Source organism: Enterobacter sp. FUJ80071 (assembly GCF_038739915.1).
Classification (GTDB): Bacteria; Pseudomonadota; Gammaproteobacteria; order Enterobacterales; family Enterobacteriaceae; genus Enterobacter; species Enterobacter kobei.
Map to the genome: position 1 here is coordinate 4,698,592 of NZ_JBBXKH010000001.1, position 56,069 is coordinate 4,754,660.

49 protein-coding genes and 3 rRNA genes (1 of these 52 running past the window's edge) are annotated in these 56,069 nt (G+C 53.9%); 31 read left to right on the forward strand and 21 right to left on the reverse strand.

Annotated features, from left to right (window positions below; translation table 11 throughout):
* Both mobA and mobB read left to right on the forward strand, forming a co-directional pair.
* On the forward strand, window positions 1–344 hold the 3' portion of the coding sequence (mobA, locus tag AAER43_RS22725; RefSeq protein WP_023331643.1) for a molybdenum cofactor guanylyltransferase MobA. It extends 241 nt beyond the left edge of the window; 344 of the gene's 585 nt are visible here — the last part of the coding sequence; the start codon falls outside the window, past its left edge; its stop codon occupies window positions 342–344.
* Window positions 341–844 (forward strand): molybdopterin-guanine dinucleotide biosynthesis protein MobB, encoded by a 504-nt coding sequence (gene mobB / locus AAER43_RS22730; protein ID WP_050863110.1) that lies wholly within the window; start codon window positions 341–343, stop codon window positions 842–844. The genes mobA and mobB overlap by 4 nt, the downstream gene beginning before the upstream one ends.
* A 76-nt stretch (window positions 845–920) precedes the next feature.
* Here mobB and rrf read toward each other — a convergent pair.
* From rrf to AAER43_RS22745, 3 genes are all read right to left on the reverse strand, one after another.
* Window positions 921–1,036, reverse strand: a 5S ribosomal RNA gene (gene rrf, locus AAER43_RS22735).
* A 64-nt stretch (window positions 1,037–1,100) separates the two neighbouring features.
* Window positions 1,101–4,004 (reverse strand): 23S ribosomal RNA (locus AAER43_RS22740).
* A gap of 208 nt (window positions 4,005–4,212) precedes the next feature.
* Window positions 4,213–5,752: ribosomal RNA gene (locus tag AAER43_RS22745) — 16S ribosomal RNA — on the reverse strand.
* Together the 16S, 23S and 5S rRNA genes form the textbook arrangement of a ribosomal RNA operon.
* Before the next feature lie 452 nt (window positions 5,753–6,204).
* On the opposite strand from AAER43_RS22745, the gene AAER43_RS22750 reads away from it, so the two are divergent.
* On the forward strand, window positions 6,205–6,912 hold the full coding sequence (locus tag AAER43_RS22750) for a FadR/GntR family transcriptional regulator (protein ID WP_050863391.1): 708 nt from the start codon (window positions 6,205–6,207) through the stop codon (window positions 6,910–6,912).
* Window positions 6,909–8,342: a multidrug transporter subunit MdtD gene (mdtD, locus tag AAER43_RS22755; protein WP_342702024.1), complete on the forward strand. Its 1,434-nt coding sequence runs from the start codon at window positions 6,909–6,911 to the stop codon at window positions 8,340–8,342. Before AAER43_RS22750 ends, mdtD begins: the two co-directional genes overlap by 4 nt.
* On the opposite strand, the gene rbsR is transcribed toward mdtD, so the two are convergent.
* The 7 genes from rbsR to kup form a co-directional block, all read right to left on the reverse strand.
* Window positions 8,308–9,300, reverse strand: coding sequence for a ribose operon transcriptional repressor RbsR (gene rbsR, locus AAER43_RS22760; protein WP_072093845.1), 993 nt, complete (start codon window positions 9,298–9,300; stop codon window positions 8,308–8,310). The genes mdtD and rbsR overlap by 35 nt on opposite strands.
* 3 nt (window positions 9,301–9,303) lie before the next feature.
* Entirely contained in the window at window positions 9,304–10,233 is a 930-nt protein-coding gene (rbsK, locus tag AAER43_RS22765) for a ribokinase (RefSeq protein WP_050863397.1), read from the reverse strand.
* Between the two features lie 106 nt (window positions 10,234–10,339).
* Entirely contained in the window at window positions 10,340–11,230 is an 891-nt protein-coding gene (rbsB, locus tag AAER43_RS22770; RefSeq protein WP_014881871.1) for a ribose ABC transporter substrate-binding protein RbsB, read from the reverse strand.
* Between the two features lie 27 nt (window positions 11,231–11,257).
* Window positions 11,258–12,223, reverse strand: a complete 966-nt coding sequence (rbsC, locus tag AAER43_RS22775; RefSeq protein WP_014881872.1) for a ribose ABC transporter permease — start codon at window positions 12,221–12,223, stop codon at window positions 11,258–11,260.
* Between the two features lie 4 nt (window positions 12,224–12,227).
* On the reverse strand, window positions 12,228–13,733 hold the full coding sequence (gene rbsA, locus AAER43_RS22780; RefSeq protein WP_023336493.1) for a ribose ABC transporter ATP-binding protein RbsA: 1,506 nt from the start codon (window positions 13,731–13,733) through the stop codon (window positions 12,228–12,230).
* Window positions 13,734–13,740: 7 nt separating this feature from the next.
* The gene (rbsD, locus tag AAER43_RS22785) at window positions 13,741–14,160 is read right to left on the reverse strand and encodes a D-ribose pyranase (RefSeq protein WP_342702025.1); all 420 of its coding nucleotides are present in this window, start codon (window positions 14,158–14,160) and stop codon (window positions 13,741–13,743) included.
* A gap of 214 nt (window positions 14,161–14,374) precedes the next feature.
* Complete coding sequence (kup, locus tag AAER43_RS22790; protein WP_014881875.1) at window positions 14,375–16,243, reverse strand: low affinity potassium transporter Kup; 1,869 nt, start codon at window positions 16,241–16,243, stop codon at window positions 14,375–14,377.
* Window positions 16,244–16,465: 222 nt separating this feature from the next.
* Between kup and ravA the strand changes: the two genes are divergently transcribed.
* Entirely contained in the window at window positions 16,466–17,962 is a 1,497-nt protein-coding gene (ravA, locus tag AAER43_RS22795) for an ATPase RavA (RefSeq protein WP_023331650.1), read from the forward strand.
* A complete protein-coding gene (gene viaA, locus AAER43_RS22800; protein WP_050863393.1) occupies window positions 17,956–19,407 on the forward strand; it encodes an ATPase RavA stimulator ViaA in 1,452 nt (483 codons plus the stop codon). The genes ravA and viaA overlap by 7 nt, the downstream gene beginning before the upstream one ends.
* Here the strand turns inward: viaA and asnA are convergent, their stop codons facing one another.
* A complete protein-coding gene (gene asnA, locus AAER43_RS22805) occupies window positions 19,408–20,400 on the reverse strand; it encodes an aspartate--ammonia ligase (protein ID WP_014881878.1) in 993 nt (330 codons plus the stop codon). It abuts the gene before it with no gap.
* Window positions 20,401–20,551: 151 nt separating this feature from the next.
* Here asnA and asnC point away from each other — a divergent pair, with 151 nt between their 5' ends.
* From asnC to phoU, 24 genes are all read left to right on the forward strand, one after another.
* Window positions 20,552–21,010, forward strand: coding sequence for a transcriptional regulator AsnC (gene asnC, locus AAER43_RS22810; protein WP_014881879.1), 459 nt, complete (start codon window positions 20,552–20,554; stop codon window positions 21,008–21,010).
* A gap of 90 nt (window positions 21,011–21,100) precedes the next feature.
* Entirely contained in the window at window positions 21,101–21,550 is a 450-nt protein-coding gene (gene mioC, locus AAER43_RS22815; RefSeq protein ID WP_023331654.1) for an FMN-binding protein MioC, read from the forward strand.
* A 374-nt stretch (window positions 21,551–21,924) separates the two neighbouring features.
* Window positions 21,925–23,814 carry a tRNA uridine-5-carboxymethylaminomethyl(34) synthesis enzyme MnmG gene (gene mnmG, locus AAER43_RS22820; protein WP_008500196.1) on the forward strand — a complete coding sequence of 630 codons (1,890 nt, stop codon included), beginning with the start codon at window positions 21,925–21,927 and terminating at the stop codon, window positions 23,812–23,814.
* A 107-nt stretch (window positions 23,815–23,921) separates the two neighbouring features.
* Complete coding sequence (gene rsmG / locus AAER43_RS22825) at window positions 23,922–24,548, forward strand: 16S rRNA (guanine(527)-N(7))-methyltransferase RsmG (RefSeq protein WP_014881881.1); 627 nt, start codon at window positions 23,922–23,924, stop codon at window positions 24,546–24,548.
* Window positions 24,549–25,164: 616 nt separating this feature from the next.
* A complete protein-coding gene (atpI, locus tag AAER43_RS22830) occupies window positions 25,165–25,545 on the forward strand; it encodes a F0F1 ATP synthase subunit I (RefSeq protein ID WP_008500194.1) in 381 nt (126 codons plus the stop codon).
* A gap of 8 nt (window positions 25,546–25,553) precedes the next feature.
* Window positions 25,554–26,369: a F0F1 ATP synthase subunit A gene (gene atpB, locus AAER43_RS22835; RefSeq protein ID WP_014881883.1), complete on the forward strand. Its 816-nt coding sequence runs from the start codon at window positions 25,554–25,556 to the stop codon at window positions 26,367–26,369.
* Between the two features lie 49 nt (window positions 26,370–26,418).
* Window positions 26,419–26,658, forward strand: a complete 240-nt coding sequence (gene atpE / locus AAER43_RS22840) for a F0F1 ATP synthase subunit C (protein WP_000429386.1) — start codon at window positions 26,419–26,421, stop codon at window positions 26,656–26,658.
* A gap of 48 nt (window positions 26,659–26,706) precedes the next feature.
* Complete coding sequence (gene atpF, locus AAER43_RS22845; RefSeq protein WP_003862370.1) at window positions 26,707–27,177, forward strand: F0F1 ATP synthase subunit B; 471 nt, start codon at window positions 26,707–26,709, stop codon at window positions 27,175–27,177.
* 14 nt (window positions 27,178–27,191) lie between these two features.
* Complete coding sequence (gene atpH / locus AAER43_RS22850; protein ID WP_008500192.1) at window positions 27,192–27,725, forward strand: F0F1 ATP synthase subunit delta; 534 nt, start codon at window positions 27,192–27,194, stop codon at window positions 27,723–27,725.
* Window positions 27,726–27,737: 12 nt separating this feature from the next.
* Window positions 27,738–29,279 (forward strand): F0F1 ATP synthase subunit alpha, encoded by a 1,542-nt coding sequence (gene atpA / locus AAER43_RS22855; protein WP_028017764.1) that lies wholly within the window; start codon window positions 27,738–27,740, stop codon window positions 29,277–29,279.
* A gap of 51 nt (window positions 29,280–29,330) precedes the next feature.
* Window positions 29,331–30,194, forward strand: a complete 864-nt coding sequence (gene atpG, locus AAER43_RS22860; RefSeq protein ID WP_014881884.1) for a F0F1 ATP synthase subunit gamma — start codon at window positions 29,331–29,333, stop codon at window positions 30,192–30,194.
* A 31-nt stretch (window positions 30,195–30,225) separates the two neighbouring features.
* Entirely contained in the window at window positions 30,226–31,608 is a 1,383-nt protein-coding gene (gene atpD, locus AAER43_RS22865) for a F0F1 ATP synthase subunit beta (protein ID WP_003862362.1), read from the forward strand.
* A gap of 20 nt (window positions 31,609–31,628) precedes the next feature.
* On the forward strand, window positions 31,629–32,048 hold the full coding sequence (locus AAER43_RS22870; protein ID WP_006177560.1) for a F0F1 ATP synthase subunit epsilon: 420 nt from the start codon (window positions 31,629–31,631) through the stop codon (window positions 32,046–32,048).
* A gap of 138 nt (window positions 32,049–32,186) precedes the next feature.
* Window positions 32,187–33,557: a bifunctional UDP-N-acetylglucosamine diphosphorylase/glucosamine-1-phosphate N-acetyltransferase GlmU gene (gene glmU, locus AAER43_RS22875; protein WP_045134506.1), complete on the forward strand. Its 1,371-nt coding sequence runs from the start codon at window positions 32,187–32,189 to the stop codon at window positions 33,555–33,557.
* A 224-nt stretch (window positions 33,558–33,781) separates the two neighbouring features.
* On the forward strand, window positions 33,782–35,611 hold the full coding sequence (glmS, locus tag AAER43_RS22880; RefSeq protein WP_014881886.1) for a glutamine--fructose-6-phosphate transaminase (isomerizing): 1,830 nt from the start codon (window positions 33,782–33,784) through the stop codon (window positions 35,609–35,611).
* A gap of 330 nt (window positions 35,612–35,941) precedes the next feature.
* Complete coding sequence (locus AAER43_RS22885; RefSeq protein WP_014881887.1) at window positions 35,942–36,463, forward strand: fimbrial protein; 522 nt, start codon at window positions 35,942–35,944, stop codon at window positions 36,461–36,463.
* Between the two features lie 101 nt (window positions 36,464–36,564).
* Window positions 36,565–37,245 (forward strand): fimbria/pilus periplasmic chaperone, encoded by a 681-nt coding sequence (locus tag AAER43_RS22890; protein ID WP_050863394.1) that lies wholly within the window; start codon window positions 36,565–36,567, stop codon window positions 37,243–37,245.
* Between the two features lie 50 nt (window positions 37,246–37,295).
* On the forward strand, window positions 37,296–39,764 hold the full coding sequence (locus AAER43_RS22895) for a fimbria/pilus outer membrane usher protein (RefSeq protein ID WP_342702034.1): 2,469 nt from the start codon (window positions 37,296–37,298) through the stop codon (window positions 39,762–39,764).
* A 9-nt stretch (window positions 39,765–39,773) separates the two neighbouring features.
* The gene (locus AAER43_RS22900; RefSeq protein WP_050863396.1) at window positions 39,774–40,829 is read left to right on the forward strand and encodes a fimbrial protein; all 1,056 of its coding nucleotides are present in this window, start codon (window positions 39,774–39,776) and stop codon (window positions 40,827–40,829) included.
* A 246-nt stretch (window positions 40,830–41,075) separates the two neighbouring features.
* Window positions 41,076–42,116, forward strand: coding sequence for a phosphate ABC transporter substrate-binding protein PstS (pstS, locus tag AAER43_RS22905; protein ID WP_014881891.1), 1,041 nt, complete (start codon window positions 41,076–41,078; stop codon window positions 42,114–42,116).
* Between the two features lie 81 nt (window positions 42,117–42,197).
* On the forward strand, window positions 42,198–43,157 hold the full coding sequence (pstC, locus tag AAER43_RS22910; RefSeq protein WP_014881892.1) for a phosphate ABC transporter permease PstC: 960 nt from the start codon (window positions 42,198–42,200) through the stop codon (window positions 43,155–43,157).
* On the forward strand, window positions 43,157–44,047 hold the full coding sequence (gene pstA, locus AAER43_RS22915) for a phosphate ABC transporter permease PstA (protein WP_014881893.1): 891 nt from the start codon (window positions 43,157–43,159) through the stop codon (window positions 44,045–44,047). The genes pstC and pstA overlap by 1 nt, the downstream gene beginning before the upstream one ends.
* A 47-nt stretch (window positions 44,048–44,094) precedes the next feature.
* Window positions 44,095–44,868: a phosphate ABC transporter ATP-binding protein PstB gene (pstB, locus tag AAER43_RS22920; RefSeq protein ID WP_010426574.1), complete on the forward strand. Its 774-nt coding sequence runs from the start codon at window positions 44,095–44,097 to the stop codon at window positions 44,866–44,868.
* A gap of 13 nt (window positions 44,869–44,881) precedes the next feature.
* A complete protein-coding gene (gene phoU / locus AAER43_RS22925; protein WP_008500182.1) occupies window positions 44,882–45,607 on the forward strand; it encodes a phosphate signaling complex protein PhoU in 726 nt (241 codons plus the stop codon).
* Between the two features lie 82 nt (window positions 45,608–45,689).
* Here phoU and yieH read toward each other — a convergent pair whose 3' ends face one another.
* Window positions 45,690–46,355 carry a 6-phosphogluconate phosphatase gene (yieH, locus tag AAER43_RS22930; RefSeq protein WP_050862187.1) on the reverse strand — a complete coding sequence of 222 codons (666 nt, stop codon included), beginning with the start codon at window positions 46,353–46,355 and terminating at the stop codon, window positions 45,690–45,692.
* 165 nt (window positions 46,356–46,520) lie between these two features.
* Here yieH and adeP point away from each other — a divergent pair, with 165 nt between their 5' ends.
* A complete protein-coding gene (gene adeP, locus AAER43_RS22935; RefSeq protein WP_137675653.1) occupies window positions 46,521–47,858 on the forward strand; it encodes an adenine permease AdeP in 1,338 nt (445 codons plus the stop codon).
* Window positions 47,859–47,949: 91 nt separating this feature from the next.
* Here adeP and AAER43_RS22940 read toward each other — a convergent pair whose 3' ends face one another.
* From AAER43_RS22940 to rpmH, 9 genes are all read right to left on the reverse strand, one after another.
* Entirely contained in the window at window positions 47,950–48,516 is a 567-nt protein-coding gene (locus AAER43_RS22940) for an NADPH-dependent FMN reductase (RefSeq protein WP_014881896.1), read from the reverse strand.
* A 36-nt stretch (window positions 48,517–48,552) separates the two neighbouring features.
* Window positions 48,553–49,299 (reverse strand): phosphopantetheinyl transferase, encoded by a 747-nt coding sequence (locus AAER43_RS22945; protein ID WP_050862188.1) that lies wholly within the window; start codon window positions 49,297–49,299, stop codon window positions 48,553–48,555.
* 122 nt (window positions 49,300–49,421) lie between these two features.
* On the reverse strand, window positions 49,422–50,393 hold the full coding sequence (gene yidZ / locus AAER43_RS22950) for an HTH-type transcriptional regulator YidZ (protein WP_032635227.1): 972 nt from the start codon (window positions 50,391–50,393) through the stop codon (window positions 49,422–49,424).
* Window positions 50,362–51,537 (reverse strand): MFS transporter, encoded by a 1,176-nt coding sequence (locus tag AAER43_RS22955; protein WP_050862189.1) that lies wholly within the window; start codon window positions 51,535–51,537, stop codon window positions 50,362–50,364. The genes yidZ and AAER43_RS22955 overlap by 32 nt, the downstream gene beginning before the upstream one ends.
* Before the next feature lie 111 nt (window positions 51,538–51,648).
* Complete coding sequence (gene mnmE, locus AAER43_RS22960) at window positions 51,649–53,013, reverse strand: tRNA uridine-5-carboxymethylaminomethyl(34) synthesis GTPase MnmE (RefSeq protein WP_014881900.1); 1,365 nt, start codon at window positions 53,011–53,013, stop codon at window positions 51,649–51,651.
* A gap of 72 nt (window positions 53,014–53,085) precedes the next feature.
* Window positions 53,086–54,729, reverse strand: coding sequence for a membrane protein insertase YidC (yidC, locus tag AAER43_RS22965; RefSeq protein WP_014881901.1), 1,644 nt, complete (start codon window positions 54,727–54,729; stop codon window positions 53,086–53,088).
* Window positions 54,730–54,731: 2 nt separating this feature from the next.
* Complete coding sequence (gene yidD / locus AAER43_RS22970) at window positions 54,732–54,989, reverse strand: membrane protein insertion efficiency factor YidD (protein ID WP_001307474.1); 258 nt, start codon at window positions 54,987–54,989, stop codon at window positions 54,732–54,734.
* Complete coding sequence (rnpA, locus tag AAER43_RS22975; protein ID WP_014072458.1) at window positions 54,953–55,312, reverse strand: ribonuclease P protein component; 360 nt, start codon at window positions 55,310–55,312, stop codon at window positions 54,953–54,955. Before rnpA ends, yidD begins: the two co-directional genes overlap by 37 nt.
* A 16-nt stretch (window positions 55,313–55,328) precedes the next feature.
* The gene (gene rpmH / locus AAER43_RS22980) at window positions 55,329–55,469 is read right to left on the reverse strand and encodes a 50S ribosomal protein L34 (protein WP_000831330.1); all 141 of its coding nucleotides are present in this window, start codon (window positions 55,467–55,469) and stop codon (window positions 55,329–55,331) included.
* Between the last annotated feature and the right edge of the window lie 600 nt (window positions 55,470–56,069).

A 56,069-nucleotide genomic window follows, 5' to 3' on the forward strand; every position in this document is an offset into this window, starting at 1 on the left:
CCGGTATGCTCTCAGTGATGCAGCAGTCGAACAGTGAGTGGTTTCTGTTCTGTCCCTGCGATACCCCGTTTATTCCATCCTGTCTCGTTGAGCGTCTGGTTCAGCTTCGTGGCACAGCATCCGTGGTTTGGGTACATGACGGCGAGCGCGACCATCCTGCTATTGCCTTAATGCACCGCTCGCTAGTGTCTTCTCTGGAGGCGTATCTGGCGGCGGGAGAACGCAGAGTGATGGTGTTTATGCGCCAGTCTGGCGGCCATCCTGTTGATTTTAGCGATTTCAAATCGGCTTTTGTGAACGTGAATACGAGTGAAGATTTGCAGAGGATGCAGGAGAAGAGATGATCCCCGTTTTAGCTATTTCCGCATGGAGCGGCACAGGGAAAACCACGCTGCTGAAGAAACTAATACCCGCACTGTGTGCGAAAGGTATTCGCCCCGGATTGATTAAGCATACGCACCATAACATGGATGTCGATAAACCGGGAAAAGACAGCTATGAGCTGCGTAAAGCGGGTGCCGCGCAGACAATCGTGGCAAGCAATCAGCGCTGGGCATTAATGACAGAAACGCCAGATGAGGCACCGCTGGATCTGGCTTATCTGGTCAGCCGGATGGATCATTCCAGCCTGGATCTGGTGCTGGTCGAGGGGTTTAAGCATGAGGCTGTACCTAAGATCCTGCTGTTCCGAAGCGATGCCGGGCATGATGTTAGCGAGTTAACGCTTGATGAGCATGTGATTGCGGTGGCCAGTGATGTTGTATTGCCGCTTGAGGTTCCGCTGTTGGATTTAAATGATGTGGATGGGATAGCGGAGTTTATTACGACGTGGAGTGCGGTTTGATGCCCTCTTCCTGTGGGAGAGAGAAGCCCAAAGCAAAAAACCCCGCACCTTACGGTACGGGGTTCTTCTATTTGATGCCTGGCAGTTCCCTACTCTCACATGGGGAGACCCCACACTACCATCGGCGCTACGGCGTTTCACTTCTGAGTTCGGCATGGGGTCAGGTGGGACCACCGCGCTAAAGCCGCCAGGCAAATTCTGTTATCTGTATCAGGCTGAAAATCGTCTCTCTTCGCCAAAACAGCTTCGGCGTTGTAAGGTTAAGCCTCACGGTTCATTAGTATCGGTTAGCTCAACGCATCGCTGCGCTTACACACCCGACCTATCAACGTCGTCGTCTTCAACGTTCCTTCAGGAGACTTAAAGTCTCAGGGAGAACTCATCTCGGGGCAAGTTTCGTGCTTAGATGCTTTCAGCACTTATCTCTTCCGCATTTAGCTACCGGGCAGTGCCATTGGCATGACAACCCGAACACCAGTGATGCGTCCACTCCGGTCCTCTCGTACTAGGAGCAGCCCCCCTCAATTCTCCAGCGCCCACGGCAGATAGGGACCGAACTGTCTCACGACGTTCTAAACCCAGCTCGCGTACCACTTTAAATGGCGAACAGCCATACCCTTGGGACCTACTTCAGCCCCAGGATGTGATGAGCCGACATCGAGGTGCCAAACACCGCCGTCGATATGAACTCTTGGGCGGTATCAGCCTGTTATCCCCGGAGTACCTTTTATCCGTTGAGCGATGGCCCTTCCATTCAGAACCACCGGATCACTATGACCTGCTTTCGCACCTGCTCGAGCCGTCACTCTCGCAGTCAAGCTAGCTTATGCCATTGCACTAACCTCCTGATGTCCGACCAGGATTAGCTAACCTTCGTGCTCCTCCGTTACTCTTTGGGAGGAGACCGCCCCAGTCAAACTACCCACCAGACACTGTCCGCAACCCGGATTACGGGTCTACGTTAGAACACCAGCCATTAAAGGGTGGTATTTCAAGGTCGGCTCCACGCAGACTGGCGTCCACGCTTCAAAGCCTCCCACCTATCCTACACATCAAGGACCAGTGTTCAGTGTCAAGCTATAGTAAAGGTTCACGGGGTCTTTCCGTCTTGCCGCGGGTACACTGCATCTTCACAGCGAGTTCAATTTCACTGAGTCTCGGGTGGAGACAGCCTGGCCATCATTACGCCATTCGTGCAGGTCGGAACTTACCCGACAAGGAATTTCGCTACCTTAGGACCGTTATAGTTACGGCCGCCGTTTACCGGGGCTTCGATCAAGAGCTTCGCGTTACCGCTAACCCCATCAATTAACCTTCCGGCACCGGGCAGGCGTCACACCGTATACGTCCACTTTCGTGTTTGCACAGTGCTGTGTTTTTAATAAACAGTTGCAGCCAGCTGGTATCTTCGACTGATTTCAGCTCCACCCGCAGGGGCTTCACCTACATATCAGCGTGCCTTCTCCCGAAGTTACGGCACCATTTTGCCTAGTTCCTTCACCCGAGTTCTCTCAAGCGCCTTGGTATTCTCTACCTGACCACCTGTGTCGGTTTGGGGTACGATTTCGTGTTACCTGATGCTTAGAGGCTTTTCCTGGAAGCAGGGCATTTGTTACTTCAGCACCGTAGTGCCTCGTCATCACACCTCAGCGTTAAAAGGTACCGGATTTACCTGGAACCTCCGCCTACATGCTTAAACCGGGACAACCGTCGCCCGGCTAACATAGCCTTCTCCGTCCCCCCTTCGCAGTAACACCAAGTACAGGAATATTAACCTGTTTCCCATCGACTACGCCTTTCGGCCTCGCCTTAGGGGTCGACTCACCCTGCCCCGATTAACGTTGGACAGGAACCCTTGGTCTTCCGGCGAGCGGGCTTTTCACCCGCTTTATCGTTACTTATGTCAGCATTCGCACTTCTGATACCTCCAGCAACCCTCACAGGCCACCTTCAACGGCTTACAGAACGCTCCCCTACCCAACAACACATAGTGTCGCTGCCGCAGCTTCGGTGCATGGTTTAGCCCCGTTACATCTTCCGCGCAGGCCGACTCGACCAGTGAGCTATTACGCTTTCTTTAAATGATGGCTGCTTCTAAGCCAACATCCTGGCTGTCTGTGCCTTCCCACATCGTTTCCCACTTAACCATGACTTTGGGACCTTAGCTGGCGGTCTGGGTTGTTTCCCTCTTCACGACGGACGTTAGCACCCGCCGTGTGTCTCCCGTGATAACATTCTTCGGTATTCGTAGTTTGCATCGGGTTGGTAAGCCGGGATGGCCCCCTAGCCGAAACAGTGCTCTACCCCCGAAGATGAGTTCACGAGGCGCTACCTAAATAGCTTTCGGGGAGAACCAGCTATCTCCCGGTTTGATTGGCCTTTCACCCCCAGCCACAGGTCATCCGCTAATTTTTCAACATTAGTCGGTTCGGTCCTCCAGTTAGTGTTACCCAACCTTCAACCTGCCCATGGCTAGATCACCGGGTTTCGGGTCTATACCCTGCAACTTAACGCCCAGTTAAGACTCGGTTTCCCTTCGGCTCCCCTATTCGGTTAACCTTGCTACAGAATATAAGTCGCTGACCCATTATACAAAAGGTACGCAGTCACCCCATAAAGAGGCTCCCACTGCTTGTACGTACACGGTTTCAGGTTCTTTTTCACTCCCCTCGCCGGGGTTCTTTTCGCCTTTCCCTCACGGTACTGGTTCACTATCGGTCAGTCAGGAGTATTTAGCCTTGGAGGATGGTCCCCCCATATTCAGACAGGATACCACGTGTCCCGCCCTACTCTTCGAGTTCACAACCTGTGCATTTTCGTGTACGGGACTATCACCCTGTACCGTCGGACTTTCCAGACCGTTCCACTAACACACAAGCTGATTCAGACTCCGGGCTGCTCCCCGTTCGCTCGCCGCTACTGGGGGAATCTCGGTTGATTTCTTTTCCTCGGGGTACTTAGATGTTTCAGTTCCCCCGGTTCGCCTCGTTAACCTATGTATTCAGTTAACGATAGTGTGTCGGAACACACTGGGTTTCCCCATTCGGACATCGCCGGGTCAAAGGTTCATATCACCTCGCCGGCGCTTTTCGCAGATTAGCACGTCCTTCATCGCCTCTGACTGCCAGGGCATCCACCGTGTACGCTTAGTCGCTTAACCTCACAACCCGAAGATGTTTCTTTCGATTCATCATCGGTTTGCGAAAATTTGAGAGACTCGAACACACATAACATGTGTGTCGTTTCAATTTTCAGCTTGATCCAGATTTTTAAAGAGCAAAACTTCTTAATGCACTCAAAAGTACATTCAGAAGTTCATCATTCATCAGACAATCTGTGTGAGCACTACAAAGGCAGGTTCTTTAAGGTAAGGAGGTGATCCAACCGCAGGTTCCCCTACGGTTACCTTGTTACGACTTCACCCCAGTCATGAATCACAAAGTGGTAAGCGCCCTCCCGAAGGTTAAGCTACCTACTTCTTTTGCAACCCACTCCCATGGTGTGACGGGCGGTGTGTACAAGGCCCGGGAACGTATTCACCGTAGCATTCTGATCTACGATTACTAGCGATTCCGACTTCATGGAGTCGAGTTGCAGACTCCAATCCGGACTACGACGCACTTTATGAGGTCCGCTTGCTCTCGCGAGGTCGCTTCTCTTTGTATGCGCCATTGTAGCACGTGTGTAGCCCTACTCGTAAGGGCCATGATGACTTGACGTCATCCCCACCTTCCTCCAGTTTATCACTGGCAGTCTCCTTTGAGTTCCCGGCCTAACCGCTGGCAACAAAGGATAAGGGTTGCGCTCGTTGCGGGACTTAACCCAACATTTCACAACACGAGCTGACGACAGCCATGCAGCACCTGTCTCAGAGTTCCCGAAGGCACCAAAGCATCTCTGCTAAGTTCTCTGGATGTCAAGAGTAGGTAAGGTTCTTCGCGTTGCATCGAATTAAACCACATGCTCCACCGCTTGTGCGGGCCCCCGTCAATTCATTTGAGTTTTAACCTTGCGGCCGTACTCCCCAGGCGGTCGACTTAACGCGTTAGCTCCGGAAGCCACGCCTCAAGGGCACAACCTCCAAGTCGACATCGTTTACGGCGTGGACTACCAGGGTATCTAATCCTGTTTGCTCCCCACGCTTTCGCACCTGAGCGTCAGTCTTTGTCCAGGGGGCCGCCTTCGCCACCGGTATTCCTCCAGATCTCTACGCATTTCACCGCTACACCTGGAATTCTACCCCCCTCTACAAGACTCTAGCCTGCCAGTTTCGAATGCAGTTCCCAGGTTGAGCCCGGGGATTTCACATCCGACTTGACAGACCGCCTGCGTGCGCTTTACGCCCAGTAATTCCGATTAACGCTTGCACCCTCCGTATTACCGCGGCTGCTGGCACGGAGTTAGCCGGTGCTTCTTCTGCGGGTAACGTCAATTGCTGCGGTTATTAACCACAACACCTTCCTCCCCGCTGAAAGTACTTTACAACCCGAAGGCCTTCTTCATACACGCGGCATGGCTGCATCAGGCTTGCGCCCATTGTGCAATATTCCCCACTGCTGCCTCCCGTAGGAGTCTGGACCGTGTCTCAGTTCCAGTGTGGCTGGTCATCCTCTCAGACCAGCTAGGGATCGTCGCCTAGGTGAGCCGTTACCCCACCTACTAGCTAATCCCATCTGGGCACATCTGATGGCAAGAGGCCCGAAGGTCCCCCTCTTTGGTCTTGCGACGTTATGCGGTATTAGCTACCGTTTCCAGTAGTTATCCCCCTCCATCAGGCAGTTTCCCAGACATTACTCACCCGTCCGCCACTCGTCACCCGAGAGCAAGCTCTCTGTGCTACCGTTCGACTTGCATGTGTTAGGCCTGCCGCCAGCGTTCAATCTGAGCCATGATCAAACTCTTCAATTTAAGTTTGATGCTCGTGAATTAAACTTCGTAATGAATTACGTATGTTCACTCAGAGACTTGGTATTCATTTTTCGTCTTGCGACGTTAAGAATCCATGTCACTTTGAGTGCCCACACAGATTGTCTGATAAATTGTTAAAGAGCAGTGCCGCTTCGTTTTCGCTGCGGCGCGGGGTGTGCATATTACGCTTTCCCGCTTCAGAGTCAAGCGTTTATTTTGCTTTTCTCTGCTGACCCGGCGGCGTGTGTGCCGTTGTTCCGTGTCAGTGGAGGCGCATTATAGGGAGTTATTTCACAGTGACAAGAGGAAATTTAAAAAAAGTTTCCGTCCGTGTTTTTTTTCACCAATAGCGGTGAAATCAAGCTACAAATTGTTCTATTTGATGTATCTACAACCACAATCACATTCGAGGTGGCATAATTATCAGCATGAAACATTAAGGAATAAACGCGATGCCATTAAGCGCACAACAGCTGGCCGCCCAAAAAAACCTCTCCTATGTGCTGGCAGAAAAGCTGGCGCAGCGGATTTTAGCGGGAAAATATGCCCCGGGCAGCATCCTGCCGGGTGAAATGGAGTTGGGCGAGCAGTTTGGGGTGAGCCGTACCGCCGTTCGTGAAGCGGTGAAAACCCTGACGGCAAAAGGGATGGTTCTCCCGCGCCCGCGCATTGGTACGCGCGTGATGCCGCAGAGTAACTGGAATTTTCTCGATCAGGAGCTGCTCTCCTGGTGGATGACAGAAGATAACTTTCATCAGGTGGTCGATCACTTCCTCGTGATGCGTAGCAGCCTTGAACCCCAGGCCTGCCTGCTTGCCGCCACGCTCGGAACAGCAGAGCAGAAAGCGCAACTTAACGCGTTGATGGAAGAAATGGTATACCTGAAAAAACACTTCAACCGGGAACGCTGGGTTGAGGTCGATATGGCCTGGCATGAACATATCTATATGATGAGCGCCAATCCCTTCCTGACCTCCTTTGCCTCGTTATTCCATTCGGTGTACCACACCTACTTTTCCTCTATTACACAAGACGAAGTGGTAAAGCTGGATTTGCATCAGGCGATAGTGGATGCCATTCAGGAGAGCGACGGGCAGCTAGCCCTGAGTGCGTGCCAGGCATTGCTGGCCGCGCCAACCCACCAGCAGGTAGATAAATGACAAAGAAAAAAGCGCGCAGCATGGCCGGATTGCCGTGGATTGCAGCCATGGCGTTCTTTATGCAGGCACTGGATGCCACCATCCTCAACACAGCGCTTCCCGCTATTGCACAAAGCCTCAACCGCTCCCCGCTGGCAATGCAGTCCGCCATCATCAGCTATACCCTGACGGTGGCGATGCTGATCCCGGTAAGCGGCTGGCTGGCTGACCGCTTCGGTACCCGCAGAGTTTTCATGCTGGCCGTAACGCTCTTTACCCTGGGTTCGCTGGCCTGCGCGCTCTCCACTTCCTTAACAGAGCTGGTTATCTTCCGCGTGTTACAGGGCATTGGCGGCGCGATGATGATGCCCGTGGCGCGCCTGGCATTGCTGCGTGCCTACCCACGCAGCGAGCTGCTTCCCGTGCTCAACTTAGTCACCATGCCGGGCCTCGTCGGCCCGATACTGGGCCCGGTACTCGGCGGCGTGTTTGTGACCTGGGCAAGCTGGCACTGGATCTTCCTGATTAATATCCCGATTGGTGTGGCAGGGCTGTTCTACGCTCGCAAATATATGCCCAACTTCACCACGCCAAGACGCAGCTTCGATATGGGCGGATTTTTCCTGTTTGGTCTAAGCCTGGTGCTGTTCTCCAGCGGGATGGAGCTGTTTGGTGAGAAAATCGTTGAAACGTGGCTGGCATTGGCCGTCATCCTCAGCGGTATTCTGCTTTTCCTTCTTTATATACGTCATGCGCGTCGCCACCCGACACCGCTTATCTCTTTATCGCTGTTTAACACCCGGACCTTCTCCGTCGGGATTGCAGGAAACATAGCTTCACGCCTGGGGACAGGATGCGTACCGTTCCTGATGCCATTGATGTTGCAGGTAGGTTTTGGCTATCCGGCCCTGATTGCCGGCTGCATGATGGCGCCCACGGCAATGGGTTCAATTCTGGCAAAATCAACCGTGACGCAGGTACTGCGCTGGTTTGGCTATCGTAAGACGCTGGTTGGCGTGACGGTCTTTATCGGCCTGATGATTGCGCAATTCTCTCTGCAATCCGCCTCTCTTCCCGTCTGGATGCTGATCCTGCCGTTGTTTGTGCTGGGCATGGCAATGTCGACGCAGTTTACGTCGATGAACACCATTACCCTTGCCGATTTGACTGACGAGAATGCCAGTAGCGGCAACAGCGTGCTGGCGGTAACGCAGCAGCTGTCGATCAGTTTAGGGGTGGCGGTAAGTGCAGCAGTGCTGCGCTTTTATGAGGGTTTTGACAGCGCGAATACCGTTGAGCAGTTCCACTATACCTTTATTACGATGGGCGCACTCACGGTGGTATCGGCGCTGGTCTTTATGCTGTTAAAACCGAAAGACGGCCGAAACCTGATCAAAGAGCGCCACAAAGCAAAGGCTAAACCGAACCCCGTTCCATCAGAACAGGAGTAAGCTGCAGACGTTGCTGTTGCAGCGTGGGCTGCGCCATTCGGTGGATCAACACATCAATGGCCAGCTCACCCAGTTCATCTTTCGGCTGATGAATGGTGGTCAGCGGCGGCGTCATGTAGCGCGCCAGTTCGATATCATCGTAGCCAATGATCGCCATATCGTCCGGAACGCGTAACCCCGCCTGATACAACGCCTGATAAGCACCAAATGCCATCGCATCGTTACCGATAAATACCGCCTGCGGACGCGGCTCTTGCATCAGCAATGTCTGCATCGCCTCAAAGCCGCCGTTAAATTCGAAATCACCGGTGATCCGGTAGCCGTCAGGGATGGAAAGACCCGCGCGTTCCATCGCCGAGAGATAACCTTCCAGACGCAAGCGCGCCGGGGTTTTATCCAGCGGGCCGGTAATGCAGGCGATGCGGGTATAACCTTTATCGATCAGATGCTGAGTTGCCATGTCGCCGCCCAGCAGGGAATTATCCTGAATCAGATCGCTGGTCCCATCGAACGGCGCCCAGTCCATCATCACCGTAGGAATTGAAGGGTAGCGCTGGATAATCTCTTTCGACGGTTGATGGGTTTCGGTACAGAGCAGCAATAACCCGTCGACGCGTTTTTGCATCAGCGTTTCCAGGTTACGGTTCATGCGCTGTTCGTCACCCTCGGTATTGCACAGCACCAGACTGTAGCCACGCTCGAAGCAGCTGCGCTCTACGCCGCGAACAAGTTCAGAATAAAAAGGGTTGGTACTGGCGGTGATCAGCATACCGATGGTGCGCGTCTGGTTAAGCTTAAGGCTGCGCGCCAGCGCCGACGGCGCATAGTTGAGATCTTTTACTGCGGCTTCGACTTTCTCCCGAATCGCCTCGCTAACGAAACGATCGTTATTAATAACGTGAGAGACAGTCGAAGTAGAAACGCCCGCCATGCGGGCGACATCTTTCATCGTAGCCAAGCGTTACCCCTGCTGACTTAAGAATTCATCGATCTCTTTGCGCCACGGTACGGAAGGCTGTGCCCCTTTACGCGTCACCGCAATTGCGGCGGCAGCATGCGCAAAGCGGATCGCATCATCCATCACTTTGCCTTCCAGCAGCGCCGTCACCAGCGCACCGTTAAAGGTATCGCCTGCGGCAATCGTATCAATGGCTTTAACCCTGAAGCCCGGCACGCGACGCCCTTCGCCGTTTACGCTTGCCCACACCCCACGGCTACCAAGAGTAATGATAACGGTCCCGATGCCCTTTTCATGCAACACTTTCGCCGCACGCGCGGCATCATCATCATTTTCAACACGAATGCCCGTCAGCTTTTCCGCTTCGGTTTCGTTTGGCGTAATGATGTCCACCAGCGCCAACAACTCGTCTGATAATACACGGGCTGGAGCAGGGTTAAGTACGACAGTGGTATGATTTTCATGCGCAATTTTGGCGGCGGCCAGCACGCTTTCAACCGGTGACTCCAGCTGCATCAGCAGGGCTTCGGCTCCACCGATGAGTGCTCGTTGCGCTTCTACGCGCGCCGTCGTCAGCGCAGCGTTAGCACCCGCATGAATACCGATGACATTCTCACCTTCAGCGTTGACGAAAATCAGCGCCACGCCGGTAGACTCCCCCGTAACAACGCTGAGCGGCGCGATATCAATATTATCGCTGGCCAGCTGTTTACGTACGCGCTCACCGGTATCGTCATCACCCGTGCAGGCGATAAAGGCAATATTCGCCCCACTGCGTCCGGCGGCGACGGCCTGGTTTGCGCCCTTACCGCCAAATGCTACCTGGTACTGATTACCCGTGACGGTTTCGCCCGGTGCAGGGAATGATTCAAGGTTAAGAATGTGATCGGCATTGATACTGCCAAGGACGACGAGGTTACCTGCGGTTTTCATGGTTGGATTGTCCATCTGAGAGCGCCACCGGTGTTACCCGGTGGCGTATGCCACACTTTTCTTTGTTGGTGTCCCTCAGGCAGCCAGCGACTGCCTGATTCGCCTTTTACTGCTTGATGACCAGCTTCAGGTCAACAGGGTATTTGGCCTGAACTTTTTCGCCCTTCAGCACTTTGTCGGCAGTTTGTACGCCAGTCGCGCCAATCTGCTCAGGCAGCTGAGCGATGGTCGCAGCCAGTTTGCCATCATTTACCGCTTTTTCACCATCCGGCGTACCGTCAAATCCGACAACCATCACATCAGATTTACCTGCAGTCTGCAGGGCACGCAGCGCACCCAGCGCCATTTCATCGTTCTGTGCAAACACAGCCTGCACGTCAGGATGTGCGGTCAGTAGGTTCTGCATAACGTTCAGACCTTTAGTACGGTCGAAGTCTGCTGGCTGGCTCGCCAGGACGTTGAATTTGTGTGCAGCAACAGCCTGCTGGAAGCCTTCGCCACGCTCACGCGCTGCGGACGTCCCGGCAATCCCCTGCAGTTCGATGACTTTGGCGCCTTCACCGGCTTTCTTCGCAATGTAATCACCGGCGATTTTACCGCCCAGCACGTTATCAGACGCGATGTGGCTGACTACATCGCCTTTGTTCGCCTGACGGTCCAGCGTGATCACCGGAATTTTCGCCTGGTTTGCCATTTTAACGGCGTTACCTACGGCGTCAGAATCAGTTGGGTTGATCAGCAGGATTTTGGTGCCACGAACGGTTAAGTCCTGAACGTTCGCCAGCTCTTTCGCCGGGTTGTTCTGAGAATCCAGCACGACCAGGTTGTAACCCAGCTTGTCAGCTTCTTTCTGCGCACCATCCTTCAGGGAGACGAAGAACGGGTTGTTCAGGGTAGAGACAACCAGCGCGATGGTGTCTTTCGCCATGGCGTTAGCACTTACGGTTGCGCTCAGCGCGACTGCGGAAACCAGGGTAGCCAGTTTTTTCATGTTCATATCTAAGATGTCCTGTAGTGTCGTCAGTTACTGTTTTTTGTTGTCTACCAGTACCGCCAGCAAAATCACCACTGCCTTAACGATCATCTGGTAATAGGAGGAAACACCTAACAAATTCAAACCATTATTCAGGAAACCGAGGATCAGTGCGCCGATCAATGTCCCAACAATGCGACCTTTACCGCCCGCCAGACTCGTACCGCCCAGAACCACCGCCGCGATGGCATCCAGTTCATAGCCCGTACCCGCCGTTGGCTGCGCAGAAGAAAGACGCGCCACTTCGATGATGCCCGCCAGAGAGGCCAGCAGGCCGCACAGGGAGTAAACGATAATTTTGACTTTATTGACGCTAATACCGGACAGACGCGTTGCCGCTTCGTTACCGCCCAGCGCATAAATGTAACGACCCAGACGAGTGTGATGCAGCATGTACCACGCCGCCAGGAAGACGATAGCCATGATCCAGACCGGCGTCGGGACGCCCAGCGGACGGCCAATACCGAACCAGCCAAAAAGATCGGCATTATCCGTAAATCCGGTATTGACCGGGCTACCGTTGGTGTAGACCATGGTCACACCACGCAGCAGCAGCATCATGACCAGCGTGGCGATAAACGCCTGAACACGCCCTTTTGCCACGATTACGCCGGTTACAGCGCCAATCGCCGCGCCTGCTGCCAGTGCAGCGGCAACCGCCACCAGCGCGTTGACTTCAATCCCGACAAGCGAAGCGGCGATCGCACCGGTGAGCGCCAGCAGGGAACCGACGGACAGATCGATACCCGAGGTCAAAATCACCAGCGTCATCCCGACCGCCATAATGGCGTTCACAGACGTCTGCTGCAGAATGTTGAAGAGGTTATTAACGGTGAAGAAATTCGGGCTCATGGTCGACACAATCGCGATCAGCACCAGCAGGGCAATCAGCGATTTTTGTTCCATCAACCATGCCTTTGTGAAATAGCGGCGACCAGAAACAGCCTGGGTAGTCATCTTCTTACTCCTGATTCACGCGATTAAGCTTGCCCACAGCGGCAGCCATCAGAACTTCCTGGGTGGCCTGCTCGCGAGTGAATTCACCGCCGAGATGCCCTTCATGCATGACGATAATGCGATCGCTCATGCCTAATACTTCTGGCATCTCGGAAGAGACCAGAATGATGCTCAGCCCGTCGGCCTTGAACTGGTTAATCAGCTGATAGATCTCTTTCTTTGCGCCCACGTCTACGCCGCGGGTTGGCTCGTCGAGGATCAAGACTTTCGGGCGCGTCATCAGCCCGCGGGCAATCGCCACTTTCTGCTGATTACCACCGGACAACAGGCCAATCGCCTGCTCCATTGACGGCGTTTTGACGTTAAAAAGACGGATAAAATCACTGACCGCCTGCTGCTCGTCTTTATGCTTAAGGCTGCCGCCGCTGCGGCTGAAATAGCGCAGCGCGGTAAGCGACATGTTCTCTTTTACCGACATGCCCAGCACTAAACCGTCGCGCTTGCGGTCTTCAGAGATATAGACGATACCGTTCGCCAGTCCATCCTGCGGAGAGCGCGTCACCACTTCATGACCGTCGAGGGTGACATAACCGCTGGTGCGCGGCAGTGCGCCGTAGAGCACTTTCATCAGTTCGGTACGTCCCGCGCCCATCAGACCCGCGACACCGAGGATCTCACCCTGGCGCAGGGTAAAGGTCACATCGTGAACGCCCGGACCGCAGAGGTTATCCACCTTCAGGCGGATCTCACCCGGTGCTTTATCCAGACGCGGATACTGATCTTCCAGCTTACGTCCCACCATCATTTCGATGAGCGTATCTTCGGTCAGCGTCGCCACTTCGCGCTCGGCAATAAACTGCCCGTCGCGGAAGACGGTGACGTCATCGCAAATCTCGAAGATCTCTTTCATGCGGTGAGAAATATAGACAATCCCACGTCCCTGCGATTTCAGCTCGCGGATCACGCGGAACAGGGATTCGGTTTCGGTATCAGTCAGAGCGTCGGTCGGCTCATCCATGATGATGACTTTGGATTCAAAGCTCAGCACCTTCGCGATTTCCACCATCTGCTGATCGCCGATGGAGAGCTCGCCTACCAGACGGTCGCTCTTAAAGCGCAGGTTCAGCTTCGCGAGCAGCTTGTCCGCTTCGGCGTACATGGTTTTCCAGTCGATTTTGCCAAACCGGTTCACAAACTCACGGCCGAGGAAGATGTTCTCCGCAATGGTGAGCTGCGGGATCAGGTTTAGCTCCTGGTGGATGATACCGATACCCGCTTCCTGAGAAGATTTCGGGCCGTTAAAGGTGGTCTCTTTACCCAGCCAGAGCAGCGAACCGGCATCACGCTGGTAGATCCCGGTCAGCACTTTCATCATGGTGGATTTGCCCGCACCGTTTTCGCCCACCAGCGCCATCACGCGACCGGAGTAGACATTCAGCGCCGCACCGGAGAGGGCTTTTACGCCCGGGAACGATTTATCGATCCCCTTGAGTTGCAGTAATGCGTCCATGATGGCCTCAGAAGGTGACGCCAGCACAGAGAATGATATTCGCATACGGGGAACACTCCCCGCTGCGAATCACCGCCTGACTGTCTGCGGTTTGTTGTTTGAACTGCTCGTGCGTTGTGTAACGAATTTCTATGGTGTTTCCCTGGTGTTGTTGCAGTTGCTCAATAAACTTAAGCAACGTTTCGTGGAGTTGCGGATTATGTTGTTTGATTTCCGCCGCGAGAATGGCCGCCTCAACCTGCATCTCCGACGTCACCACATCCAGTACCTGCATAAACGAAGGAACTCCCTGCGTTAACGCCATATCAATACGGGTTGTGCTGCGCGGAGCCGGTAAGCCTGCATCGCAAACCACCAGCGTATCGGTATGACCAAGACGGGAAATGACCGATGAGATTTCTGAGTTGAGAACTGTGCCTTTCTTCATTTTCTGCTCCACTAGCGAAACGTTTCGCTAAAAAGAGTGTAGCCGCAAGAGTGTTCAGAAAACCATCATGGCGTAACAGATTTGTGATCAACGTCGAAACGTTTCGCTAAGTGAAACATGAGGGGGGAAATTGCCCGGCGGCGCTTCGCTTGCACGGGCCTACGGGTTGGGTAGGCCGGGTAAGCGCAGCGTCACCCGGCATTTTCAGAAGGACTTAAATCTCGACCTGCGTTCCGAGCTCAATCACGCGGTTAGGCGGGATCTCAAACTGGTCAGGCGCACGCAGGGCGTTACGCTGCAGGATAAGATAAAGCTTACCGCGCAGGCGCAGATACCAGGGACGCTTGCCGATAATCAGCGACTCGTGCGACATAAAGAACGACGTCTCCATCATCCGGCAGCTTAGCCCTTCAAGACCGCAGCGGTGGAACACCTCTTCCACATTTGGCGTTTCGCGCCAGCCGTAACTCGCCACCACGCGCCAGAATGTCGGGGACAGCTGCTCGATTTGCACGCGACGCACGTTGTGAACGTACGGCGCATCTTCGGTACGCAACGTCAGCAGGATCACGCGCTCGTGCAGAACCTTGTTGTGCTTGAGGTTATGCATCAGCGCGAACGGGATGACGTTCAGGGCACGAGACATATACACCGCCGTTCCCGGCACGCGCACCGGCGGGGATTTCTCCAGGGAAGCGATCATCGCCTCCAGAGAGTTACCGTGCTCATGCATACGACGCAGCAGACGGAAGCGCTCGCTCTTCCACGTGGTCATCACGATGAACATCACCAGACCCAGCGTCAGCGGCAGCCAGCCGCCGGAGACAATCTTGTCGAGGTTCGCAGAGAACAACGGCACGTCGATGCACAGGAAGCCCACCAGAATCATTGCCACAAGGAATTTATTCCAGTGCCAGTTTCGGTACGCCACGGTGGTGGAAAGAAGCGATGTCAGCACCATCGTACCGGTTACCGCAATACCGTACGCCGCCGCCAGGTTACTGGAGTGCTCAAAGCTAACGATAACAATCACAACCGCGAAATAGAGCAGCCAGTTAACGAACGGAATGTAGATCTGACCCGACTCCATCTCAGAAGTATGGATGATGCGCATTGGCGAGAGATACCCCAGACGCACGGCCTGGCGCGTCAGAGAGAACACCCCCGAAATCACCGCCTGAGAAGCAATGACGGTCGCCAGCGTCGCCAGAATCAGCATCGGTACCAGCGCCCAGTCAGGCGCCAGCAGGAAGAACGGGTTCTTAATCGCTTCCGGGTTCTTGAGCAGCAGCGCGCCCTGACCGAAGTAGTTCAGCACCAGCGACGGCAGCACCACAATAAACCATGCCACACGGATAGGCAGTTTCCCGAAGTGACCCATATCGGCATACAACGCCTCAACGCCAGTGATGGAGAGCACGACCGCGCCAAGCGCCACGAAGGAGACAACTTTATATTCAAGGAAGAAATGCACGGCCCAGTAAGGATTCAGGGCATGCAGCACTTCAGGGTTAGCAATAATGCTGCGCAAACCGAGGGCCGCGAGGATCAGGAACCAGGCCAGCATAATCGGCGCAAACAGTTTACCCACCAGCCCGGTACCGTGCTTCTGGATCGCAAACAGCAGCGTTAATACGATTATCGCCAGCGGAACCACCCACGTATCAAGCTGTGGCGCAATAATCTCCAGGCCCTCAATCGCCGAGAGGACCGAAATGGCGGGTGTGATAACCACCTCTCCGTAGAAGAAACTGCCGCCGATCAGGCCGATAATCACCAGCACGGACGTCATTCTGGCGGAGGTGTTGCGCCCGGCAAGGGACATCAGGGTCAGGATCCCGCCTTCGCCCGCGTTATCTGCACGCATAACGAAGGAGAGATATTTAACAGAAACAACCAGGATCAGCAGCCAGAAGATGAGTGACAAGAAGCCAAACACGGCATCACGCTCAACACCAAAGCCAAACTGGCCGGACAGACATTCACGAAGCGTATAAAGCGGGCTGGTACCGATATCACCGTAGACAACCCCGATCGCAGCAAGCGTTATTGCGGGTAATGATTGCTTATTATCAGTGCTCATAGACTAGTCTTTTCGTTTAAATAACAAATGTGTTCCCGGTCCCTTGGCCCACAAAAAGCGCACAGTATGCACGATTCGTTGCAAAATCGAACCCCTAAATGCAACCGCATTAATGTAGCGCAAAGAAAATTGCGCCGCACTTCAGCCTATTACCAGCTCTGACTGAAACGTCTATACTCGCTTCAATTGGCCGCCACGACGGCGAAAGGATGCAAAACTATTATGGCTCACTCACATTTATTAGCAGAAAGAATTTCCCGCCTCAGCAGTGCGCTAGAGAAAGGCCTTTTCGAGCGTAGCCACGCCATTCGCCTTTGCTTACTGGCAGCGTTGAGCGGTGAAAGCGTGTTTCTGCTGGGTCCGCCGGGCATTGCGAAAAGCCTGATCGCACGCCGCCTGAAGTTCGCTTTTCAGAATGCTCGCGCCTTTGAATATCTCATGACGCGCTTCTCCACCCCCGAAGAGGTTTTCGGTCCGCTCTCTATTCAGGCCCTCAAAGACGAGGGGCGTTATGAGCGTCTGACGGCGGGTTATCTTCCGGAAGCAGAAATTGTCTTTCTCGATGAGATCTGGAAAGCAGGCCCGGCAATTCTGAACACCCTGCTCACGGCGATTAACGAACGCCGGTTTCGCAACGGGGCCAGCGAAGAGAAAATCCCCATGCGTCTGCTGGTGGCCGCGTCAAACGAACTGCCCGAAGCCGACAGCAGCCTGGAAGCGCTGTATGACCGTATGCTGATCCGCCTGTGGCTCGATAAAGTCCAGGACAAGTCAAACTTCCGCTCTATGCTGGTCAGCCAGCAGGATGAGAACGAAAACCCGGTGGCGGCTTCTTTGCAGGTGACGGACGAGGAGTATTACCAGTGGCAGGAAGAGATCGGCAAAATCAAACTGCCCGATGCCGTTTTTGAACTGATCTTCATGCTGCGCCAGCAGCTTGATTTACTTCCTTCCGCACCGTATGTCTCGGACCGTCGCTGGAAAAAGGCGATTCGTCTGCTCCAGGCAAGCGCCCTGTTCAGCGGTCGTGATGCCGTCGCGCCCATCGATCTGATCCTGCTGAAAGACTGCCTCTGGCACGACGCAGAAGGCATGAACCTGATGCAGCAGCAGCTGGACGTATTGATGACCGGACACGCATGGGGGCAGCAGGCGATGCTCAACCAGCTGGGGGCGATTACTCAACGCCGCATCCAGCTCCAACAGCAGCAAAGTGATAAAACGGCGCTGAAAGTCAATCGTCTGGGCGGTATGTTCGCCCGCAAACCGCATTACGAGCTCCCCGCCGATCTGACCGGTACGACGCTAACGCTGCTGCTCCAGCAGCCGCTCAAACTGCATGATATGCAGGTGGTACACATTACGGTTGAGCGCGAGGCGCTATCTCAGTGGCTCGACAAAGGCGGTGAGATCCGCGGAAAACTCAACGGCATCGGTTTCGCGCAGCCGCTCACGATGGAAGTAGACAGCAGCCAGCACCTGGTAATCCGCGACGTCAGCCTGCAGGGCTCGCGTCTTGCGCTTCCTGGCACCGCTTCTGACAGCGTGCCGGAAGAAATCAAACAGCAGCTGGACGCCCTGGATACCGAATGGCACCAGCAGCACACCCGCTTTAGCGAGCAGCAAAAATGCCTCTTTATTCATAGCGACTGGTTAGGTCGCATCGAAGCCAGCCTGCAGGATGTCAGCGCGCAGATCAAACAGGCGCGTCAATGCTAACGCTGGACACGCTCAACGTGATGCTGGCGGTCAGCGAGGAAGGGTTGATCGAGGAGGTGGTGATTACCCTTCTGGCGTCGCCACAGCTGGCGGCGTTTTTTGAAAAATTCCCGAAGCTCAAAAAGGCGATGACCGACGATCTTCCGCGCTGGCGAGATAATCTGCGACAGCGATTCAAAGAGACTGAAGTTCCGCCGGAACTGACGGAGGAAGTCGCGGCCTATCAACAGTGTCAACGGCTCTCCACGACGCAGTTTATCGTCCAGCTCCCACAAACCCTGGCAGTACTCGATAACGTCCACTCTCCGTTTGCCAGCCAGGCCCGGGCGCTGGTCACGGATAACGCCACCTTTACCCCCGCACTGCATACTCTCTTTTTACAACGCTGGCGCCTCAGTCTGGTGGTTCAGGCCACAACGTTAAACCAGCAGTTGCTGGATGAAGAACGTGAACAGCTGCTCAGTGAAGTTCAGGAACGCATGACCTTAAGCGGTCAGCTTGAGCAGGTGCTGGTGGAAAATGAAAACGCCGCAGGACGTCTCTGGGACATGAGTGCCGGTCAGCTCAAACGCGGAGATTACCAGTTGATCGTCAAATACGGCGATTTTCTGGCGCAGCAGCCGGAATTGATGAAGGTTGCTGAACAGCTGGGGCGCTCAAGGGAGGCAAAATCGGTTCCAAAGAAGGATGCCCCGATGGAAACCTTCCGCACCCTGGTGCGTGAACCGGCAACCGTGCCAGAACAGGTCGACGGGCTCCAGCAGAGCGATGACATTCTGCGCCTGCTGCCCACCGAACTGAGCACGCTGGGAATGACCGAGCTGGAGTATGAGTTCTACCGTCGGCTGGTGGAAAAACAGCTTCTTACCTACCGGCTGCACGGCGAAGCGTGGCGCGAGAAACTTAGCCAGCGTCCGGTCGTCCACCAGGATTTTGATGAACAGCCGCGCGGGCCGTTTATTGTTTGTGTGGATACCTCCGGTTCGATGGGCGGATTTAACGAACAGTGTGCAAAAGCGTTTTGCCTGGCACTGATGCGCGTGGCGCTCGCCGACCGCCGTCGCTGCTTCATCATGCTCTTCTCCAGCGAAGTCGTGGGTTATGAGCTGACGAACCAGCAGGGAATAGAGCAGGCAATCCGTTTTTTAAGCCAGCGTTTTCGCGGGGGCACTGACCTGGCCAGCTGCTTTCGCAGCATCGTTGAGCGGATGCAGGGGGGTGACTGGTACGACGCCGATGCGGTCGTCATTTCCGATTTTATCGCCCAGCGACTGCCGGATGATGTGGTTAATAAAGTGAAGGAGTTACAGCGGGTGCATCAGCACCGTTTTCACGCCGTCGCGATGTCCGCTCATGGAAAACCCGGCATCATGCGCATCTTCGATCATATCTGGCGCTTTGATACCGGGTTGCGTAGCCGCCTGCTCAGACGCTGGCAGCGTTAATTAAAGAAGAGATCCCACGCTGTCACGCACCTGCTGCGGCCAGACGCCGCACTGTACCTGACCAATATGCGGCAGTTGCAGCAGCAGCATGGTCAGACGGGACTGGCCGATCCCTCCCCCGATGGTCTGCGGCATTTCGCCGCGCAGCAACGCCTGGTGCCACTCTAATTTGAGACGATCTTCGTCACCGGTCACCGCCAGCTGGCGTTTCAGCGCGTCGGCATCCACGCGGATCCCCATAGAGGAGAGCTCAAATGCATCTTCCAGTACCGGGTTCCAGACCAGGATATCGCCGTTCAGCCCGGCATAGTCGTGCTCACCCGCGGTGCTCCAGTCATCATAATCCGGCGCACGGACGTCGTGGCGTTTGCCATCAGAGAGTTTGCCGCCAATGCCGATCAGGAATACTGCACCCAACTCTTTCGCGATCGCACGTTCACGGCCTTTGGCATCAAGATCCGGGAAACGGCTCAACAGTGCCTGGCTATGAACAAAGTGGATCGTTTCCGGCAGGAACGGTGCCAGACCAAACTCTTTGCTCACGGCCGCTTCAGTCGCTTTGATCCCGGCGTAGATCGCCTCAACGGTGGATTTCAGCGTGCCAAGGTGACGCTCGCCATCACCCATCACGCGCTCCCAGTCCCACTGGTCAACGTAAACAGAGTGAATAGGTGAAAGGCGGTCTTCATCGGGGCGAAGGGCTTTCATGTGCGTGTAAAGCCCTTCGCCCGCGCTGAAGTCGTGTTGTCCCAGGGTTTGACGCTTCCACTTCGCCAGGGAATGAACCACTTCGAACTGGGCATCTGGCAGTGTTTTCACTTTCACCTGTACCGCTTTTTCGCATCCAGACAAGTTATCCTGCGTCCCGTCGCCCACCCGGCTCAGAATTGGTGCCTGAACCTCAATCAGCCCAAGCTTCTCTTCCAGCTGGCGGGAAAAATGGGATTTAACGAAACTGATCTGGCGTTGTTTTGCGATGTAAGCGGTTTTCATTATTTATACTCCTGCGTCCTGTTGGTAATGATTAAGCAACAGAACCGGCACTTAATTCAATAACTCAACAACAAAAAGCCGACTTCACTTTTGAATCGATAAAATATGACGCTAGAATAGAAAGAATCATCAATCTTCATAAGAAAAAGCTATGGAAAATTATCAGATCGACAATCTCGACCGCGGCATCCTCGAGGCGTTAATGGCCAATGCCCGTACCGCCTACGCCGAACTGGCGAAACAGTTTGGTGTCAGCCCGGGAACCATTCACGTTCGCGTAGAGAAAATGAAGCAGGCGGGGATCATTACCGGCGCGCGCATTGACGTCAGCCCGAAGCAGCTGGGCTACGACGTCTGCTGCTTTATCGGCATCATTCTTAAAAGCGCAAAAGACTATCCTTCCGCCCTGGCCAGGCTCAATGCGCTGGATGAGGTCACCGAGGCGTACTACACCACGGGGCACTACAGCATCTTTATAAAAGTGATGTGCCGATCCATCGATGCCCTCCAGCAGGTACTTATCAACAAGATCCAAACAATTGATGAAATTCAGTCCACCGAGACACTGATCTCCCTGCAAAACCCGATCATGCGTACCATCCGCCCATGATCGGGCAAATTCATTCCCACATTTTCCACAGGTAGATCCCAGCTCGTTCACAGCGTACAATATCTCCCTCTTTATCTGAGCGAGCGATCAATGGCGGACATTACCCTTATCAGCGGCAGCACCCTCGGTGGTGCGGAATATGTAGCGGAACATCTGGCTGAGAAGCTGGAAGATGCGGGCTTTTCAACACAAACCCTGCACGGACCGCTGCTTGAAGATCTCCCGACTGACGGGGTCTGGCTGCTGATCACCTCCACGCATGGCGCGGGCGATCTGCCGGATAACCTGCAACCTTTATATGACGAACTGCAGGAACAGCAGCCTGACCTCTCAAAGGTCCGTTTTGGCGCTGTGGGGATCGGCAGTCGTGAATATGACACCTTTTGCGGGGCAATAGAGAAAGTCGAAGCTGTTGTCACCTCTTGCGGAGCAAAACAGCTGGGTGAAACACTCAAGATCAACATCCTCGATCATGATATTCCGGAGGATCCGGCCGAGATCTGGTTGGGTGAATGGAAAAATTTACTCAAAAACGATTAAAGATCGCGCGATCAGATGTGGATAACTCTGGTTAAAAGCTCGTATTAACCCGTAGTTATCCAAAGAACAACTGTTGTATCGTTTTTAGCCTGTGTATAAAGTCGCGATCTGATCCCAGCTTATACGGTCCAGGATCACCGATCATTCACAGCAAACGATCCTTCCTAACTGCATGATCTTATTTGCCGGATCGGACTTATCCACACAAGTACGCGATCCTAATAAGAGATCACAATAGAACAGATCTCTAAATAAAAAGATCTTCTTTTTAATAGCCCAGGATCCCAATGCTTTCTCGAAAGACTAAAGTTGAGTAGAATCCACGGCCCGGGCTTCAATCCATTTTCATACCGCTTTACGCGAGGCAGACCACCATGTTTTATCAGGATCCTTTTGACGTCATCATCATTGGCGGGGGTCACGCAGGCACTGAGGCCGCAATGGCCGCAGCGCGTATGGGTCAACAGACCCTGCTTTTGACACACAATATCGACACGCTGGGACAAATGTCCTGTAATCCGGCGATTGGCGGCATTGGGAAAGGACACCTGGTAAAAGAAGTGGATGCGCTTGGCGGCCTGATGGCGAAAGCGATCGATCATGCAGGCATCCAGTTTAGGATACTAAACGCGAGTAAAGGGCCGGCAGTGCGTGCCACTCGTGCACAGGCAGACCGCGTGCTTTATCGTCAGGCCGTACGTACCGCGCTGGAGAACCAGCCAAACCTGATGATCTTCCAGCAGGCGGTAGAAGATCTTATCGTTGAGAACGATCGCGTCGTGGGTGCTGTGACCCAGATGGGCCTTAAATTCCGCGCCAAAGCGGTGGTACTGACCGTCGGCACCTTCCTGGACGGGAAAATTCATATTGGTCTGGATAACTACAGCGGTGGCCGTGCAGGCGATCCGCCATCCATTCCGCTCTCTCGTCGTCTGCGTGAACTTCCACTGCGCGTAAGCCGCCTGAAGACTGGCACACCGCCACGTATTGATGCGCGCACCATTGATTTCAGCGTGCTTGCGCAACAGCACGGTGATAACCCGATGCCGGTCTTCTCGTTCATGGGCAATGCGGCGCAACATCCGCAGCAGGTACCGTGCTACATCACGCATACCAACGAAAAAACCCATGACGTGATCCGCAATAACCTCGATCGCAGCCCAATGTACGCCGGTGTGATCGAAGGGATCGGTCCGCGTTACTGCCCGTCGATCGAAGACAAAGTGATGCGCTTTGCCGATCGTAACCAGCACCAGATCTTCCTGGAGCCGGAAGGGCTGACCTCAAACGAAATTTATCCGAACGGTATCTCCACCAGCCTGCCGTTCGATGTGCAGATGCAGATTGTTCGCTCAATGCAGGGCATGGAGAATGCGAAAATCGTTCGCCCTGGCTACGCTATTGAGTACGATTTCTTCGACCCGCGTGACCTGAAGCCAACCCTGGAGAGCAAATTCATCCACGGTCTGTTCTTCGCGGGCCAGATTAACGGCACCACCGGTTACGAAGAAGCAGCTGCACAGGGTCTGCTGGCCGGTCTGAACGCTGCCCGTTTCTCTGCCGAAAAAGAGGGCTGGGCCCCGGCGCGTTCTCAGGCCTATCTGGGCGTACTGGTTGACGATCTCTGCACCCTGGGCACAAAAGAACCGTACCGTATGTTTACCTCTCGTGCGGAATATCGCCTGATGCTGCGCGAAGATAACGCCGACCTGCGTCTGACTGAAATGGGCCGCGAGCTGGGTCTGGTCGATGACGAACGCTGGGCACGCTTTAACGAGAAGCTGGAGCGCATTGAACAGGAACGTCAGCGTCTGAAAACCACGTGGGTTAATCCACAGGCGGAAACCGCTGCCGAAGTGAACGCTCACTTAACTGCTCCGCTCTCACGCGAAGCCAGCGGTGAAGATCTGCTGCGTCGTCCGGAAGTGACCTATGAGAATCTGGTGAAACTCACCGCGTTCGCCCCGGGTCTTGAAGATGCCGAAGCCGCTGAACAGGTCGAAATTCAGGTGAAGTACGAAGGCTATATCGCGCGCCAACAGGATGAGATTGAAAAACAGCAGCGTAACGAAAACACGTTGCTGCCGGAAATGCTGGACTACCGTCAGGTGACGGGGCTTTCCAACGAAGTGATCGCTAAGCTGAACGATCATAAACCGGTATCCATCGGCCAGGCATCACGTATCTCTGGCGTTACGCCCGCCGCGATTTCGATTCTGCTGGTGTGGTTGAAGAAACAGGGTATGCTGCGCCGCAGCGCGTAATGCCCAGAACATTGCCCGGTGGCGATGCGCTTACCGGGCCTACTGAAGCCGTAGGGCGGGTAAGCGAAGCGCCACCCGCCACCTAAGTTTTCCAACAGGTATTCACCGTGCTCAACAAACTCTCTCGTCTGCTGGATCAGGCAGGTATTTCGCTCACCGATCACCAGAAAAATCAGCTGGTGGCCTATGTCGATATGCTGAACAAATGGAACAAAGCGTACAACCTGACGTCGGTACGCGACCCCAACGAGATGCTGGTACGCCATATTCTCGATAGCATCGTTGTGGCACCGTATCTGAAGGGTGAGCGTTTTATCGACGTTGGCACGGGGCCCGGTCTGCCAGGGGTTCCGCTGTCGATTGTCCGGCCGGAAAGTCATTTCACGCTGCTGGACAGCCTCGGTAAGCGCGTGCGCTTTTTACGACAGGTTCAGCATGAGCTGAAGCTTGAGAACATCACGCCCGTTCAAAGCAGGGTAGAGGCGTTTCCGGCAGAACCGCCGTTTGACGGTGTTATCAGCCGCGCCTTTGCTTCACTCAATGACATGGTGAGCTGGTGTAAACATTTGCCCGCAGAAGAGAAAGGGCGTTTCTATGCGCTGAAAGGGCAACTGCCGGGTGATGAAATTGAACAGCTTCCGGACGGTTTTGCCGTTGAATCCATCGAGAAATTAAACATTCCTCAGCTCGACGGTGAACGTCATCTGGTGATAATTAAGCCAAACAATTTTTAAAAAATTAATAAAAAATGTGGAATTTGTGCTGTTCTGGTGATGTTAAAAAACAGCACAACTCACATGGATTTACCCGTTAGCATTTAACCTCTTTTTTACTATGGTTTTTCTTATGGTTAACGTTGCGCCTATTATTCACCGTGAAGATAGTCAACTATGAAAATATCAGTCTGCTAAAAGTGGAAGACTGTAATCAGAGTGCGATGTTAATTATTTATTAAGAATGTCAATAAAAGGTTTTTATTGTGTACGGGGCTGTTTTGAAAATAGTTGCGATATTTTATCTTTGATTTCAGAAAGATACTCCTGTGCGATTTACGGCTTTGATAAATACAACCTTATCGCAAATGTGTGTTTTGTGATCTCGTGCACGCTTTGTAGTCAACGTTTTCGCGCTGTTTGCAGTTTTGCTCGAAGGTCGATGCTTTCAGCGAAAGTTGAAAAATAGCGGTGGGGAAAAATATTTAAACATTTATTCACCTTTTCGCTACTTAATGTTTGAAATCACGGGTACGCACCGTATAATTTGTCCGCTTTTTGATGCTTGACTCTGAGCCTTAAAGGACGTTTTATACGACACGCGGCATACCTCGAAGGGAGCAGGAGTAAAAACGTGATGTCTGTGTCGCTCTTGAGTAGAAACGTTGCTCGTAAGCTTCTGTTCATTCAGTTTCTGGCTGTGATAGCAAGTGGACTGCTGTTTAGCCTCAAAGACCCCTTCTGGGGCATCTCCGCCGTGTGCGGGGGTTTGGCAGTTGTGCTGCCAAACGTGTTGTTTATGATTTTTGCCTGGCGTCATCAGGCGCATACACCCGCCAAAGGCCGCGTGGCCTGGTCCTTCGCTCTTGGCGAAGTGTGTAAGGTGTTGCTGACCTTTGCTCTACTGGTGATGGCGCTGGCGGTTTTGAAAGTGGTCTTCATGCCGCTGATAGCAACGTGGGTTTTGGTGCTGGTGGTACAAGTTCTGGCTCCAGCTGTAATCAATAACAAAGGGTAAAAGGCATCATGGCTTCAGAAAATATGACGCCGCAGGATTACATAGGTCACCATCTGAATAACCTTCAGCTGGACCTGCGTACATTCTCGCTGGTGGATCCGCATAACCCCCCGGCCACCTTCTGGACGATCAACATCGACTCCATGTTCTTCTCGGTGGTATTGGGTCTTCTGTTCCTGGCCATGTTCCGCAGCGTTGCTAAAAAGGCGACCAGCGGTGTTCCAGGGAAATTCCAGACATTCGTTGAAATGATCATCGGCTTCGTCCATGGCAGCGTGAAAGACATGTACCATGGTAAGAGCAAGCTGATTGCTCCGCTGGCCTTGACCGTGTTCGTTTGGGTCTTCCTGATGAACCTGATGGACCTGCTGCCAATTGACCTGCTGCCGTTCATCGGCGAGCACATCTTCGGCCTGCCTGCGCTGCGTGTTGTACCGTCTGCGGACGTGAACATCACTCTGTCGATGGCGCTGGGCGTGTTTATCCTGATTCTTTTCTACAGCATCAAAATGAAAGGCGTAAGCGGCTTTGTGAAAGAGCTTACCTTGCAGCCGTTCAACCACTGGGCGTTTATTCCGGTCAACCTGATCCTGGAAGGCGTTAGCCTGCTGTCCAAACCTGTTTCACTGGGTCTGCGACTGTTCGGCAACATGTATGCGGGTGAGCTGATTTTCATTCTGATCGCGGGTCTTCTGCCGTGGTGGTCACAGTGGATTCTGAATGTGCCATGGGCCATTTTCCACATCCTGATCATTACGCTGCAAGCCTTTATCTTCATGGTTCTGACGATCGTCTATCTGTCGATGGCGTCTGAAGAGCACTGATTTTTTACCAACACTACTACGTTTTAATTGAAACAAACTGGAGACTGTCATGGAAAACCTGAATATGGATCTGCTGTACATGGCTGCCGCTGTGATGATGGGTCTGGCGGCTATCGGTGCTGCGATCGGTATCGGCATCCTCGGGGGCAAATTCCTGGAAGGCGCAGCGCGTCAACCTGATCTGATTCCTCTGCTGCGTACTCAGTTCTTTATCGTTATGGGTCTGGTGGATGCTATCCCAATGATCGCTGTAGGTCTGGGTCTGTACGTGATGTTTGCTGTCGCGTAGTTGTTGTTTTAAAACCCCAAGCCACAGAAATTTAAGAGGTATTGTGCTGTGAACATGAACGCAACAATCCTCGGCCAGGCCATCGCGTTTATTCTCTTTGTCTGGTTCTGCATGAAGTATGTATGGCCGCCTTTAATGGCTGCCATCGAAAAACGTCAGAAAGAAATTGCTGACGGTCTGGCTTCTGCAGAACGCGCTAAGAAAGATTTGGACCTTGCACAGGCCAACGCGACAGACCAGCTGAAAAAAGCGAAAGCGGAAGCTCAGGTCATCATCGAACAGGCTAACAAACGCCGTTCGCAGATCCTGGACGAAGCCAAAGCTGAAGCAGAACAGGAACGTACTAAGATCGTGACACAGGCTCAGGCTGAAATTGAAGCTGAGCGTAAACGTGCTCGTGAAGAACTGCGTAAGCAGGTTGCGATTCTGGCTGTTGCTGGCGCCGAGAAGATCATCGAACGTTCCGTGGATGAAGCTGCTAACAGCGACATCGTGGACAAACTTGTCGCTGAACTGTAAGGAGGGAGGGGCTGATGTCTGAATTTGTTACGGTAGCTCGCCCCTACGCCAAAGCAGCTTTTGACTTTGCTATCGAACACCAAAATGTCGATCGCTGGCAGAATATGCTGGCGTTTGCCGCTGAGGTGACGAAAAACGAACAAATGGCCGAGTTGCTTTCCGGTGCGTTAGCGCCTGAAACTCTCGCCGCGTCGTTTATCGCCGTGTGCGGAGAGCAACTGGATGCCAACGGCCAGAACCTGATTAAGGTGATGGCAGAAAATGGTCGTCTCCGTGTGCTCCCGGATGTTCTCGAGCAGTTTGAGCACTTACGTGCCCTTAGTGAAGCAACAGCTGAAGTCGAAGTGACTTCAGCGACTGAACTGAGTGATGAACAGCTTGCGAAAATCACCGCCGCGATGGAAAAACGTCTGTCACGCAAAGTTAAGCTGAATTGCAAAATCGATAAGTCTGTAATGGCAGGCGTAATCATCCGCTCGGGTGATATGGTCATTGATGGCAGCGTACGCGGCCGTCTTGAACGCCTTGCAGACGTCTTGCAGTCTTAAGGGGACTGGAGCATGCAACTGAATTCCACCGAAATCAGCGAACTGATCAAGCAGCGCATTGCTCAGTTCAATGTTGTGAGCGAAGCTCACAATGAAGGTACTATTGTTTCTGTAAGTGACGGTGTTATCCGCATCCACGGCCTGGCCGATTGTATGCAGGGTGAGATGATTTCCCTGCCGGGTAACCGTTACGCTATCGCACTGAACCTGGAGCGCGACTCCGTAGGTGCGGTTGTGATGGGTCCATACGCTGACCTCGCCGAAGGCATGAAGGTTAAGTGTACTGGCCGTATTCTGGAAGTGCCGGTTGGCCGTGGCCTGCTGGGCCGCGTTGTTAACACCCTGGGTGCGCCAATCGACGGTAAAGGTCCGGTTGAGCACGATGGCTTCTCTCCAATCGAAGTTATCGCACCAGGCGTTATCGATCGTCAGTCCGTCGATCAGCCTGTTCAGACAGGCTATAAGTCTGTTGACGCCATGATCCCAATCGGTCGTGGTCAGCGTGAACTGATCATCGGTGACCGTCAGACCGGTAAAACCGCGATGGCAATCGACGCCATCATCAACCAGCGTGACTCCGGCATCAAATGTGTGTACGTGGCCATCGGCCAGAAAGCGTCCACCATTTCTAACGTGGTTCGTAAACTGGAAGAGCACGGCGCGCTGGCTAACACCATCGTGGTTGTGGCTACCGCTTCTGAATCTGCTGCACTGCAATACCTGGCGCCATACGCGGGTTGCGCAATGGGCGAATACTTCCGTGACCGCGGTGAAGATGCACTGATCGTATACGATGACCTGTCTAAACAGGCTGTTGCTTATCGTCAGGTTTCCCTGCTGCTCCGTCGTCCACCAGGACGTGAAGCATTCCCGGGCGACGTATTCTACCTCCACTCTCGTCTGCTGGAGCGTGCTTCCCGCGTTAACGCGGAATACGTCGAGAACTTCACCAAAGGTGAAGTGAAGGGTAAAACGGGCTCTCTGACCGCACTGCCGATCATTGAAACCCAGGCGGGTGACGTTTCTGCGTTCGTTCCGACCAACGTAATCTCCATTACCGATGGTCAGATCTTCCTGGAAACCAACCTGTTTAACTCCGGTATTCGTCCGGCGGTTAACCCGGGTATCTCCGTATCCCGTGTTGGTGGTGCTGCTCAGACCAAGATCATCAAGAAACTGTCCGGTGGTATCCGTACCGCGCTGGCACAGTATCGTGAACTGGCTGCGTTCTCTCAGTTCGCATCCGATCTGGACGAAGCAACCCGTAAACAGCTGAGCCACGGTCAGAAAGTGACCGAGCTGCTGAAGCAGAAACAGTACGCACCAATGTCTGTTGCTCAGCAGGGCCTGGTACTGTTCGCGGCTGAACGCGGTTACCTCGAAGATGTGGAACTGGCGAAAATCGGTAGCTTCGAAGCCGCTCTGCTGGCTTACGTCGACCGTGATCACGCTCCGCTGATGCAAGAGATCAACCAGACCGGTGGCTATAACGACGAAATCGAAGGCAAGCTGAAAGCTATCCTCGATTCCTTCAAAGCAACCCAATCCTGGTAATCGTCCGGCGGCTTGTCTCAGGACAAGCCGCCTGGCATTGAGGAGAAGCTCATGGCCGGCGCAAAAGAGATACGTAGTAAGATCGCAAGCGTCCAGAACACGCAAAAGATCACTAAAGCGATGGAGATGGTCGCCGCTTCCAAAATGCGTAAATCGCAGGATCGCATGGCGGCCAGCCGTCCTTATGCAGAGACCATGCGCAAAGTGATTGGTCACCTTGCAAACGGTAATCTGGAATACAAGCACCCTTACCTGGAAGAACGCGACGTTAAGCGCGTGGGCTACCTGGTGGTGTCGACTGACCGTGGTCTGTGTGGCGGCTTGAACATTAACCTGTTCAAAAAACTGCTGGCGGATATGAAAGGCTGGTCCGATAAAGGCGTTCAGTGCGATCTGGCACTGATTGGCTCTAAAGGCGTCTCTTTCTTTAACTCCGTTGGTGGCAACATTGTCGCTCAGGTGACCGGTATGGGTGATAACCCGTCCCTGTCCGAACTGATCGGCCCGGTTAAAGTGATGTTGCAGGCCTATGATGAAGGCCGTCTGGACAGACTGTACGTTGTCAGCAACAAATTTATTAACACCATGTCTCAGGTACCAACGATCACTCAGATGCTGCCTTTACCGGCATCAGAAGATGACGAGTTGAAGCAGAAAGCCTGGGATTACCTGTATGAACCCGATCCGAAACCGCTGCTGGATACCCTGCTGCGTCGTTACGTTGAATCTCAGGTTTATCAGGGCGTTGTAGAAAACCTGGCCAGCGAGCAGGCCGCACGAATGGTGGCGATGAAAGCCGCGACCGATAATGGCGGCAGCCTGATTAAAGAGCTGCAGTTGGTTTACAACAAAGCTCGTCAGGCCAGCATTACTCAGGAACTCACCGAGATTGTCTCGGGGGCCGCCGCGGTTTAACCAGGTTTACGAATTACGTAGAGGATTCAAGATGGCTACTGGAAAGATTGTCCAGGTAATCGGCGCCGTGGTGGACGTCGAGTTCCCTCAGGACGCCGTACCACGCGTGTACGACGCGCTTGAGGTACAGAATGGTAACGAGAGCCTGGTGCTGGAAGTTCAGCAGCAGCTCGGCGGCGGTATCGTGCGTACCATCGCGATGGGTTCTTCCGACGGTCTGCGTCGTGGTCTGGAAGTGAAAGACCTTGAGCACCCGATTGAAGTGCCTGTAGGTAAAGCAACACTGGGTCGTATCATGAACGTATTGGGTCAGCCAATCGACATGAAAGGCGACATCGGTGAAGAAGAGCGTTGGGCTATCCACCGCGCGGCACCTTCCTACGAAGAGCTGTCAAGCTCTCAGGAACTGCTGGAAACCGGCATCAAAGTTATCGACCTGATGTGTCCGTTTGCGAAGGGCGGTAAAGTTGGTCTGTTCGGTGGTGCGGGTGTAGGTAAAACCGTAAACATGATGGAGCTGATCCGTAACATCGCGATCGAGCACTCCGGTTACTCTGTGTTTGCGGGCGTAGGTGAACGTACTCGTGAGGGTAACGACTTCTACCACGAAATGACCGACTCTAACGTTCTGGACAAAGTATCCCTGGTTTACGGCCAGATGAACGAGCCACCAGGAAACCGTCTGCGCGTTGCGCTGACTGGTCTGACGATGGCTGAGAAGTTCCGTGACGAAGGCCGTGACGTTCTGCTGTTCGTTGATAACATCTATCGTTACACCCTGGCCGGTACTGAAGTATCTGCACTGCTGGGTCGTATGCCTTCAGCGGTAGGTTATCAGCCTACGCTGGCGGAAGAGATGGGTGTTCTTCAGGAACGTATCACCTCTACCAAAACCGGTTCTATCACCTCCGTTCAGGCGGTATACGTACCTGCGGATGACTTGACTGACCCATCACCAGCCACCACCTTTGCGCACTTAGATGCAACCGTGGTACTGAGCCGTCAGATCGCGTCTCTGGGTATCTACCCGGCCGTTGACCCGCTGGACTCCACCAGCCGTCAGCTGGATCCACTGGTTGTGGGTCAGGAACACTACGACACCGCGCGTGGCGTACAGTCCCTGCTGCAGCGTTACCAGGAACTGAAAGACATCATCGCCATCCTGGGTATGGATGAGCTGTCAGAAGAAGACAAACTGGTGGTAGCACGTGCGCGTAAGATCCAGCGCTTCCTGTCCCAGCCGTTCTTCGTTGCGGAAGTATTCACCGGTTCTCCGGGTAAATATGTTTCCCTGAAAGACACCATCCGTGGCTTTAAAGGCATCATGGAAGGCGAATACGATCACCTGCCAGAGCAGGCGTTCTACATGGTTGGTTCCATCGAAGAAGCAGTGGAAAAAGCCAAAAAACTTTAACGCCTTAATCGGAGGGTGATATGGCAATGACTTACCACCTGGATGTCGTCAGCGCAGAGCAACAAATGTTCTCTGGTCTGGTCGAGAAAATCCAGGTAACGGGTAGTGAAGGTGAACTGGGTATTTTCCCGGGTCACGCACCGCTGCTCACCGCCATTAAGCCTGGTATGATCCGCATCGTTAAACAGTTCGGTCATGAAGAGTTTATCTATCTGTCCGGCGGCATTCTTGAAGTGCAGCCAGGCAGTGTGACCGTTCTGGCCGATACCGCTATTCGTGGCCAGGATCTCGACGAAGCACGAGCCCTGGAATCGAAGCGTAAGGCTGAAGAGCACATTAGCAGCTCTCATGGTGACGTGGATTACGCTCAGGCGTCTGCGGAGCTGGCCAAAGCGATCGCGAAACTGCGCGTTATCGAGTTGACCAAAAAAGCGATGTAACACCGGCTTGAAAAGCTCAAAAGCCAGTCTGTATACCAGGCTGGCTTTTTTTTTGTGCCTTAATTCATGATGAAAAAGATGTAGAATTTTAAGCATCAAACGTTTTTACTTCTCACTTAAATTACCGTCAGGATGCGTATGTCAAACAGTGCGATGAGCGTGGTGATCCTTGCCGCTGGCAAAGGTACCCGCATGTATTCCGATCTGCCTAAAGTGCTTCACCGTCTGGCAGGAAAGCCAATGGTGCAGCATGTCATTGATGCAGCGAATGAACTGGGGGCCCGTCAGGTCCATCTGGTTTATGGACACGGTGGCGATCTGCTTAAAAAGGCGCTGAGCGATGACGCGCTCAACTGGGTGCTCCAGGCTGAACAACTGGGTACTGGCCATGCAATGCAGCAGGCCGCCCCTTTCTTTGCCGATGACGAAGACATCCTGATGCTCTACGGAGACGTCCCTCTGATCTCCGTCGAGACGCTGACTCGCCTGCGTGCAGCCAAACCGCAGGGCGGCATCGGTTTATTAACCGTCGTGCTGGACGACCCAACGGGCTATGGCCGTATCACGCGTGAGAACGGCCACGTAACGGGTATCGTTGAACACAAAGACGCCAGCGATGAACAGCGTCAGATTCAGGAGATCAACACCGGTATCCTGATTGCCAATGGCGCAGATATGAAGCGCTGGCTGTCGAAGCTCAATAACAACAACGCGCAGGGTGAGTACTACATCACCGATATCATTGCGATGGCGTACCACGAAGGGCGTGAAATTGCCGCCGTTCATCCGGCGCGCATCAGTGAAACGGACGGCGTGAATAACCGTCTGCAGCTTTCTCGTCTCGAGCGCATTTATCAGTCTGAGCAGGCCGAAAAGCTGTTGCTGGCCGGCGTAATGCTGCGCGATCCAGCGCGTTTCGATCTGCGCGGGACCTTGTCGCACGGGCGAGATGTTGAGATTGATACTAACGTTATCCTTGAAGGTAACGTTCAGCTTGGCAACCGCGTCAAAATTGGCGCCGGCTGTGTTATCAAAAACAGCGTCATCGGTGACGACTGCGAAATTAGCCCGTACAGCGTGGTTGAAGATGCTCATCTGGACGCGGCGTGTACTATCGGTCCGTTTGCGCGTCTGCGTCCAGGTGCTGAGCTGCTGGAAGGCGCTCACGTAGGCAACTTCGTGGAAATGAAAAAAGCGCGTCTGGGGAAAGGCTCGAAAGCCGGTCATCTGACTTATCTGGGTGACGCAGAAATTGGCGACAACGTGAATATTGGTGCAGGAACCATTACCTGTAACTATGACGGTGCCAACAAGTTCAAAACCATTATCGGCGACGACGTGTTTGTGGGTTCTGACACGCAGCTGGTGGCGCCTGTCACCGTAGGTAACGGCGTGACCATTGCCGCCGGGACGACCGTGACACGTGACGTGGCGGATAACGAGTTAGTGTTAAGCCGCGTGCCGCAGGTGCACAAGCAGGGCTGGAAACGCCCGGTGAAGAAGAAGTAACAACAAGGCGGGTGGCGTTACGCTTACCCGCCCAACCATTGAGTAGGCCTGATAAGGCGTAGCCGTCATCAGGCAAACCCGGGTGAGGAGATAAATATATATCTCCCCCCACAAGCAGTACCCATAACTATAACCCCACTCTCTACAAGGCTCGGGGTGCCCGGAAAGGGCAAATACAGGTCAGCGACAACGCAGGCATCATGCCTAAATTCGGAATCTAAAATATGTGTGGAATTGTTGGCGCAGTTGCGCAGCGTGATATTGCTGAAATCCTTCTCGAAGGTTTACGTCGTCTGGAATACCGTGGTTACGACTCTGCCGGTCTGGCTGTCGTAGATGCAGAAGGTCATATGACCCGTCTGCGCCGCCTGGGTAAAGTGCAGATGCTGGCCCAGGCTGCGGAAGAACATCCGCTGCACGGCGGGACGGGTATTGCGCACACCCGCTGGGCGACGCACGGTGAACCATCCGAAGGTAACGCCCACCCGCATGTGTCTGAACACATCGTGGTCGTCCATAACGGCATTATCGAAAACCACGAACCCCTGCGCGAAGAACTGAAAGCGCGCGGTTATACCTTTGTCTCTGAAACCGACACCGAAGTGATTGCTCACCTGGTGCACTGGGAGCTGGCACAGGGCGGCACGCTCCGTGAAGCGGTACTTCGCGCTATTCCTCAGCTGCGCGGTGCGTACGGTACGGTAATCATGGATTCCCGCGACCCGTCCACGCTGCTGGCCGCGCGTTCCGGTAGCCCAATGGTAATCGGTCTGGGGATGGGGGAAAACTTCATCGCCTCCGATCAGCTGGCACTTCTGCCGGTGACCCGCCGCTTTATCTTCCTGGAAGAGGGAGATATCGCGGAAGTGACTCGCCGCAGCGTGACCGTCTTCGATACCAAAGGCGAGCAGGTTAAGCGTCAGGAGATTGAATCTAATTTGCAGTACGATGCGGGCGACAAAGGCGCGTACCGTCATTACATGCAGAAAGAGATTTACGAGCAGCCAAACGCGATCAAAAACACTCTGACCGGGCGCATTAGCCACGGTGAGGTGGATCTGAGCGAACTGGGTGCCAATGCCAATGAACTGCTCGGCAAGGTTGAGCATATTCAGATCGTCGCCTGTGGCACCTCCTACAACTCCGGTATGGTCTCTCGCTACTGGTTTGAATCCCTGGCGGGTGTGCCGTGCGACGTGGAAATCGCGTCTGAATTCCGCTATCGCAAATCCGCTGTGCGTCGCAACAGCCTGATGATCACCTTGTCTCAGTCCGGTGAAACGGCAGATACCCTGGCAGCGCTGCGTCTTTCTAAAGAGCTGGGTTACCTGGGCTCTCTGGCCATCTGTAACGTTCCAGGTTCTTCACTGGTGCGCGAGTCCGATCTGGCGCTGATGACCAAAGCGGGCACCGAAATTGGCGTCGCCTCTACTAAAGCGTTTACCACTCAGTTGACGGTTCTGCTGATGCTGGTGGCGAAGCTGGCGCGTCTGAAAGGCGAAGATGCTTCCGTTGAGCACGACATCGTTCACGGGCTGCAGGCGCTGCCGAGCCGTATTGAGCAGATGCTGTCTCAGGACAAACGCATTGAAGCACTGGCGGAAGATTTCTCTGACAAACATCACGCCCTGTTCCTGGGCCGTGGCGATCAGTATCCGATCGCGCTCGAAGGCGCGCTGAAGCTGAAAGAGATCTCCTACATTCACGCTGAAGCTTATGCGGCAGGCGAGCTGAAACACGGCCCTCTGGCGCTGATTGATGCGGATATGCCGGTCATCGTTGTGGCACCAAACAACGAACTGCTGGAAAAACTGAAATCCAACATCGAAGAAGTGCGCGCCCGCGGCGGTGTCCTGTACGTCTTCGCTGATAAAGATGCCGGTTTTGCCAGCAGCGACAATATGCACATCATCGAAATGCCGCATGTCGAAGAGGTGATTGCACCGATCTTCTACACTGTTCCGCTGCAGCTGTTGGCTTATCACGTGGCGCTGATCAAAGGCACTGATGTTGACCAGCCGCGTAACCTGGCGAAATCGGTCACTGTTGAATAATTTTATATATTGAAGTGAAATAGCCCCATAAATCTATGATTGCGGGGCTATTTTTTGATCGGTAAATATAAATTTACTCTGAAAATATAATTCTGGAATAATAGAGATATATAAATCCTGGTAGAATTAACCCTGTTTTTTTAAATATAATATTACATTAAGACCTCACTTCATCCTGAACTATTCCATATTCGGCAGGCGAGAATAATAGAATAATATTTCTTCTTGTTATTTTTTATTTTAAAGAGTTTAATGCTCTTCGCTTGTATGCCCTGAAGCATTTATCAGGGAAATAGTATTTTGCAATGTATAATTCAGGATGGTGTTGTAATGAAAGGAAATACGTTAAAGAGCATTGTTGTGCTTTCCTCTTTATTTTTCGGTGCGCAGACACATGCGGCCAATGGCAATGGTACTGTCCATTTCACGGGCGAAATTATCGATAGTACCTGTGAGGTGTCTACCGGTACTAAAGACCAGACCGTTGATTTAGGCAAAGTGAATAAATCAACGTTTACCGGCGTGGGGTCAATGGCGTCGGTTCAGGCATTCCAGATCGATCTGCTGAACTGCCCGGATACCTACAAAAAAGCCAGCGCCCGTTTTGACGGCACCGAAGACGGTGACGGGTACCTGAAGCTGTCTTCTGGCGGGGCGAGTGGCGTTGCGATTGCAATTTATAACCGCGCCGATAACAGTCTGCTTAAGCTTTACAATCAGTCTACGCCTGCCACTATTTCCTCCGGCAAGGCGTCGTTACCATTTATGGCTCGCTATATCGCCACGTCTGCAACCGTAACGGCGGGCACTGCCAATGCGGATTCGGAATTTACGATTACATACAGTAATTAATTCCTTCAATCTCTTTCTGTAAAAAAATAATCAGGCCTGGTGAGGTTGGGTTTGTTGCGCCCTTTTATCGGAAATTATCCAGGCCTGTTACAGGATATAATATGCGCAGGCGTTTTATAATTTTATTTGTTACTCTTCTTTTCTCATTCGCTACCGGGACGTCAAGTGCCGGGATTGTTATTGGTGGCACCCGCGTTATCTTCCCTGGAAATAAAGCAGATACCACCCTCTCTGTCTTAAATAAAGATACGGCACTGCCTTACCTTCTTCAGGCATGGGTTGAGCCTTTTAACAATGCGGATAAGCACCAGCCGCCCTTTACGGTTATTCCTCCCGTCTCCCGGCTGGAGCCCGGCCAGGAGCGTGTCCTGCGTATCATTAAAACTCAGGGCGAATTACCGTCTGACAGGGAGTCCGTGTTTTGGCTGAATATTAAAAATATTCCCCCGTCGACAACCGAAGAAAGCAGCAAGCTGGAAATTGCCATCAAAACGCGCATTAAACTCTTCTGGCGTCCGGCGGGTGTTAAGGAAACGCCTGAAACAGCCGCTCTGAAAGTGAAATGGCAACGGCAGGGCAGCATGCTGGTGGTCACCAACCCGACGGCCATTCACGTCAATGTGATCGACGTGGCTATTGATGGCAAGCCGCTCGACCTGGCGATGATAATGCCGTTTGAGACACGTCGGCTGGCGCTGCCTGCTGGCGTGAGCAAAATGCTCATCTGGCACAGTATTAATGATTACGGCGCGATTAGCGACGCTATTCAGCAACCTCTTTAACCGCGGCGGGGTTGCTTGTATTGAAACGTTTTCACTCTTTGATTTTATCCCTGCTGTGGCTGGGAGGAAGCTATCCGCTTCTCGTCAGTGCCACACGACCACTCTTTAACGTGCGTCTGCTGGAGCTTGATCGGCCCATTGAGGTCGATATCAGCCAGTTCAATCGCCCGGATAACCTGCCTGAAGGAGAATATCAGGTTGATATCTATGTGAACGATCGATTCATTGCGCGCAGGGCGGTGCGTTTTTTCCGCCAAGATCCGGAGAGTGCGTTTGCGACTTGTTTTGTGGATGTAAAAAACACGCTGGCGATGTTTGGCCTGAAAGTAAACGCGATTAAAGCGCTGGATACGGTGAATGCTGAAGTTTGTGAACCGGTGCCGGTGCTGCCTGGCGCGAAATGGACGCTGGACAGCGAAAAGCTTGCGCTGAAGGCGTCGATCCCTCAGGTCTATCTGGACGCCACGGCGCGTGACGCCATTTCGCCCTCGCGCTGGGATCAGGGTATCGACGCTTTGATGCTGAACTACGATTTCTCCACGACCCAGACGCTGAAGTCAGACTATGACAGTGACGATCTCTACTACCTGAATTTACGCAGCGGGCTGAACATTGGCGGATGGCGCCTGCGTAACTATAGCGCCTTAAATGCGGTCAACAGCCGCGGTAACGTTCGTTCGCTGAGCACGTACTTACAGCATGATATTGCCAGCCTGCGCAGCCAGGCCATGGCGGGTGATACGTGGACCGCGAGCGATCTCTTCGACAGTTCACAGGTGCGCGGCGTGCGTCTGTACACCGACAGCGACATGCTCCCCGATAGCCAGAACGGTTTTGCGCCGGTGGTGCGCGGCGTGGCGAAAACCAACGCCGTGGTCACCATCCGCCAGAACGGCTACATGATTTATCAGTCGGCCGTGCCGCAGGGGCCGTTTGCGTTGACCGATCTCAACACCACCTCAAGCGGCGGAGATCTGGACGTCACCATCAAAGAGGAAGACGGCAGCGAGCAGCATTTTGTTCAGCCTTACGCATCTCTGGCAATTTTGCGTCGGGAGGGGCAAACGGATGTGGACATCAGCATTGGCGAGCGTCGTGATAACGATCGGTTTATGCCAGAGGTGATGCAGGCACAGGTATTGCACGGAATGGCGTGGGGAATGACGCTGTATGGTGGCACGCAGCTGGCAGACGATTACCGCGCGTTTGCCGCCGGCGTTGGTAAAGATCTCGGCAATATCGGCGCTATTTCGATGGATATCACCCATGCCCAATCGCACTTTACGGATGATGACGAGCAGGGGCAATCCTGGCGTTTTCTGTACTCAAAAACGTTCGACGTCAGCAATACCAGCCTGCGTATTGTAGGTTATCGCTATTCAACGGAAGGGTTTTACACCCTGGGCGAATGGGCATCGCGCACGGGCGATAGCGAGAACTTCTGGCATACGGGCAACCGCCGCAGCCGGGTAGAAGGCACCTGGACCCAACCGTTTTCCGAGGGGTACGGTAATGTCTATCTTACGCTGAGCCGGGAGCAATTCTGGCGTACGGACGATGTGCAGCGCCTGATACAGATAGGCTACAGCAACAGCTGGAAGCAGGTCGTGTGGAACCTGTCGTGGAACTATACCGATACGGTGTCTGACAGCATGGGAGAGTGGCAACAAGAAGATGAAAGCGAGCATCTCGTTATGCTGTCGCTGTCTCTGCCGCTTTCGGCCTGGTTACCCAACAGCTACGTCAACTACAACTACGCCCACAGCAACCATGGCACACCTTCCCACCAGATTGGGTTGAACGGCAATCTGCTCGACGATAACAATCTGAGCTGGAACATACAGCAGTCCGTGTATGAAAACCGCGGCACCTCGGCGGGAAATGCGGGTCTGGTCTGGGATGCGTCCTACGGCTCGCTAAAGACGAATTATGCCTGGAGCGACGAAAGCCAGAGCCTGAACTACGGCGTCAGCGGCGGCGTGTTGATCCACGACGAAGGCATCACCTTCTCGCAGGAGATGGGCGAAACGGTGGCGCTGATCAAAGCGCCTGGTGAGGCAGGGTTATCGGTAGATAACGCCAGCGGCGTTGCCACCGACTGGCGCGGCTACACCGTGAAGACGCAGCTTTCACCCTACGATGAGAACCGTATTGCGCTTCAGAATAAGGATTTTGTTTCAGGCAACGTTGAGCTGGAATGCAGCGTGCAAAACCTGGTGCCTACGCGTGGCGCGGTGGTGAAAGCCGAGTTTGTTACGCACATCGGCTATCGGGTGCTGTTTAGCGTTTCACTGGCGAACGGCAAGCCTGCACCGTTTGGTGCGGTGGGTACCGCTGCGCTTGATGTGGGAAGCGCAACGGGAATTGTCGGTGACAAAGGTGAACTCTATCTCGCCGGGATGCCCGAATCGGGGCAATTTTCGCTGACGCTCAGCAGCGGCAAGGCCTGTCTGGCTGATTACCACATCCATCAGAAACCTGATTCCGGGCTTGTGCAACTGCCTGTCATTTGTCGATAAAGGATAAGAATGAAACCCCAATTCTGGCTTTTTACTCTCTTTTTTGCCGCTTTTTTTTTACAGGCGGCGCCTACCGGCTACTGCGTACCTGACAATGGCAAATACCATAACTATTTCACTGTCGCGGAACAATTAACGACGCTTGATAACCTGGTTGGCATGCAGCATATGATCGATATGAATAACTCTACGACCTCGTTTAAGGGAACGTGCTACTACCAGACGGGGAAAAATGAAAGTTACGATCATGCTTACATCACCAGCGTGGTTAATCCAGCCCTGCAGCCCACCACTAGCAGAAACAATATCTCCTATTATTATCTCAATAAGTATCTTGATATCGGTTTGCAAATCTACATTCTTGGCGTTGGCTACACCACCGTTCCCTTCGATCACCTGCCAAATGACATTGGGGGAACGTACCGGTGTCATAATGGCGTCAGTTCGCAAACCACGTTTTACAGCGGTGGGTCGGGCTTTATTTATCTGTATGTCAAAAAACAATTTACCGGCACGATCACTATACCGTCGATGGTCATGGCAAATATCTATGCCACTATCGATCCCCGTACCGTCTCGAACGAAATCATCTCGGATGTGATTGTGCAGGGATCGGTCACGGTCCCGCAAACCTGCGAAATAGATGAAGGCCAGGCGATAATGATTGATTTCAAGTCTATTCTGGCATCGGAATTCTCAGCTAACCGGGGCCAGGCGGTGTCTTCCCGCAAGATTACCCGGCAGGTCAATATCAAATGTTCAAATATGATGTTTACCGACACGCTGGGTGCAACCTTCCACGCCTCTGCCGCGACAGCCGACAGTACGATGGTAGCCACCGATAATCCGGACGTGGGGATTAAGATTTACGATAAACATAACAGGGAAATTAATGTAAACGGCGGTGAACTTGAGGCGGAAACGACGAAAATGCCCGTGACTCTGGAAGGCGAGACGCTGGGGACGCTCACGTTTTCAAGCGCTCCGGCTAGCGCAACCGGGTCCAGACCCGCGCCCGGTCCGTTCAACGGCACGGCTACCCTGACGATTGAAATCGGACACTAATCCATTAACGGCTGTTTATGACAGCCGTTGTCATATTTCACGGACAAAACGGCGATCTTTAAAATAAAAATGACAAAAAAATGAATGCCTGATGAATTAAGTGCTATATTTTTCATGTGGTTACACCTTCCTTTGTGTTTGTCATAAAACTGTCATATTTCGTACATTTATCTGTCACCTGTTTGTCCTATTTTGCTCATCGTAGCCACTTAAACAATGATTTACGAAATCCTTGCAGGAGACATTATGAAAGTTATGCGTACCACTGTCGCAACTGTTGTCGCCGCGACCTTATCTCTGAGCGCGTTCTCTGTATTTGCAGAAGCAAGCCTGACTGGCGCTGGTGCAACCTTCCCTGCGCCGGTGTATGCCAAATGGGCGGATACCTACCAGAAAGAAACCGGTAATAAGGTTAACTATCAGGGTATCGGCTCCTCCGGTGGCGTAAAACAAATTACCGCTAACACCGTTGATTTCGGTGCATCAGACGCGCCGTTGTCTGACGATAAACTGAATCAGGAAGGCCTGTTCCAGTTCCCGACCGTGATCGGTGGTGTGGTTCTGGCTATCAACCTGCCGGGCGTGAAGTCTGGTGAGCTGGTGCTGGATGGCAAAACCCTGGGTGACATCTACCTGGGTAAAATCAAAAAATGGGATGACGAAGCGATCGCTAAGCTCAACCCAGGCCTGAAGCTGCCTGCTCAGAACATCGCCGTGGTTCGCCGCGCGGATGGTTCTGGTACCTCCTTCGTCTTCACCAGCTACCTGGCAAAAGTGAACGAAGAGTGGAAATCGAAAGTCGGTTCCGGCTCTACCGTTAACTGGCCAACTGGTCTGGGCGGTAAAGGTAACGACGGTATCGCTGCGTTCGTACAGCGTCTGCCTGGCTCAATTGGCTACGTAGAATACGCGTACGCGAAGCAGAACAACCTGTCCTACACCAAACTGGTGTCTGCTGATGGCAAACCTGTAAGCCCGACCGAAGAGAACTTTGCTAACGCTGCAAAAGGCGCTGACTGGAGCAAATCCTTCGCGCAGGATCTGACGAACCAGAAAGGCGAAGGTGCGTGGCCAATCACCTCCACCACCTTCATTCTGGTTCACAAAGAGCAGAAGAAACCTGAGCAGGGCGCTGAAGTGCTGAAGTTCTTCGACTGGGCATACAAAAACGGCGCTAAACAGGCTAACGACCTGGACTACGCCAGCCTGCCAGACAGCGTGGTTGAGCAGATTCGTGCTGCATGGAAAACCAACGTGAAAGACAGCAGCGGTAAAGCATTGTATTAATTTAGCATTCTGACGAAAATGGCGGGTGGCGCTTGCGCTTACCCGCCGATTTCGTAAACGCGTTTAACAGAAGAGTGATTTATGGCTGCAACCAAGCCTGCATTTAACCCTCCGGGTAAAAAAGGTGACATGATTTTCAGCGCGCTGGTCAAACTGGCTGCGCTGATTGTGCTATTGCTGCTGGGCGGCATTATCGTGTCTCTGATTTTCTCCTCCTGGCCGAGCATTCAGAAATTCGGTTTCTCCTTCCTGTGGACCAAAGAGTGGGATGCGCCGAACGACGTTTACGGTGCGCTGGTGCCCATTTACGGCACGCTTGTGACCTCGTTCATCGCTCTGCTGATTGCGGTTCCAGTAAGCTTCGGTATTGCCCTGTTCCTGACGGAGCTGGCGCCAGGCTGGCTGCGTCGCCCGCTGGGCATCGCCATTGAACTGCTGGCGGCCATTCCAAGTATTGTGTACGGCATGTGGGGCCTGTTTATCTTTGCGCCTCTGTTTGCCACATACTTCCAGGAGCCGGTGGGAAATGTTCTTTCTGCCATTCCGTTTGTGGGCGCCCTCTTCTCTGGCCCGGCATTCGGCATTGGTATTCTTGCGGCAGGGGTGATCCTCGCCATCATGATTATTCCGTACATTGCGGCGGTTATGCGCGATGTCTTTGAACAAACGCCGGTGATGATGAAAGAGTCGGCCTACGGCATCGGCTGCACCACCTGGGAAGTCATCTGGCGCATTGTCCTTCCGTTCACCAAAAATGGGGTGATCGGCGGCGTCATGCTGGGATTAGGCCGTGCGTTGGGTGAAACCATGGCGGTCACCTTTATCATCGGTAACACCTACCAGCTCGACAGCGTCTCTCTGTATATGCCGGGTAACAGTATTACCTCTGCACTGGCGAACGAGTTTGCCGAAGCGGAATCCGGGCTGCACGTCGCGGCGCTGATGGAACTGGGTCTGATTCTGTTCGTTATCACCTTCATTGTTCTGGCGATTTCCAAGCTGATGATCCTGCGTCTCGCGAAAAATGAGGGGGCACGCTGATGGCGACTCTCGAAATGCAAAGCACCGCTCAGCTGGCGGAATCCCGCCGCAAAATGCAGGCAAAGCGTCGTTTTAAAAACCGCATTGCGCTGACGCTTTCCATGGCGACGATGGCGTTCGGCCTGTTCTGGCTGATCTGGATCCTGATGTCCACCATCACCCGTGGTATTGATGGCATGTCGCTGGCGCTATTCACCGAAATGACGCCGCCGCCAAACACGGCGGGTGGTGGTCTGGCGAACGCCCTGGCGGGGAGTGGATTACTGATCCTGTGGGCGACCGTGTTCGGTACGCCGCTGGGCATTATGGCGGGTATCTACCTGGCAGAGTACGGGCGTAAATCCTGGCTGGCTGAGGTGATTCGCTTCATTAACGACATCCTGCTTTCTGCTCCGTCGATTGTCGTGGGTCTGTTTGTTTACACCATCGTGGTTGCGCAAATGGAACACTTCTCCGGCTGGGCGGGTGTGATTGCGCTGGCGCTGCTGCAGGTGCCTATTGTGATTCGTACCACCGAGAACATGCTGAAACTGGTGCCGGACAGCCTGCGTGAAGCGGCTTATGCGCTGGGTACGCCGAAGTGGAAAATGATCTCTGCGATTACGCTGAAAGCGTCGGTCTCCGGGATCATGACCGGGATTCTGCTGGCTATCGCCCGTATTGCCGGTGAAACGGCTCCGCTGCTGTTTACTGCCCTCTCCAACCAGTTCTGGAGCACGGACATGATGCAGCCGATCGCCAACCTGCCGGTGACGATCTTTAAATTTGCGATGAGCCCATTCGCGGAATGGCAGCAGCTGGCCTGGGCCGGGGTGCTGATCATCACCCTTTGCGTACTGTTGCTGAACATTCTGGCGCGCGTCATTTTCGCGAAGAAGAAACACGGTTAATTTTTTACGGCGCGGCAGCTCGCGGCGCCGAATGAGGAAAAGAGTCAATGAGTATGGTTGATACTGCCCCGGGTAAGATTCAGGTTCGTGATTTGAACTTCTACTACGGCAAATTCCATGCCCTGAAGAACATCAACCTGGATATCGCGAAGAACCAGGTCACGGCATTTATCGGTCCGTCTGGCTGTGGTAAATCCACATTGCTGCGTACCTTTAACAAAATGTATTCGCTCTATCCGGAGCAGCGTGCTGAAGGTGAAATCATCCTGGACGGTGAAAACATTCTGACCCAGGCGCAGGATATCGCCCTGCTGCGCGCCAAAGTGGGGATGGTGTTCCAGAAACCGACGCCGTTCCCGATGTCCATTTATGACAACATCGCCTTTGGCGTTCGTCTGTTTGAAAAGCTTTCCCGTGCCGATATGGACGAGCGCGTGCAGTGGGCGTTGACCAAGGCCGCATTATGGAACGAAACCAAAGATAAACTTCACCAGAGCGGGTACTCTCTGTCCGGTGGTCAGCAGCAGCGTCTGTGCATTGCGCGCGGTATTGCTATTCGCCCGGAAGTGTTGTTGCTTGATGAGCCGTGTTCAGCGCTGGACCCGATCTCAACTGGCCGTATTGAAGAGCTGATCACCGAGCTGAAGCAGGATTACACCGTGGTTATCGTGACCCACAACATGCAGCAGGCTGCGCGTTGCTCCGATCACACCGCGTTTATGTACCTGGGTGAGCTGATCGAGTTCAGCGATACGGACGCGCTGTTCACCAGACCTGCGAAGAAACAAACCGAAGATTACATTACTGGCCGCTACGGTTGATTTGGAGTGAATCATGGACAACCTCAATCTTAACAAACACATTTCCGGCCAGTTCAACGCAGAGCTGGAGAGTATTCGCACGCAGGTGATGACCATGGGTGGCATGGTTGAACAGCAGCTTTCCGATGCGATTACGGCGATGCACAACCAGGACAGCGAGCTGGCGAAGCGCGTCATTGAAGGCGACAAGAACGTCAACATGATGGAAGTCGCCATCGACGAAGCGTGCGTGCGCATTATCGCGAAACGTCAGCCGACGGCGAGCGATCTGCGTCTGGTGATGGCCATCATCAAAACCATCGCCGAGCTGGAGCGTATTGGTGACGTGGCCGACAAAATCTGCCGCACCGCGCTGGAGAAATTCTCTCAGCAGCACCAGCCGCTGCTGGTGAGCCTGGAGTCACTGGGTCGGCACACCGTGCAGATGCTGCACGACGTGCTGGATGCTTTTGCGCGTATGGATCTGGACGAAGCGGTGCGTATCTACCGGGAAGACAAGAAGGTCGACCAGGAGTATGAAGGCATCGTGCGTCAGCTGATGACCTACATGATGGAAGACTCCCGTACCATCCCAAGCGTGCTGACCGCCCTGTTCTGCGCGCGCTCCATCGAGCGTATCGGCGACCGCTGCCAGAACATTTGCGAATACATTTTCTACTTCGTGAAGGGTCAGGACTTCCGTCACGTCGGCGGTGACGAGCTGGACAAGCTGCTGGCGGGTAAAGACCCGAAAGAGTGATTTTTGTGGCGAGTGGCGCTAGCGCTTATCCGCCCTACGCACTAACTGGTTTTCTCCCTCTCCCTTTGGGAGAGGGGAAACATTACCGAGTAATATCCCACCCGCGCGCTTTCCACAGCTCCGGCAACTGCGCCAGATCGGTAAAGGTCGTCACGTTTGGGTGAACGATCGGCTTGTTGTGCGGATCGGCACAGAAGTAAAACACCTCCATCCCTGCATCAATGCCGGACTGCGCACCCGCAGACGAGTCATCCACCAGAATGCAGTTCTCGACGTTGACGTGCATCGCTTTCGCCGCATGGAACATCAGCGCCGGGTCGGGCTTCCAGCGCTGGATATCGTAGCCGCTGAACAGTTTTTCCGGGAAATGGTGCAACATTTCAAGCTTGCCGAGCGAGTGCTGCATTTTGCTGACCGGACCGTTAGAGACCACGCAGATCGGCACCGTCATCGCATCCAGCAGCGCGTTTGCGCCTGATATGACTTCCAGCTCTGAGTCGAACAGGCGTGCAACCTCGGCGCGATACACCGGCTCCAGATCCGCTTTTGCCAGAAAGACACCGTGTTCTTCGTTAATGATGTCGATAATCTCGTAGAGTTTCACGCCCTTAAAGCGCTTAAACACCTCTTCGAGCTCCAGCGTAATGCCAAATTCCTGGAACATGGTGACATACGCGCGGGAACAAATGACCTCACTGTCGACCAGCGTACCGTCGCAGTCAAAAAATACCGCTTCAATTCCGGACATGCTTTTCCCTTTTAACAAGTTTAACGTTTTCGTACGGCAGTTCGCCGGGACGCAATCGTTGCCGTATAAGCAAAATCAATGAAAAAAGTATCACGTAACTGCCACTATTGTCGCATTTTGGTATAGGATAGCGACGAATTTTCCCTCCTTGTTCGGAAATTGATGATGAGTCAACAACACACTACCCAGACATCTGGTCAGGGTCTGCTTGAGCGCGTGTTTAAACTGCGCGAGCACGGCACAACGGCACGCACCGAAGTGATCGCCGGTTTCACCACCTTCCTGACGATGGTCTACATCGTTTTTGTGAACCCTCAAATTCTGGGCGTTGCTGGCATGGATACCAGCGCCGTCTTTGTGACTACCTGTCTGATTGCGGCGCTTGGCAGCATCCTGATGGGCGTGTTCGCTAACCTGCCGGTTGCGCTGGCTCCCGCTATGGGTCTGAACGCCTTCTTCGCGTTCGTGGTGGTTCAGGCGATGGGGCTGCCGTGGCAGGTAGGCATGGGCGCGATTTTCTGGGGCGCTATTGGTCTGCTGCTGCTGACCATTTTCCGCGTACGTTACTGGATGATCGCGAACATACCGGTGAGCCTGCGCGTGGGTATTACCAGCGGTATTGGTCTGTTCATCGGTATGATGGGGCTGAAAAACGCCGGTGTGATCGTCGCGAACCCGGAAACGCTGGTGAGCATTGGTCATCTGACCTCGCATAACGTGCTGCTGGGCGTGCTGGGCTTCTTCATCATTGCGATCCTGGCCTCCCGCAATATTCATGCGGCGGTGCTGGTGTCCATCGTGGTCACGACCTTACTGGGCTGGATGCTGGGCGACGTTCACTATAACGGTATCGTCTCTGCGCCACCGAGCGTTTCAACCGTGATTGGTCACGTTGACCTGGCGGGCTCCCTGAACCTGGGCCTGGCGGGTGTGATTTTCTCCTTCATGCTGGTCAACCTGTTTGACTCCTCCGGTACGCTGATTGGCGTGACGGATAAAGCAGGTCTGGCGGATGAGAAAGGGAAATTCCCACGCATGAAGCAGGCGCTGTTTGTGGATAGCATCTCTTCCGTCGCGGGCTCTTTCATCGGCACCTCGTCTGTTACCGCTTACATTGAATCCTCTTCCGGCGTGTCCGTGGGCGGTCGTACCGGCCTGACGGCAGTGGTGGTGGGTATTCTGTTCCTGCTGGTGATCTTCCTCTCTCCGCTGGCGGGTATGGTTCCTCCGTATGCGGCAGCTGGCGCGCTGATTTACGTGGGGGTGCTGATGACCTCCAGCCTGTCACGCGTGAAGTGGGATGATTTAACCGAAGCGGTGCCGGCGTTTATTACCGCCGTGATGATGCCATTCAGCTTCTCGATCACCGAAGGTATCGCGCTGGGCTTTATCTCGTACTGCGTGATGAAGATCGGTACCGGCCGCTTCCGCGATCTCAGCCCGTGCGTGATTGTTGTTGCGCTGCTGTTTGTGCTGAAGATTGTGTTTATCGATGCGCACTAAGGTGCGGTTTGTGGTGTCAGGTGGCGCTTCGCTTACCTGACCTACTGAAGAGTGTAGGCCCGGTAAGCGCTAGCGCCACCGGGCTTTTTTATCAGGCTTTAACCCGCTTAATATAATCCCCAAACGCCGTCAGCTGACCAGACAGATGGTCACGCGTGCTCTGGTCCACCACGTCACCCGTCTGCGGGTCGACCTTGTTCTGAATCACGCCACCCATAAACTCCGGCTTGTTCATCACCATCGCATCCAGGAATACCAGGATCTGGCGCAGGTGGTACTGGCAGCGTGCGCCACCAATGGCACCCATAGAACTGGTCTGGATGAGTACCGGTTTACCCGCCAGCGGCTGCTCAGGTAAACGGGACAGCCAGTCGATGGCATTCTTCAGGCCACCCGGAACCGAGTAGTTATACTCCGGGGTGACAATGACCACGCCGTCGGCCTGGCGGATCTGATCTGCCAGCGCCTCAACGCTCTGCGGGAACCCTTCTTCCTGCTGGACATCTGCATCATACAGCGGGATGTCACCAATAGATGGCAGGGCGCTAATCTCCATACCTGCCGGTGCCAGCTGTGGCAGCGTGCGGGCAACCATCCCGTTAAATGAACCTTTGCGCAGGCTTCCCAGTAACGTAACAACTTTCAACGTATCAGACATGATTACTCCTGTTTCATCATGATGACCCTGAATGGATCAGTTAAGGATGTATGCTTTTTCTGCCGGTAAGCTGGTTAATCGCATCAGACGTGCGGCGGGTTCGTTGGCTCGCTCGGGCACATCCGGAAGAGTACGCCATCCCTCTTTACTGTCAAATGCCCAAACCTTTAGCCGTTCGATGGCGGGGCTGACGGCAACGGACCATATCAACACATCTTCTGCATCGCTGAGCGCTTCTACAAGCGTTGCCTGAGCGGCACGCAGGCGTCCGGAGCCTGGTAACAGCTGCAACTGACGGGCATCATCTGAGGCACAACCGCAGAGCTTGCGGATGCTCTGGCGCAGGGTGATGAGCTGAGCTCTGGCCTCGACGGGATCGGTTTGGTTGCGCACCCAGAGTTTTTCATTACTTGAGAGCGGGTAGTCATCGTGCGGGCTTGCACCGTGGAATCCTCGCGTTGCACGCTGAAGCTCCATATCCAGCCCGCAATCCCCCTCGGTGGTTAGCGCTACACCAATGATATTCCCCGTGTAGGCAATAGAAAAACGGGGGAGATCCGGGTCGGCAAAGACCGGGCGGCCTTCGGGTTGGGTGATGATCTCAGGCAGTTCGCTGGTGCCATACAGCATGAACATCAGTTCTGCGAGCAGCGCTCTGGACGCTAAAAAACGCGTTCTGCGGTGTTCGGGGAGTTTGAGCGCCTCACTGTAACAGGCGGAAGAGATTCTGGCCGATACGAGACGTCCTTCTGTGAGTATCCCTCTTGCAAAGTGCGTTGCCATTTTTCGCTCCTTGATAATGGTCGTATTCGGTTAAACGGTTACATGATTATCGCTCAACTTGCCTCCTGTTTTAATCAGTAAATGGGCGTAAGAGAAGCCTTAGGACCGAACTTTACATTTTCTTAGGCAAAAATCGGACTGTTGGCACCGTATAAGGCCTTAATGGTCTCCCGTAGCCAGAGGATTTTCGGATTATGGCTGTTCCGTTTATGCCAGATCAGCGTGAAGGGAACGGTCAGCTTTTCAGCCTGCGCTTCGTCAATGGGAATGGGAAGCGCGATCAGCTTCCGCTGGTGGAGGTGATTATAGTGATGGCAGTAGTGCGGAGCGGTGGCGATATAGTTATGACCGGGCTGAGCCGCCATAAACATCGCCTGTTCGAAGCCCGGCAGGCTCATGGCGATGGTGCGCTCACGTCCCATCTCCTTGAGAACTTCATCAAGCGCCCAGGTGTCGCTGCGTTCCCAGAAGATGCTGATATGGGGGTAGCGCAGGAAGGTCTCCAGATCCCACTCTTCCTGAAGTGCCGGATGGTCCTCGCGCAGATAGACGCACGGACGGTCGCTAAACAGGATTTCGTAGTCGATAAACCACGGCATCAGTTTCAGCAGTTCCCGCGAGCGCGGGTGCGTTTCGCGGCCGGTGAAGCCCACATCCACTTCCCCGCGCGTAATGGCGTCCAGCGAATCGTAATCCCAGTGACGCATCTTCACCGTTGCCTGCGGATAGCGCTGGTTCACCTGTTCCAGCAGGTCATTAAAGCGGATCAGCATCAACGGCGTTTCAGCAGCCAGCATGAACGTTAGCCCGCCCGGCGAATCATGATGGAATTTGTCGAGGATCTGGTTGCCGATTTGCATCCAGTCCGCCAGGTCCTGCTCAAGGCTGACCGTTAGCGGCGTGGGCAGTAGCCCTAACGGCGTTTTGACAAACAGCGGGTCGTCGAACCAGTCGCGCAGCTTGCCCAGTGATTTACTTACCGCTGACGGCGTGACGTTCATCCGCTTTGCGGCTTTGGTGACGCTGCGCTCCTGCAGCAAAAGCTGCAGACAAAGCAAAAGGTTAAGATCGAGATTGCTGATGGGCTTCTTCATAGTTTGCCGCAGGCTGGATAACCAAAAGTAAAGTGATGCAGACCATGCTACAGCCAATCAGAATCCCGATCAGCATATTGAGCGCGTTAAGTCCGATGACCGCCGCCAGCCAAATCCACAGCGATGAACCGCAGACCTGCGCGATCCCCAGCACCGAGCTTGCCACGCCTGCCCGCAGCGAGAATGGGCCGAGCGCCTGACTCATCGCGACGCCAAAACCAACCGAGAATCCGGCGCAAATGAGGGTAATGCCCACCAGCATCACCGCGTGTGAGTTTGCCGTCGCCAGGATAAGACCCGCAGCGAGGAACAGCACCTGCGAGGTCAGCATCAGCATGCGCTGGCTGAAAATATTGAGTGCAAAAGGAGTGGAGAAGGAGACGGCCATACTGACCATGGCGGTTAAGGCCATCACCGTTGAATACTCACCGCGATCGAAGCCCATGGTCTCCATCAGCAATACCGGTGAAACGTTTACATAGGTCAGGATCACCGCCACGCTGAGCGTAGTGACGGCCAGGCGACTAAGGAAAAAGCGGTTGATGAGCTTCTCGGCCGGGTGAATGCTTGCCGTATGACCGCTATTCTGCGAACCCGGGTGGGTCTCTTTCAGCACGGCAATCGACAGGACAAACACCAGCGCACCCATAGCTGCCATGGTCCAGAACAGGCTTTGCCACGGGAGTATCAGCATGATCAGATAGCCCACGACGGGAGCCAGCACCGGGATGATGCAGGTTATGCCGTTCAGCATGGAGAGCACCTTCGCGCGACGCTGGGCGCTTAAGGTATCGCGCAGGATCGCAAAGGCCACCACATAGCAGCCACCCGCTCCAATGCCCTGAATAAAACGTCCTGTCAGGAACAGGGTGCTTTCCTGGGCGACGGAACACAGTATCGATGCCAGGGCGAACACAATCGCACCGGTAATCGCGACAGGCTGACGACCTGCCTTATCCGCAATTTTTCCGGCAAACACCATCGACGACGCCATCCCCGCGAGGTAGGCCGAAAATGCAATATGCAGCTGCGCTTCGCTGGCACCCAGATCGCGGGCGATGTGCGGTAATCCCACCAGATACATATCAATGCCAGACGGATAAAGCAGAACGAGCGCAAAACTACAAAACAGAAAACGAGCCATAAACCCCCCATGCTTGCAGGCAAGCAGGATAGGGAGAGAAGAGGGATTAGGCGAGTTGCCATTTGGACAATGGTGATTTCCTGGGAGGAAATCACCATGGATTAGCGAGTGTTATTTGCCAATACAGAAGCTCGAGAAAATCCTTCCCAGCAGATCGTCCGAGGTAAACTCCCCGGTGATCTCACTCAGATTCTGCTGCGCCAGACGCAGCTCTTCCGCCAGGAGTTCACCCGCCCAGGCGCCGATCAGCTGTGCTTTGCCCTGGTCGAGATGACGGGCCGCCTCTTCCAGCGCCTGCAGGTGACGACGACGGGCCAGGAAGCCGCCTTCCATGCTGGTGTCAAAGCCCATGCTCTGCTTGAGATGGTTACGCAGGTCGTCCACGCCCTCACCGGTGCGCGCCGACAGGCGAATGAGCGAGTGACCATTCACATCGCTGATACCCAGCGTTTCACCGGTCACGTCTGCTTTGTTGCGCACTACGGTGATCGGCAGCTTAGCCGGCAGGCGGGCGATAAAATCTGGCCAGATCTCAGCCGGGTCAACGGCGTCGGTGGTGGTGCCGTCCACCATAAACAGCACGCGGTCAGCCTGCTCGATCTCCTGCCAGGCGCGTTCAATACCGATACGCTCAACTTCATCGCTGGCATCGCGCAGACCGGCGGTATCGATAATGTGCAGCGGCATCCCGTCGATGTGGATATGCTCGCGCAGCACGTCGCGGGTGGTACCGGCAATGTCGGTCACAATGGCCGCTTCACGGCCCGCCAGGGCATTCAGCAGGCTCGATTTCCCGGCGTTCGGGCGCCCGGCAATGACCACCTTCATCCCTTCGCGCAGCAGGCTGCCCTGACGCGCCTCGGCGCGCACCGCGTCGAGGTCGCTCATCACCTGGTTGAGCTGGGCTTCGATTTTTCCGTCAGAGAGGAAGTCGATCTCCTCGTCAGGGAAGTCGATAGCTGCTTCCACGTAGATCCGAAGGTGAGTAAGTGCTTCCACCAGGTGATTCACGCGGGCAGAGAATGCCCCCTGCAGCGAGTTCAGGGCGGAGCGAGCCGCCTGTTCAGAACTGGCGTCGATCAGGTCTGCAATCGCCTCGGCCTGGGCCAGGTCAAGCTTATCGTTCAGAAAAGCACGCTCGGAGAACTCGCCCGGCTTCGCAATTCGCAGGCCCGGCAGGGTCAGAATACGTTTTAACAGCAGGTCGAGGATCACCGGGCCGCCGTGGCCCTGCAGCTCCAGCACGTCTTCGCCGGTAAAGGAGTTCGGGCCGGGGAACCACAGCGCAATGCCCTGGTCCAGCGGCGTACCGTCGCTGTCTTTAAACGGCAGGTAATCCGCGTAGCGCGGTTTTGGCAGTTTACCCAGCACCGCTTCGGCCACCTCGCGCGCCTTCAGGCCGGAGATGCGCAGAATACCTACACCACCGCGTCCCGGTGGGGTTGCCTGGGCGACGATAGTGTCGTTATGGCTCATGGTTGCTCTCGTTCAATACAAATAAAAAAGGCGGTCAATCGACCGCCCTTATTTTAGCGTTAACTTATCGGATCAGGACTTTTTCTTTTCGCGGCTATGCAGGCCACGTTTTTCCAGACCACGGTAAATCAGCTGCTGCTGGATGATGGTCACCAGGTTGCTGACGATATAGTACAGCACCAGACCTGACGGGAACCACAGGAAGAACACGGTGAAGATGACTGGCATAAAGGTCATGATCTTCTGCTGCATCGGGTCGGTCACGGTGGTCGGCGACATCTTCTGGATGAAGAACATCGTCACGCCCATCAGGATCGGCAGGATGTAGTACGGGTCCTGTGCAGACAGGTCATGGATCCACAGGGCGAACGGCGCATGGCGCAGCTCAACGGAACCCATCAGCATGTAGTACAGCGCAAGGAAGATTGGCATCTGAATCAGCAGCGGGAAGCAACCACCCAGCGGGTTCACTTTCTCTGCTTTATACAGGGCCATCATTTCCTGGCTCTGACGCTGTTTGTCATCGCCCAGACGCTCACGCATTGCCTGAATCTTCGGCTGCAGCATACGCATCTTCGCCATGGAGGTGTACTGCGCTTTGGTCAGCGGGTACATGATGCCACGAACGATAAAGGTGATAACGATGATGGAGAAGCCCCAGTTACCCAGGAAGCTGTGGATGAACTTCAGCAGCTTAAACAGCGGCTGAGAGATGAACCACAACCAACCGTAATCGACGGTCAGATCCAGGTGCGGCGCAACAGCAGCCATTTTGTCCTGGATTTCCGGGCCGACCCACAGGGTGCTTGCCAGCTTACCGGTTTGACCCGGCTGAACCAGAACTGGCTGAGATTTGTAGCCGATGGCTGCAATACCGTTGCCCAGGTTCGCGGTGTAGAAGTTATTGGTACCGTCGTTATTTGGCACCCATGCAGTCGCGAAATACTGCTGCAGCATTGCCACCCAACCGCCTTTAGCACTGACGTTCAGGTTTTCGTTATCGGCAATGGTGTCGAACTTGTATTTCTCATACTTCGCGTCAGGCGTGGAGTATGCCGCGCCACGGAAGGTGTGCAGCGCGAAGTTGCTGCTTCCGGTGTCACGGTGAGACGGCAGATTGATGGACTGCTTCAGCTGACCGAAGGTAGACAGTTCCAGCGGTTTCGCACCGGTGTTCTGTACGCTGTAGCCCACGTTTACCGCATATTCACCGCGTTTCAGGGTGAAGGTTTTGGTGAACGTGTTGCCTGCCGCGTCGGTATAGGTCATCGGGATAACGAGTTCGTTCTGGCCATCAGCCAGCGCAAAGGTGTCGCTCTCGACGTTATACAGTGGACGCGCACCGTTAGCCGGGTTATCCGGGCCATCACGACCGGTCAGGCCGCTCTGCGCCTGGTAGATAAACTCTGGCGTGGTTTCCAGTAACTGGAACGGTTCGGTAGACTTCAGCTCTTTCGGGTAGGTCAACAGCAGCGCCTGCTCAACATCACCACCACGGGTGTTGATAGTCAGCTCAAGCACATCGGTCTTAACCGTAATCTGTTTCCCCTGGCCACTGGCCGGTACGCCCTGGTCGGCGGCGCTACCCGCTGCGGTGGTCGTAGTCTGCGTGGTCTGCTGCTGGGGTTGAGGATTTTTATCCTGCTCCCATGCCTGCCAGATCATGAAAGACACGAACAACAAAGCGATGATAAGAAGATTGCGTTGCGAATCCATCGTTAGTGTTCTCTGGTATCAAAAGGTCCTGGGGGGACGGGGTCGTCTCCACCGGGGTGTAAAGGGTGGCATTTTAATACGCGTTTCACCGTCAACCAACTGCCTTTTATCACTCCAAACCTGCGCAATGCCTCAATTCCGTAGCTTGAGCATGTTGGTGTGAAACGGCAGTGCGGCCCGAGTAGCGGACTAATCAGGCGTTGATAGACCCGAATGAGGGCTATCAGGACCCGTGAGCCAGGCGACAGTGGCGGCGCCATAATTTTTCCAACGCTTCCGAGAGAGCACGGTTATCGAGGTCGGCAACCCCCTTTTTAGCCACCACCACGAAATCCATAGAAGGCAGTTCGTGCTGACGTAAACGGAAGCTTTCACGCGTCAGACGTTTAATCCGATTGCGTTCATGCGCGCGCTTAACGTTTTTCTTGGCGACTGTGAGACCGATGCGGGGATGCCCCAGCGAATTTTGGCGGCCGAGGATGGTGATTTGCGGCGTGCCAGCCCGTTGTGGCTGCTGGAAGACGAAAGTGAAATGAGTGGGAGTTAACAAACGTAACTCCCTGGGAAATGCGAGCTTAACCACTCAGGGGTTAGCTTTATTACTTGGAAACGGTCAGACGAGCGCGGCCTTTAGCACGACGACGTGCCAGAACCTGACGACCATTTTTAGTAGCCATACGAGCACGGAAGCCGTGAGAACGGTTGCGCTTCAGTACAGACGGTTGAAAAGTGCGTTTCATGGCGATTTCTACCTAAACTTGAATAAATTCACTGACTTTTGCGTATACCCGAACGAGTTTCGAACGACTAACGCCTCAGCGTGGGTGATTAAAGAGGCCGGATTGTAATAATTGTACACTCCGGAGTCAATTCTCTTTCCTTATTTCCCGCGTATTTCCGCACGATTTCGCGTGGAAAATGAGCAACGGACGACGCAGGAAGATGAGCATCACGCGCCGGGTCGAGGATTATACGGGCTCGGCAACAAAGCGCAAGGATCGTCCCGGATCTTCGTTAGATCATTTAAGCAATAAATTGTCGTTGCTCATTAAATTTTCCAATATGCGGGCTAAATCGCGAGGCACTCGCGCCAGGATCGTTTACACTTACCCGGTTTCGGATCTTCCTGTGGATAAATCGGGAAGAATCTGTGAGAAACAGAAGATCTCTGGCTCAGTTTAGGCTATGATCCGCGGTCCCGATCGGGATCCCAGGATCCTGGTCAGGATTAAATTGCAGATAGCAATTCGCACGTCACCCTTTGCACAGGGTCATGTCGATGTGCGCCAACAATCATGAATATTCAATAGTTTTCTTTTATTGTTCGAGTGGAGTCCGCC

What these genes read in the sequence shown, in the direction of transcription:
- AAER43_RS22945 (WP_050862188.1), bottom strand. Translation starts at nt 49,299, where the DNA reads ATGGCAACGCACTTTGCAAGAGGGATACTCACAGAAGGACGTCTCGTA.
- atpG (WP_014881884.1), top strand. Translation starts at nt 29,331, where the DNA reads ATGGCCGGCGCAAAAGAGATACGTAGTAAGATCGCAAGCGTCCAGAAC.
- mdtD (WP_342702024.1), top strand. Translation starts at nt 6,909, where the DNA reads ATGACAAAGAAAAAAGCGCGCAGCATGGCCGGATTGCCGTGGATTGCA.
- AAER43_RS22750 (WP_050863391.1), top strand. Translation starts at nt 6,205, where the DNA reads ATGCCATTAAGCGCACAACAGCTGGCCGCCCAAAAAAACCTCTCCTAT.
- pstS (WP_014881891.1), top strand. Translation starts at nt 41,076, where the DNA reads ATGAAAGTTATGCGTACCACTGTCGCAACTGTTGTCGCCGCGACCTTA.
- glmU (WP_045134506.1), top strand. Translation starts at nt 32,187, where the DNA reads ATGTCAAACAGTGCGATGAGCGTGGTGATCCTTGCCGCTGGCAAAGGT.
- atpD (WP_003862362.1), top strand. Translation starts at nt 30,226, where the DNA reads ATGGCTACTGGAAAGATTGTCCAGGTAATCGGCGCCGTGGTGGACGTC.
- kup (WP_014881875.1), bottom strand. Translation starts at nt 16,243, where the DNA reads ATGAGCACTGATAATAAGCAATCATTACCCGCAATAACGCTTGCTGCG.
- mnmE (WP_014881900.1), bottom strand. Translation starts at nt 53,013, where the DNA reads ATGAGCCATAACGACACTATCGTCGCCCAGGCAACCCCACCGGGACGC.
- asnC (WP_014881879.1), top strand. Translation starts at nt 20,552, where the DNA reads ATGGAAAATTATCAGATCGACAATCTCGACCGCGGCATCCTCGAGGCG.
- AAER43_RS22885 (WP_014881887.1), top strand. Translation starts at nt 35,942, where the DNA reads ATGAAAGGAAATACGTTAAAGAGCATTGTTGTGCTTTCCTCTTTATTT.
- rbsD (WP_342702025.1), bottom strand. Translation starts at nt 14,160, where the DNA reads ATGAAGAAAGGCACAGTTCTCAACTCAGAAATCTCATCGGTCATTTCC.
- viaA (WP_050863393.1), top strand. Translation starts at nt 17,956, where the DNA reads ATGCTAACGCTGGACACGCTCAACGTGATGCTGGCGGTCAGCGAGGAA.
- atpI (WP_008500194.1), top strand. Translation starts at nt 25,165, where the DNA reads ATGTCTGTGTCGCTCTTGAGTAGAAACGTTGCTCGTAAGCTTCTGTTC.
- yieH (WP_050862187.1), bottom strand. Translation starts at nt 46,355, where the DNA reads ATGTCCGGAATTGAAGCGGTATTTTTTGACTGCGACGGTACGCTGGTC.
- rbsC (WP_014881872.1), bottom strand. Translation starts at nt 12,223, where the DNA reads ATGACTACCCAGGCTGTTTCTGGTCGCCGCTATTTCACAAAGGCATGG.
- mobB (WP_050863110.1), top strand. Translation starts at nt 341, where the DNA reads ATGATCCCCGTTTTAGCTATTTCCGCATGGAGCGGCACAGGGAAAACC.
- AAER43_RS22900 (WP_050863396.1), top strand. Translation starts at nt 39,774, where the DNA reads ATGAAACCCCAATTCTGGCTTTTTACTCTCTTTTTTGCCGCTTTTTTT.
- AAER43_RS22870 (WP_006177560.1), top strand. Translation starts at nt 31,629, where the DNA reads ATGGCAATGACTTACCACCTGGATGTCGTCAGCGCAGAGCAACAAATG.
- atpH (WP_008500192.1), top strand. Translation starts at nt 27,192, where the DNA reads ATGTCTGAATTTGTTACGGTAGCTCGCCCCTACGCCAAAGCAGCTTTT.
- mioC (WP_023331654.1), top strand. Translation starts at nt 21,101, where the DNA reads ATGGCGGACATTACCCTTATCAGCGGCAGCACCCTCGGTGGTGCGGAA.
- pstA (WP_014881893.1), top strand. Translation starts at nt 43,157, where the DNA reads ATGGCGACTCTCGAAATGCAAAGCACCGCTCAGCTGGCGGAATCCCGC.
- atpB (WP_014881883.1), top strand. Translation starts at nt 25,554, where the DNA reads ATGGCTTCAGAAAATATGACGCCGCAGGATTACATAGGTCACCATCTG.
- rbsK (WP_050863397.1), bottom strand. Translation starts at nt 10,233, where the DNA reads ATGAAAACCGCAGGTAACCTCGTCGTCCTTGGCAGTATCAATGCCGAT.
- yidD (WP_001307474.1), bottom strand. Translation starts at nt 54,989, where the DNA reads ATGGCGCCGCCACTGTCGCCTGGCTCACGGGTCCTGATAGCCCTCATT.
- AAER43_RS22955 (WP_050862189.1), bottom strand. Translation starts at nt 51,537, where the DNA reads ATGGCTCGTTTTCTGTTTTGTAGTTTTGCGCTCGTTCTGCTTTATCCG.
- yidZ (WP_032635227.1), bottom strand. Translation starts at nt 50,393, where the DNA reads ATGAAGAAGCCCATCAGCAATCTCGATCTTAACCTTTTGCTTTGTCTG.
- glmS (WP_014881886.1), top strand. Translation starts at nt 33,782, where the DNA reads ATGTGTGGAATTGTTGGCGCAGTTGCGCAGCGTGATATTGCTGAAATC.
- adeP (WP_137675653.1), top strand. Translation starts at nt 46,521, where the DNA reads ATGAGTCAACAACACACTACCCAGACATCTGGTCAGGGTCTGCTTGAG.
- phoU (WP_008500182.1), top strand. Translation starts at nt 44,882, where the DNA reads ATGGACAACCTCAATCTTAACAAACACATTTCCGGCCAGTTCAACGCA.
- asnA (WP_014881878.1), bottom strand. Translation starts at nt 20,400, where the DNA reads ATGAAAACCGCTTACATCGCAAAACAACGCCAGATCAGTTTCGTTAAA.
- yidC (WP_014881901.1), bottom strand. Translation starts at nt 54,729, where the DNA reads ATGGATTCGCAACGCAATCTTCTTATCATCGCTTTGTTGTTCGTGTCT.
- ravA (WP_023331650.1), top strand. Translation starts at nt 16,466, where the DNA reads ATGGCTCACTCACATTTATTAGCAGAAAGAATTTCCCGCCTCAGCAGT.
- AAER43_RS22940 (WP_014881896.1), bottom strand. Translation starts at nt 48,516, where the DNA reads ATGTCTGATACGTTGAAAGTTGTTACGTTACTGGGAAGCCTGCGCAAA.
- rbsB (WP_014881871.1), bottom strand. Translation starts at nt 11,230, where the DNA reads ATGAACATGAAAAAACTGGCTACCCTGGTTTCCGCAGTCGCGCTGAGC.
- AAER43_RS22890 (WP_050863394.1), top strand. Translation starts at nt 36,565, where the DNA reads ATGCGCAGGCGTTTTATAATTTTATTTGTTACTCTTCTTTTCTCATTC.
- atpE (WP_000429386.1), top strand. Translation starts at nt 26,419, where the DNA reads ATGGAAAACCTGAATATGGATCTGCTGTACATGGCTGCCGCTGTGATG.
- mnmG (WP_008500196.1), top strand. Translation starts at nt 21,925, where the DNA reads ATGTTTTATCAGGATCCTTTTGACGTCATCATCATTGGCGGGGGTCAC.
- rpmH (WP_000831330.1), bottom strand. Translation starts at nt 55,469, where the DNA reads ATGAAACGCACTTTTCAACCGTCTGTACTGAAGCGCAACCGTTCTCAC.
- pstC (WP_014881892.1), top strand. Translation starts at nt 42,198, where the DNA reads ATGGCTGCAACCAAGCCTGCATTTAACCCTCCGGGTAAAAAAGGTGAC.
- atpA (WP_028017764.1), top strand. Translation starts at nt 27,738, where the DNA reads ATGCAACTGAATTCCACCGAAATCAGCGAACTGATCAAGCAGCGCATT.
- rbsA (WP_023336493.1), bottom strand. Translation starts at nt 13,733, where the DNA reads ATGGACGCATTACTGCAACTCAAGGGGATCGATAAATCGTTCCCGGGC.
- pstB (WP_010426574.1), top strand. Translation starts at nt 44,095, where the DNA reads ATGAGTATGGTTGATACTGCCCCGGGTAAGATTCAGGTTCGTGATTTG.